The organism is Flavobacterium supellecticarium (genome assembly GCF_004801375.1).
Classification (GTDB): Bacteria; Bacteroidota; Bacteroidia; order Flavobacteriales; family Flavobacteriaceae; genus Flavobacterium; species Flavobacterium supellecticarium.
In genome coordinates, this window is the sequence record NZ_SSNZ01000007.1 from 115,343 (window position 1) to 173,013 (window position 57,671).

Genomic DNA, 57,671 nt, shown 5'->3' on the forward strand with positions numbered 1-57,671 from the left:
AAATTGGACGGATGGTGTTTGGATACTCTTTTTGATGACTTGAAAGCAATTGAAAATTCGGAAGCCAGTTTTCTTTCAAATTTTAATTTCCAAAACCAAAAAGTAGTTCTAAAGGTCAACTGTTCTATTTTGCGCCCCATCCAACCGGATAATAAACGTTCGAAAGCCGCTGTTATTTTTTTCTTTTTTATCGGACGGATACTATCGTTATCCGTTCGGGTTTTATTTGGGAAAAAGGAATGTACCCATTGGTTGCTTTCAAAAAAAGCAATGAGTTTCTCTTTTCCGTATAGCGGAATTAAAGTTACAATTTCTGTAGCCGTAAAACGATTTTTTTCTTCAATTTCCAGATTGTCTGCCGTGATAAAATAATTCACGCAGAAATATTTTTTTGAATTAAAGAGAAATAATTTTTTGTACAGTACCAGACACGTTCGGCAAATCCATAAATAACCGGGTTTACTGATGATAAAAAAATCGATGTCGGAGTTACTGTCAAAATAACCTTTGGACAACGATCCGGATATGGCTACTCCTTCAACAAATGGAAACCAGGAAGAAATAAATTGTGCTTTTTTTTGTGCTTTTTCCAAAGCTTTTTCCGCATTTCGATTACCGGTTTCCCTGCGTTGGATGTGTTCGGTGGTTAGGTTGGTGTGATAATAGCTATCGGTTTTGATGATAATACCTTGTTGTAGAGCCTGCTCGATTTCGCGGTCAAAATCCGTCCGATTCTCATGATCGGAGAAGGAATAGACTTCCTCTAATTTTAAAGGATGGTTGAAAATAGAGAAATAAAGAATCGGCTTTAATATCTTCAAAACAAAAGATTTTGCTATTAATAAAAGGTCAGATTGGACGATTTAAAATTAGCAAAATCTTTGGATTGATATTAAATTTTTATAAATATGATATAAAAAGATATAACAAATTGTTTTTTAAATGATTAATGCGCCTGAAGCCAGTCTTTTCCGTGTCCTAGCTCCACTTCCAGCGGAACATCCAGTTTAAAAGCTTCTTCCATTTCGTGTTTAATCATAGGCTGAATGCGTTCCAGTTCGCTGTTGTGAACGTCAAACACAAGCTCATCGTGTACCTGTAGCAACATCTTACTTTTCCAGTTTTCGGCGATCAATCGTTTGTGAATATTGATCATGGCGATTTTGATGATGTCGGCAGCACTTCCTTGTATCGGAGCGTTAACCGCATTTCGCTCGGCCGCTCCACGTACTACAGCATTGGCGGAGTTGATGTCTTTTAAATAACGACGGCGACCTAATACCGTTTGCACATAACCGTGCTCGCGCGCCCATTCCATTTGTTCCTGGATATAGGCTTTAAGTCTCGGATAGGTTTGGTAGTAGGCGTCGATTAATTCTTTACTTTCCGAACGGCTTAACGACGTTTGGTTACTCAATCCGAAGGCCGAAACGCCATAGATGATTCCGAAGTTTACTGTTTTGGCATGGCTACGTTGTTCGCGGGTTACGGCTTCCAACGGTACGTTAAATACTTTGGCTGCGGTGGAGGCGTGAATGTCTTCGCCATTTTGGAACGACTTGATCATGTTCGGTTCTCCGCTTAATGCGGCGATAATGCGAAGCTCTATCTGCGAGTAATCGGCAGAAACCAAGGTGTAGTTTTCATCACGGGCAATAAATGCTTTCCGGATCTGGCGACCTCGTTTGGTTCTGATCGGAATGTTTTGCAGGTTCGGATTGTTCGAACTTAAACGACCGGTTGCAGCAACAGTTTGCATATAATCGGTATGGACGCGTTGTGTGGCTTTGTCGACCTGAGTCGGCAACGCATCGATATAGGTGTTTTTTAATTTAACCAACTGACGCCAGTCGAGAATACTCTGAACAATCTCGTGTTCGTTGGCCAGATAACTCAAAACTTCTTCGCCGGTTGCATACTGACCGGTTTTGGTTTTTTTCTGTTTGGCGCCACCAATTTTTAATTTGTCGAATAGGATATCTCCCAATTGTTTTGGTGAGGCCAGATTAAAATGTTCTCCGGCAATTTCGTAGATTTTTTGTTCCAGGGTTTTGATTTCAATTTCCATATCCTTAGATAAGGATTTCAGGAAGTCAACATCCAGTCGGATACCTTCACGTTCCATATCGGCCAATACGGCTACCAATGGAATTTCGATATCTTCGAAAAGCTTTTTCGTTCCGGTTTTGTCGAGTTTTTCCGAAAAAAGCGCTTTTAATTGTAGCGTAACATCGGCATCTTCAACGGCATATTCCTTGATGTCTTCCAAGGCGACATCGCGCATCGATTTCTGATTTTTTCCTTTTTTACCAATCAGTGTTTCGATGGATTTTGGAGCGTATTTTAAATAGGTTTCGGACAAGACATCCATGTTATGACGCATATCCGGATTGATCAGATAATGCGCAATCATGGTATCGAATAAACGACCTTTAACCGTAACGCCGTAATTGGCCAGTACTTTCAGGTCGTATTTTAGGTTTTGTCCTATTTTGAGGATGGTTTCGTTTTCGAAAAACGGTAGTAGTTTTTCCAATACGGCTTTGGCTTCTTCCTGATTGTCCGGGAACGGAACATAAAAGCCTTTTCCTTTTTCGTAGGAGAAAGCGATTCCTACCAGTTCGGCATGTAAAGCATCCAGACCGGTTGTTTCGGTGTCAAAACAAACTTCCGGTTGCTGTAACAGGTTTTGAACCAACAAACGGATTCCTAAATCACCTTGTACAATCTGGTAATTGTGACTGGTGGTTTCCAGCGTATCGTAAAAGCTGTTGTGTGTACTTGTGGTTGCTACCTGACCGTCGTCAAATAAAGACGTCTGGTCTTCGTTTTTCGCTGTTTTCCGTGTTTTGGATACGGTAGAAGCGGAAGGCTCCAGATTGTTGGTGTTAATCTCGTCAAACTCGGAACCGTCTGCAAAAAGTTTATCAAACTGTTCTTGCATTCTACGGAATTCCAGTTCCTGGAAAATGGCTTCGGTTTTGGCTACATCCGGACGGGATAATTCGAAGTCTTTTTCGTCGAATTGCACCGGACAATCCAGTAATATTGTGGCCAGCGTTTTGGATAATATCCCTTTGTCGGCATTGGCCTCGATGTTTTCTTTCATTTTACCTTTTAGCTCGTGTGTATTGGCCAAAAGGTTTTCCATCGATCCGTATTCTCTTAATAATTTTTTTGCGGTTTTTTCGCCCACACCCGGAAGTCCCGGAATGTTGTCTACGGCATCACCCATCATTCCCAAAAAGTCGATCACCTGTTCGGGCCGTTCAATTTCGAATTTTTCCAATACCTGCGGAACACCCCAGATTTCAATGTCATTACCCATACGTGCCGGCCGGTACATAAAAATATTTTCGGATACCAACTGAGCAAAGTCTTTATCGGGTGTAACCATATAGACCGTATAGCCTTCTTTTTCGGCTTGTTTGGCCAACGTTCCGATAAGGTCGTCGGCTTCATAACCCGGTAATTCCATAATCGGAATGTGCATGGCCTTCAGGATTTCCTGAATATACGGAACGGCTATTTTGATCGCCTCCGGTGTTTCGTCGCGGTTGGCTTTGTATTCGGGGAACATTTGGCTTCTGAGTTCGCTTCCTCCTTTGTCGAAGGCAACGGCCAGATAACCGGGCTTTTCTCTTTTAATCACATCCATCAGGGAATTCATAAATCCCATAATGGCCGACGTATCCAATCCTTTGGAGTTGATGCGCGGGTTTTTGATAAAGGCATAATACCCACGAAAGATCAGTGCGTAGGCATCCAGTAGAAAAAGGCGTTTTTGTTGTGACATGATATATGCTATTTGCTTGTAAAAATACGGAATCCGATATTGATACGATCGAAATTCCTATGGAAATTTATGTGACCGCTTGTCGGGCGATTCCGATTATTCTGTACTTTTAATTGGTTTTAACCTTGTTACCTATGAATATCATTATCGTAGAAGATCATGACGAACTGGCTCGGGAAATAGTAACCTACCTCAGCAGCGTGGGCCATTTTTGTAAAATAAAACAAAGTTGTCGGGAAACATTGGAGGAGATCGACCGAAATCCCTATGACCTGATGTTGCTCGATCTGGGCTTGCCGGATGGCGACGGATTGGATTTGCTAAAAGTGGTTCGGAAAGAATACAATAAAATGGGGGTGATTGTGATTACGGCCCGCGGGGAACTGGACGACCGGATTAGCGGGTTTCAGCTTGGTGCCGATGATTATCTGACCAAGCCTTTTGCACTGACCGAACTCGGTGCGCGTATTTTTGCCGTAGTCCGACGAATGCATGGGTTTACTTTAAATGAGTTGAGCATTCACGGATTTAGTATTCAATTACAGGATTATAAGGTAAAACATGGCGAAAATGCCATAGCACTGACCAAAAAAGAGTTTGATGTTTTTCAGTATCTCGTACTGAATAAAAACCGGGTGGTGACCCGATTGCAGTTAACCGAACACCTTTGGGGCGATATTCTGGAATTGAATGCCGATTCGAATTTTATCGATGTACACGTCCGGAATCTGCGGAAAAAACTGGAACATTATGAAAAACTGGATTGGTTTGAAACCGTTCGGAATGTCGGATATCGTATCAATGAATAACAGATGAAATTTAAACACCAGGTAGCCGTTTTTAGTATTCTGACCCGAATCGTACTGATCGTGGTTTTGTGGTTTGTATTGCCGGTATTGGTCGAAAAAGTAGTCTTCCGGCATATCACAACCAGTCTGCTGGAAAAGAAAGAGAAGTTTATCCGGAATCTCGATAATGAAGAAATCACGAATTTCCTTTCGGATAACAGTATGGACGATACCTATGCCAGTTTTTCAAAGCTACATAGTGAATTTTTGCAATTGTCGCGATTGCCTGATAATCAGCTTGTAAAGCAGCATACGGTTTTTGTAACCGAACCCCGGATCATCGAAAAAGAAGAAAACGAATACCGGATTTTACAGTATTTCTTTAAATATGGAGGAAAATCGTATCTGTTGGAAATCGGAAATAACCTCGCGCAGGTAAAAGACCTGTATTTTGTGATCCGTTTTTTTACGGTTGCCGTTTTGATCGGATTGGTTGTGCTTACATTTTTACTGGAAGCTTTTTATATCGATTACCTGCTTCGGCCGTTTTATAAGATTATTGATCTGAAAATCCGGCATATCGATAATCCGGAAACCTATAATAAGACTGTGATTCAGACGCACTCGGATGATTTTAAAGAATTGGATCTGGCGCTGAATCAGATGATGGAACGGATGCAGGATGTGATCCGGAAAGAAAAACAGTTTATAGCCAATGTTTCGCACGAATTGCTAACACCGATCGCGATTCTGAAAAACCGATTTGAAAACCTGTTACAAAATGATTCGATCAATGATGAAGGACAGGAGAAAATTGTAAGTTCCCTCCGGACTCTGGACAATCTGAAAAAGATTATCAATAACCTGTTGCTGATTTCAAAAATCGAACACCACAAATTCCTGTCGGATGAAACCATTGTATTGCGGGAATTACTGGATGAATTGCTGGAAGAGCTCGACGACCGGATTAAAGATCGTGAAATTACCGTGGTTTCGGAATTACAACATGACTATCGTTTTATGGGAAACCGAACCCTGATGCATATTTTGTTGTTTAATTTGTTGGGAAATGCGATTAAATATAACCGGAAAGCAGGACGAATTGTGTTGGCCGATGGTTTTAAAAACGGTATGTATTGGTTGTCGGTAACCGATACCGGACAAGGAATTCCGGCGGATCAGATGGAAACCTTGTTCGATCGTTTTACGCGAATTAATTTACAAGTGGAAGGACAAGGGCTTGGTTTGGCCATTGCCAACAGTATTTCCCGTTTCCATAATTGCAGTATCGAGGTGCACTCGGTTGTGGACGAGGGAAGTACGTTTACGATTCGTTTTCAATCACCGGAAAAAGCCAATTAAATGTTAAAATTCCAAACGAGGTATAATCTTCATTTTGTCTTCATTTTCAGCTGGTAACTTTGACTCATAAATTAATCATTAAACTTTGAAATCATGAAAAAATTAATGTTAGTTGCTGTGATGGTAGTGTCAACAGCAATGGCTTTCGCTCAAACAGCACCTGCAAAAACAGTTACCACTAAAAAACATCAGCATCGTGCTAAAACCGAAGTAAAAGCAGAACCTAAAAAAGGGGATGCGAAAATGGATAACCAAAAAAAATAGTCAAAAAATAGCAAGAGGCCGGTGATCAACCGGCCTCTTTTATTTCAGGTGTTTGCTTGCACCTTATTATTGCTTTACAATTTTTTGCGAATAGGTTTCGCCATTTTTGGTTTGTATCTGTATGATATAAATACCGCTGGCCATATCAGACATATTGATCACATTCGATTGGGTGGTCAATACCTGTTGTCCTATCGCGTTAAATAGTTTTACCGTAATGTCCGTCTGAGTAGTGGCAATTGTTACCTGCAAACGCGTCGGATTCGGGTAAATGTTGAATTTTGTTTTCAGATTGTCGTTTAAGCCAAGTGCTGCAGTGGCTTTTAAACAACGTACTGAAGCGCCTTGTCCTCTTGGACCTCCTGCTGCCGGATTGGTAATAGCAGTACTGAAATAGAAATATTTCGCTCCGCTTGTACTTGTGGTACGGCTCCAGTAATAACCACGTACTCCGGTAAAGTTAAAGTTTCCTGTAGTGTCTCTGTTTCCGCCTACGGTTAATTTTAAATTACTGTCATAGGCTTTTGATGGGGAAGAGATCCATTCTTTTTCAACGATTAATTCCCAGTCGGTTTGAGACGGCATTTTCCATCCTTCTCCTAAAGCGCGACATGGATCACATCCGTCTGTTGCGGTAACAGCGACTGGTGTTGTAGCACTCCAGGTATCGGTAATCTGATTGGTGTTCCACCATGTTGGTGATGATGTAAAATAGTTTGCATTTCCTACTCCGATACCGGTTGGGTTGTTATTCGCCGGTGATGTGGCTGTAGTCGCAGTACGCAATTGATGTCCATCGTCCCAACGCCCCCATTGAAATAGATCACCAAAAGCGTTCGCGTCTGTTGATGATGTGGCTACAGCCGGGCTTCCTAAGTTTTGTTGTAACCAGATATTTCTGTCGGCACCACGTACCGTAGTATAGGTTACCGTTTGTCCCTGATACGTAAAGGTAACACAACCCACATCGCCTATGGCTTGTCCCGGTTCCTGATTGCAAACGGTACTAGTTTCGATCGTAAGCGTGTAATCTTCCGTTTGTCCGGCTCTTAAAGTCGTGTCACATGGATCGGTAATGGTATTGGGTGCATTCGGATTGCTCAACGCGGCTACATTCGTATTTTTAATGATTCGCATTTTGACCGTTCCGTTAGTAGCCGTTGCCGGGATTGTTATATTGGCGGTAACCGTATTGGCATTGGCCGGATTCGCCGGAGCTAACTGACCGATGTAAAATCCCTCGCCGGCATCGTTAAAGTTTCCGTTTCCGTTAAAGTCGATATAAACCATGACATCACTTGGGAAAGAACTGGAAGGTCCTTTAACCGCTATCGGATAGGTTTGTCCTTTTGTTATGGTAGCACTAATGCTTGAAAAATCCTCATAAGTCGGTGTCGTTCCCGATTGGAATGATGATGGATTGTTAATGCTCCCAAAAGACACATTGGTGATCATATTGCTATCGGCATTGTACTGATAGGTTGGCGTACAATTCTGAACACTGTTGTTAGTATAAAGAACGGCCGAAGCAACATCATTTTCTTTATAACCCATCAAAAAGATATCGGTATCACCGTCGTTATCATAATCGAAAACCAAAGCACGCGATAGGGTTACGGCTGTTAAAAGGTTGGCGTTTTCAACGTCCAGTACAAACTCGCCCAAACCGTTGTTACGGTAGAATAAGGCTTTGTTGTCGCCATCGGCATTGGATCCCAGAGTAAGGATATCCAGATCGCCGTCGTTATCGTAATCTACAAAACGAGAACTACCATAATAGGTTCCGATAAAGGAAGCGCCTATTGGAGTGAAATGTGCCGTACCATTGTTGATATAGGCCGTTAATGTCGGTTCAAAAGAATCGCTCATTCCGGATAATAACACATCCGGATGACCGTCATCATTGATATCGGCAGTATCAATCGAAGAGAAATAAACATTGTCTAATCCGCTGCTATGTCCGATAAACGTTCCGTCTCCCTGATTCAGGTAGAATTTGGTTTCCGGAACATAAGCATTGGTATAACCGGTTATGAGTATATCCGGAAAACCATCCGAGTTGGCATCAAATACTTTTACAGCACTAAAATAGGTTCCGGAAAGTACGTTAGGCGATACGGTAAATGTGCCGGTGTTGCCGTTTTGCAGGTAAATGGTCGATACTTTGTCGCCACTGTCCAACATTCCGTTAACCAGAATGTCCATATCGCCGTCTTTGTCAAAGTCGACAATTTCTATAGCACCGTAAATCGTTGGTAAAATGTTTTCCACTGTTGCTTTTGTAAAGGTATTGTCGCCGTTTCCGTAGTAAATCTCAAAAACCTGCTCGTCGGTATCCGTCCGGGTTCCGGTTATTGCAAAATCAAGACGCCCGTCATTGTTGATGTCGCCGGTTCCTATCGCCGAATATAGGATCTGAGTAAATGCTGTTGTCGTGTTCGGAACATAGATCCCGTTTTGGTTTACATACAAAGCAGTATGCCCGGTGTAACCCGGAAGTGCACCGGATACAATAATCTCTTTTATTCCATCGCCATTAAAGTCGGCTGCCACGCAATCCCCATAGAAAGCTCCGGTAAAAGCCGAGCTGTTTGGGATGAGTAATTGCGCGTTACAATCCACCTGTGCCATGGAAAATAGCGTAATTAGTAAGTATAGTTTCTTCATGATAATTTTGAATAAGTTGGCACAAAGTTATTTATTTAGATTAAATAAAAATAACAGACTGGTTTTTTTGATAGTATTTAAGATTTTTGGCAGGCGGAGTTTCGAAATGCTAAAAAAATTAACGATTGATTTGTGTAGTGAAAAAAAATAACGGTAATAAATTTAGTTTGTCTAAAGGGGCTTGTTTGAAATATAACAGCATATGGCCTATTTGTAATATTCCTGAATATCGGAATGCTTTCAAAAGATAGGGTGTAAGTGGGTTTTGTTGCTTTATGTGATGTCTTTTTGTGAAAGTAGTGCTAATAAATTTTTTTAGGTGTTAATTTTTTGGTTTTTGTAGTGTTAAATTTAGTTTTCTGATGTTGTTTTTTGTTAGGATGTAGTATTTTTAGTTGCAATAAACAACTACCCCCCAAATTTATCCTCTATGAAAAGAATAGCCTTTACATTCTTTAGAAATTTCCTATTCGCTGTATCGATCCTGTTTGCCGCTCCAGTTATGGCTCAGGTCGGAATAGGAACTACTACGCCAGATGCGAGTTCGCTTTTGGATATGACCTCAACCTCAAAAGGACTATTAACACCGCGTATGACGACTGCGCAAAGAACAGCAATTACAAGTCCTGCCAATGGATTACTGGTATATGATACGGATATGAAATCCTATTATTTTTATGATTTGCCAACAACTACGTGGATTAAGATGCTGGGTGATGGCGACAGGCGACTGAATTTTAAAAGAATCAAATCGACCGATGTGCTCGCGACTGTTTTAGCCGCCGAATCAACAGCCGGAGGCGGATCAACGTATAAGTTAACGGCTGGGACGTTTTATGAAATCAATGGAACGATAAATGTGGACAAACCTATCGAATTAAACGGTGCCTATGTTTCCGGATTGGATACCAATAACGACAAACTGGTGCGTACCGGGACGCTTTTTACCGGTGCTACCGGTGGAAGTCTTCGGAATCTCACGCTAACCGCTTCGGTAAAAGTGTTCGATTTGAATGGAACATCAAGTCCGAATCTGATTTTCCGCGATTGTATCGTAGCGGGTTCCGGTGCGGTTGGAGATATTAAAAACTTCGGACTGGTATTTTTAACGATTGTTCAGTTTGCAGCCAATACAACCGGGATTACCTATGAAAATGTAAACCAGTTACTCATTAGTAATGTGGGTTGGCAGGATACCAACTCCGGGACATTCGAAACCTTTAAAGGGACGTTCAATATGTTACAACGCGCCGGTGGTTTTAGTGTGGTTAACTCCGGGAAAACCGGGATTGATGTATCGTCTAATCCAACCATAACGGGTGACGCGCTTTTAAAAGATGTGGTGTTTTATACCACAGGTACGGCGGGAACCTATGTGAAACGCTATACCACGGGAAGTTATACCGGATTTAATTTTGATAACCGTTGGGTGGTGAATAGTTCGGGTATTCCTGTGGAAGGCGATGCAGTTTCGACCGGGAATATTTTTTACGATCGAACACTGACGCAATCAGCTACAGCTTTGCCTTCAACCACTGGTGTTAAAATCGATATTCCAAATACGGCGAATAATAATTTATACCGTTTTACGTCATCGAATAACAGACTGACGTATCAGGGAAGAAAATCCAGAATTTTTACCGTAAATGCCGCGCTTTCATTTGGCGATATTACCGGAAGTACCAATACGACTTATGCTTTTTATATTATGAAAATTCCGTCAGCCGGCGGTACATCGGCGGTAATGGCTTCGGAAACCTTTATCGATACCAATGCCGGTTATGTACAATCGTTTCCGGTTCAGGGAACGGTGATGCTGGATACCGGTGATGCTGTTGAAATATGGGTAAAACGAATCAATACCGGTAACCAGAGTTTTACGTTAAAATCGTTTAGTGTTTCTATCCGATAAGGTATAGTTAAATTATCGCTAATGAAAATCCGTCGGTAATGGCTTTCTTTGTTACTTTGCTTCTTAATTTATTGTAATGCGATTAGTTTTTATAGGCGTAATTTTACTATTAGTGGAATTGTATGCATTCCAGGCATTCCGAACCATCACCAAAGAAAGATGGATATTGATAAGCTATCAGTTGGTGAGTCTGGCCATTTTTATATATCTGATTTATTCGTTTGCGCAATTTGATCGAAGTGTTGGACAAACAAAGCAGACCTTGTTTACTATGGGGTTGCTTTTAATCACGTTGATCCCGAAATTGTTGATAGCGATTATATTGCTAACGGAAGATATATACCGTTTGTTCGCAACCACCATTAATTATTTTACGCAGGCCGATAATATCAAGGAAGCCATTCCCGAAAGGCGCAAATTTGTAAGTCAGGTGGCACTTATGGTGGCATTGATTCCGTTTACATCGTTGTTGTACGGAATGACTAAAGGGAAATATAATTTTAAGGTAATCAGACAAACGATTTTCTTTCCGGATTTACCGGATAGTTTCGATGGAACTACCATTACGCAGATATCCGATGTGCATAGCGGTAGTTTTGATAACCCCGAGAAAATCAGCTATGCGATTGATTTGATCAACGAACAAAAATCGGATATTATTCTGTTTACGGGTGATATCGTGAATACGCATGCTGATGAAATGCATCCATGGATCGATACCTTCCGAAAGATTGAAACACCGGCTTTGGGTAAGTTTTCGGTTTTAGGAAATCATGATTACGGAGAGTATATCGACTGGCCGTCGCAAAAAGCAAAAGACGACAACTTTAAAGCGATCAAAGACCTACACCGTCAGATTGATTTTAAATTGCTTTTAAACGAACACGTAAAGATTCGCAAAGGAGATGCTGAAATTGCATTGGTAGGAGTCGAAAACTGGGGTGTAAAGTTCAAACAGGCGGGCGATTTACACAAAGCTTCGGAAGGATTAACCGCAAATGACTTTAAAATTCTGATGAGTCATGATCCGTCGCATTGGGACGCGGAAGTAAAAAAATACGACAAACATTTTCACCTTACGCTAAGTGGTCATACGCATGGATTACAGTTTGGAATCGAAATTCCGGGTGTAATCAAGTGGAGTCCAATTGAATATGTTTATAAACAATGGGCGGGACTATATGAGGAAATGGGGAAATATATCTATGTGAACCGCGGTTTCGGATTTCATGCCTATCCCGGGCGCGTTGGTATCTGGCCTGAAATTACTGTTATTGAACTAAAAAAAGGTGAAAAAGTAGCGTAATTCGTTAAAAATGCTACATTTGTATAGCTAATTGATCGTAAAAGTTTAGTTAAAGATTTTAAACTTGTAAACTATGTCAAAATTTGGAGAACTTATCAATGCGCAAGTGCCGGTGCTAATCGATTTTTATACCGATTGGAATGAGCCTTCTGTTTCCATGCATCCGGTTATCCGGGATGTGGCTGCTGCTTTGGGTGATAGAGCAAAAGTGATCAAAATTGATGTGGATAAAAACCAGGAACTGGCCGAAGCATTACGGATTAAAGGTTTGCCTACATTGATGATCTATAAGGAAGGGCAAATGGTATGGCGTCAATCCGGGGAGTTGGATGCCAATACAATTATTGCACTGGTTCAGGAGCAATATTAATTATAGTACTTCAAAACGGAAGCCACGTTCCTGTAAATTCTGAATGACTTTTGGTAACAGGTATTCGAGGTTTCCGAATGCTTTTACACTATCGTGACATACGATAATGCTTCCCTGCTCGACATTTTCGATTACATTTTGTAAGCACTTTTCCGGTGTAATGGTTTTGTCGAAATCCATACTGATAACATCCCACATAATGATCTTATAGCCCTGTTTCCGCAATAAGCGGGATTGGGACGGTTTTATCTTGCCGTAAGGCGGACGAAACAAACGGGAATCGATTTTACCATCCGAGTATTTTATAATAGCGTCTTCGCAGGCTTTGGCATTACGGATATACGTAGTGTTATCCGTTTTCCAGCCTTTTAAATGATTAAAAGTATGATTGCCGATCTGATGACCGGCGGCCAAAACCTTTTTGAATAGTTTCGGGTGTTTTTCGATGTTGTGACCGATACAGAAAAAAGTAGCCCGGATCTGATGGGTTGCGAGTATATTTAAAACCCATTCGGTTATTTCTGGCGTCGGACCGTCGTCGAACGTAAGAAATATTTTTTTTTCCGTATTTGGAATATCCCAAATCTGGTTGAAAAATAGTCTTTTGACAATGCTGTTTGTTTTAACCCAGAAACTCATTATAAATCAGCTAAAAAAGAAATATGCCCATGATTTCATGGGCATATTTTCGGTTTGTTATTCCATATCTCTTCCGAATCGTTCGAACAGTTTGTTGTAACTGTTAAACTTGGTTCGGTTGGCGTTGAAAAAGTCTTTGTCGTATCGCTTCATGATATCGAGTAAGGCGCGGTAACGCTCAATATCCGTTACAATGTCAACATACATATCGTTTTGTTCTACGGCTTTTAATCCTTTGTAATAGGTCAGGTTTTCCTGGTATTTTTTGGATAGCTTGTTTAGAATGTCGCGCGCTTTGGTCGTTTCGCCCACTTCGTAATATCCGGATGCAAACGGCTCTACAAAGGTGTAGAAACCAAATTCGTCGATTGGCATTTTTTGCATCGCCAGATCAATAACGTTTTTGGCTTTGTCTTTTTTGCCTTCTGCAATTAATTTTTCAGTTAATCGCGCCAGGTTGGTACGGTAGGAAATGCTGTTTTTACGCGTTTCCGGATCGTGGTAAATTCTTGGATCACCACTATTGCCCCAATCCCATGACATTACGATTTTATACATCTTTTCGGTGTCGATATTACCCATATCCAGCGGACTTCCGTCTTTTGGAATTGGTGTTTTAACCGGAACCAGTTTGTAAACCATTCCATCCAGTTGCAGGTAGTCTTTCATCCAGATGTAATCGTCGTCGCCAAAGCTTCCACCGGTAAAGTAAATCGGACGTTTCCAGTTGTTGTTATAAACCAAATCCAGCATCATCAATCGGTTGATGTATAAAGCACTTCCTTTGATTTCAAAGTCAATAGCCGGAACAATCGAATCGTTTAAGGCCGGATTAACCACTTTGTTTTTGATCACGGTTGCTTTATCAACCGGAATACGGATTTTATTGGTCGGGTAGAAGTGGATTTTCTGTCCGCTTCTTGGAATTGTAAATAAGGTTCGTTCGTCATCACTCTTAATAAAATCGATGAATTGTTTGATGTCGATACGGTCTTTGGTTAATTCCTGGAAGAACATATAATCGCGTTTCCCTTTTACATACTGATCGTGTGTAAATGAAATCGGTAACGGATCCGAATTGTATGCCTTCGACTTCATCTGGTCGATATACCAGTCTTGTGTGAATAACTGCGTATTTACGATTCGGACGTCGGTTCGGTAACCTTCGATTTCCTGAGCATACCAAAGCGGGAATGTATCGTTATCGCCAATGGTAAACAATATGGCATTCGGTTCGCAGGAATCCAGATACGCTTTTGCCATGGCAACAGCCGTATAACGGTGTGAACGGTCGTGATCGTCCCAGTTTTCTTTGGCCATCAATACCGGAGCGGCCAGTAAACACGCTGCGATAACCACAGGTCCGGCGATTTTTGGTTGTAAATAATTTTTGATTCCGTCGTAAATAGCATAGACACCAAAGCCCAGCCACATTGCAAAAATATAGAAAGAACCTACTAAGGCATAATCTCTTTCGCGCGGTTCAAACGGACGTTCGTTTAGGAATACTTTTAAGGCCAAACTGGTAAAAAGGAATAGTACCAGTAATACATAGAAACTTTTCAGGTCTTTTCGGGCATGGAAAACCATTCCGATGATTCCTAAGATAAACGGCAGGAAGTAATACGTGTTGCGTGCTTTGTTGTTTAACACATCCGATGGGAGGTTGTCTTGCGAGCCTAAACGGATGGAATCGATAAATTTGATACCGCTGATCCAGTTTCCGTTTTGCGTGTCGTATTTCCCTTGTATGTCGTTCTGACGACCGGTGAAGTTCCACATTAGGTAACGCCAGTACATATAACCAAATTGGTATTCGAACATAAATTGCATGTTATCGATAAACGATGGTTTTTCGATAATCAGGTATTCGCCATAGGCTTTTAGGAATTTGTCGTATTCTTCAATTCCTAATTTACCGCTTCCATAAGCATTACGGAATTCGGATACGATTTGTACCAGTTCGTCTTCGTGCGAATATTCCGGGTTGATAGTGAATTTAACCGGACGTGTAAATGTCATATAGTTTACCGCATTATCGGTACTCCACATTCTTGGCAAAAATGCTTTTTGATCGTCACTGGTGTTTTGACGGGCGTTTACGTAGTTGTTTACGATTTTATAGGTTCCGGTTTTATAATCCCGTTCGTAGTTTGGTTTTTCGTCCTGATAGGGATTTTCTTCATCAAGTCCTACGTAACCTTCTGTAAATAACGGACCGTAAAATGTTTTTTGCTCGCCGTATTGTTCACGGTTATAGTAGGCTAATACTTCTGCCGCATCAGATGGTCTGTTTTCGTTGATCACTACGTTTGCGTTGGCACGAATCGGTAACATTAACCAGGTTGAAAACCCGATTAGTACAAACAGGATGCAAAGTAATAGTGTATTGTATAATGGTTTTTCTTTCTTTTTGGTATAACGTAAACCGAAATAGAAGAAAAGAACAATCAGTAAAGCGGCAAATATGGTTCCGGAGTTAAACGGTAATCCTAAGGAGTTTACCATAAAGATTTCCATTTTTCCGAAAAAGGCTAAGGTGTACGGTAATAAGAACTTGAAAACAAAAAACAGGATCACGACAATAACGATATTGGCAATGATAAAGTTTTTAACGGTTACGGTTTTATAGTTCTTAAAATAATAAAGTAAACCAATGGAGGGAATGGTTAATAATGCCATAAAGTGGACACCAAACGACAAACCGATCATCAAGGAGATCAATAACAGCCATTTATTGCCACGCGGACTGTGCATGTCTTCTTCCCAGCGCAATGCCAGCCAGAAGAGTACGGCTATAAACAGGGATGCCATAGCATATACTTCGGCTTCGGTAGCACTAAACCAGAAACTGTCGGTAAAAGTAAAGGCCAGTGAACCCACTAATGCACTTCCCAATACTACGATTGCATTGTTTTTATTGAACTCGGTATAGCTGGAAACAACTTTTTTCAGTATAAGGGTCATTGACCAAAACATGAATAAAATGGTGAAAGCACTCGAAAATACCGACATCATGTTTACCATCAGGGCTACTTTTTCCGGGCCGGAGGCAAACATGGCGAAAAAGGCACCCATCATTTGGAACAAAGGTGCTCCCGGCGGGTGACCTACTTCCAGTTTAGCTGAAGTGGCAATATATTCACCACAATCCCAAAAACTTAATGAGGGTTCAACTGTTAGTGAATACGTGATTAAGGCAATTGCAAATGTGAACCATCCAAGGATAGTGTTCCATTTTTTAAAGTTAAATGTTACCATATAATACCGTCTAATTTTTTCGTATTAAATCTTTTACAAAGAAACTATTTTTTTGGAGAAAGAGCGCTGAAAATATTTTTTTAATATTTTTTTATCAAAAGTTTGGATTGTAAAATAATTGTCCTACATTTGCACCCGGAAATCAGTAACGATGCCACTTTTACTGACCCATGGTGTAATGGTAACACAGCTGATTTTGGTTCAGTCGTTCTAGGTTCGAGTCCTAGTGGGTCAACAAAAAGCCTCTCAATTTTGAGAGGCTTTTTTAGTTTTATCCGGGTTTGTTTTTTTAAGGAAAAGAACAGCCGGCTTTCGGGTTGTATAAATTAAAAAACCGCTTCATGTTGAAGCGGTTTTTTAATGGTATGGTTTTTTTAGATTTTAAAAGTGACAACCGGACGTTTGGCATGATTGACCAAATCTTCGCTGATACTTCCGTTAAAGAAGTGGGAAAGTCCTTTTCGGCCGTGTGTGCTAATTCCGATAAGATCTGCGTTAACGCTTTTGGCAAAATGTAAAATTCCTTTTTCAACGTTTACATCGTTGTAGATATGTGTTGAATAGTTATTGATGTCGAAAGAAGCAATAAAATCGTTGATCATTTTTTCGGCTACGGAAGTCGATTTGAAATTATTGGGTGTGTTCACCATTAATAAATGGATTTTTGCATTGAATTCATTCGCGAATTCGATAACCTTTTTGAATGGTTTTTTGGCTTCGTCGGTAAAATCGGATGCGAAAACAAAATTGTTAACTGTGAAATTGTCGGAGTCTTTTTTGATAACCAATACCGGAGTTTCGGAATGACGAACTACTTTTTCGGTGTTGGATCCGATAAACATTTCTTTAAAACCGCTGGCTCCGTGTGAACCCATAACGATCAGGTCGATTTCGTCTTTGCCGCTAAAATTCAGAATCCCGTCAAAAGCTCTTTCAAGTTTGGTGATTTGTGTTACGCTGATTCCGGATAATATATTGGAATTGGCAATTTCGTCCAATCGTTCTTCTGCTTTTTTCTTGAAAAAGATGATTTCGGGAATGTCGTGTCCGCTTCCAATAGCATCGCTTCCTTCATGAGGTAATTCCAACATGTGAAGTAAAACGATTTCTCCATTGTTTTTTCTGGCGATTTGTGCGGCTACTTTTAAGGCGTATTCAGCATGATCGGAAAAATCGGTAGGGACTAAAATTTTTTTCATAATACTAGGGGTGTAAGATTTTTGGTGTTTTATTTGTTGTAAATGTTATTTATAAAGGTAGGAAATTAAATTGCAATACACAATTGATTTTCAATAATTAAAAAAAATATACTATATTTGCGCCGTTATTTATTAATGAACTAAATAATGAGGGGGCAGTAAGTCCCCTCTTTTTATACTAATATGGCATTTAAAGATAAAGTTAGCGCGTTGCTGGATGAGGGGTTGTCTCAAAAGCCGTCTCTTTTTTTAATTGATTTAACAATAACCGATACTTACAAAATTATTGTAACTTTAGACGGTGATAATGGTGTGAGTCTTCAGGACTGTATTGATATTAGCCGGGCTATTGAACATAATCTGGATCGGGAAGAGCAGGATTTTTCGCTGGAAGTGGCTTCTGCAGGAGCATCCACACCGCTAAAAACCCCGAGACAATACAAGAAGAATATCGGAAGAAAACTGAAAGTGACAACCGCAACCGAAAAAATCGAAGCGGAACTAACAGATGCCAATGAAGAATTTGTTGTTTTGGAATGGAAAGCCAGAGAACCAAAACAAGTTGGTAAAGGAAAAGAAACCGTTCATAAAAAAGCGGAAATTCCTTATTCGGATATCAAGGAAGCAATTGTTATAATAACATTTTAAATAAAAAAGTTTGCATGGAAAATATTGCATTAATCGAATCGTTTTCAGAATTTAAAGACGATAAACTAATCGACAGAGTTACCTTAATGGCAATTTTAGAAGATGTGTTTAGAAATGCATTGAAGAAGAAATATGGTTCGGATGATAACTTCGATATTATTATAAATCCTGATAAAGGGGATATGGAGATCTGGAGAAACCGTGTGGTGGTTGCCGATGGTGAAGTAGAAGATCAAAACTCCGAAATCTCTTTGTCTGAAGCCCGTAAAATCGAGCCGGATTTCGAAGTAGGTGAAGAAGTGTCTGAAGAGGTAAAATTAATCCAGTTAGGTAGAAGAGCTATTTTAGCATTGCGTCAGAACCTGATTTCTAAAATTCACGAACACGATAATACCAATCTTTATAAGCAATTTAAAGATTTAATTGGCGATATTTACACGGCAGAAGTGCATCACGTACGTCCAAAAGCAGTTATTCTGGTGGATGACGAAGGAAATGAAATCGTGTTGCCAAAAGAAAAACAAATCCCGTCCGATTTCTTCCGTAAAGGAGATAACGTGCGTGGAATCATTGAAAATGTGGAGTTGAAAGGGAATAAACCTCAAATCATTATGTCCCGTACTTCTGAAAAATTCCTTGAAAAATTATTCGAACAGGAAATTCCGGAGGTATTCGACGGTTTGATTACGGTGAAAAAAGTAGTGCGTATTCCAGGTGAAAAAGCAAAAGTAGCTGTAGATTCGTACGATGACAGAATTGATCCGGTTGGAGCTTGTGTCGGTATGAAAGGTTCTCGTATCCACGGTATCGTTCGCGAATTGGGTAATGAAAACATCGATGTGATCAATTACACTTCCAATACGCAATTGTTTATTACCAGAGCGCTTAGCCCGGCTAAAGTGTCTTCTGTGAAAATTGATGAAGAAAAGAAATCCGCCGAAGTATTCCTGAAACTGGAAGAAGTGTCAAAAGCAATCGGACGTGGTGGACATAACATCAAATTGGCAGGATTGTTAACCGGATACGAACTGGATGTAATCCGTGAAGGAAATACATTAGAGGAAGAGGATGATGTTGAATTAACAGAATTCTCTGATGAAATCGAAGGATGGGTTATCGAAGAGTTTGCTAAAATCGGATTGGATACGGCAAGAAGTATATTAAACCAGGATGTGGCCGATTTAGTAAGAAGAACGGATCTTGAAGAAGAAACGGTTTTAGAGGTTATCCGGATTTTAAAAGAAGAATTCGAAGACTAACACAAGGAATACAGCTAAACAACAACACACGCATTACGATAATATTAAAAAGATTATATGTCTGAAGAAAGAGTAATAAGAATTAACAAGGTTTTAAGGGAATTAAACATTTCTCTGGATAGAGCTGTGGACTATTTAAAAGATAAGGGATATACAATTGAATCCAGTCCGAATGCTAAAATTTCTAATGAGGAATATTCTATCTTGTGCGGTCAATTCTCTGCTGATAAAGGTAAAAAGGTGGCTTCTCTGGAGGTGAGCGAGGAGAAAAAGAAAGAGAAAGAGGCCTTGCGGGTGGAAAGAGAACGTGAGATGGAAGAGAAACGCAAAGAGGAAGAAAAACAACGTCAGGATATTATCAAAGCCAAAGCGACCCTTTCCGGGCCGAAAGCTATTGGTAAAATCGACCTGAACCCGAAAAAAACTGAAGTTGTTGCTGAAAAACCTTCTTCAGAAGAATCGGAAGTCGTAAACACTCCGGAAGTAAAACCGGAAGTAGAACATAAAGCGGTGGAAGAAAAAATCGTAGAAAAAACTCCTGAAGTAGCTCCTGTAGCACCAGAACCAAAAGAGGTGAAGGAAATCAAGGAAGTTAAAGAGGTTAAAGAGATTAAGGATGTTAAAGTAGTTAAGGAAGAAAAAACAGAAAAAGCGGAACCGGCTAAACCTGCCGCTGCTGCTGATGCACCTGTTGAGGAAGAGCGTATTGAAACGCAATACCAAAAACTTTCCGGAACAACTTTTACCGGTCAGATGATCGACCTTTCTCAGTTTAATAAACCGAAAAAGAAGAAAGAAGAATTCAAAAAAGACAACAACAAACCGAACACGGGTAATACTACCAATGCTGGTCAGGGTGGTCAGAATTCAAATAACAACAATGCCAATAAGAGCAAAAGAAAGCGTATTCCGCCAAAACCGGGAACGCCAGGAGCTCAGCAAGGTACCAATCCACAGCAAGGTGGTGGTAACAACAACAACCGTCAGGGTGGAGGAAATAATCCGAGATTCGGAAATAATAAGCCTGGATTCCAAAAAGGAAACCGTCCGGCAATTGTTTCTAAAGTCGAGCCTACGGAAGAAGAAGTTAAAAACCAAATCAAAGAAACGTTAGAAAGACTTCAAGGTAAAGGAAGTAAGTCTAAAGCAGCAAAATACAGAAGAGATAAAAGAGATTCGCATCGTCAGAAATCAGACGACGAGCAAAGAGCGATGGAAGAAGGAAGCAAAGTGCTTAAAGTAACGGAATTCGTTACTGTAGGTGAAATTGCGACCATGATGGATGTGCCAATCACTAAAGTTATCGGAACCTGTATGTCATTGGGTATCATGGTGACCATGAACCAACGATTGGATGCTGAAACGCTTTCTATTGTAGCGGATGAGTTTGGGTATGAAGTAGAATTTATTACAACCGATATCGAAGAAGCAATCGAGGTAGTGGAAGACAGACCGGAAGATCTGGAACACCGCGCACCGATTGTAACGGTAATGGGTCACGTTGACCACGGTAAAACATCCTTATTGGATTATATCCGTAAGACTAATGTTATCGCAGGAGAGTCCGGAGGTATTACACAGCACATTGGTGCTTATGGAGTACGATTGGATAACGGTCAGCGTATCGCATTCTTAGATACTCCGGGTCACGAGGCGTTTACCGCGATGCGTGCCCGTGGTGCTCAGGTTACGGATATCGTAATTATCGTGATTGCTGCCGACGACGACATCATGCCGCAAACCAAAGAGGCGATCAGCCACGCGCAAGCTGCAGGTGTACCGTTGATTTTTGCAATCAATAAAGTGGATAAACCTACGGCAAATCCTGAAAAAATTAAAGAAAAACTAGCCGGTATGAACCTATTGGTTGAAGACTGGGGTGGTAAATACCAATCACACGATATCTCTGCTAAAACAGGATTAGGAGTGAAAGAATTACTTGAAAAAGTATTGTTGGAAGCTGAAATCCTTGATTTAAAAGCGAATCCAAACAAACCGGCTGTCGGAACGGTAGTAGAAGCCTTCCTTGATAAAGGACGTGGTTACGTGTCTACTGTACTGGTTCAGGCAGGAACATTGCGAATCGGAGATTATGTATTGGCAGGTAAACACCATGGTAAGGTGAAAGCGATGCATGATGAGCGAGGACATAATATCAAAGAAGCAGGTCCTTCTACGCCGATTTCAATCTTAGGTCTTGATGGAGCGCCAACAGCAGGGGATAAGTTTAGTGTGTTTGAAGATGAAAGAGAAGCAAAACAAATCGCTGTTAAACGTACACAATTATTACGTGAGCAATCGGTTCGTACGCAGAAACATATTACACTTGCCGAAATCGGCCGTCGTATCGCTTTAGGTCAGTTTAAAGAATTAAACATCATCCTTAAAGGGGACGTGGATGGATCGGTAGAAGCATTATCGGATTCCTTCTCAAAATTATCAACCGAAGAAATCCAGATCCGTATCATCCACAAAGGAGTTGGTGCAATTACCGAATCCGACGTATTGTTGGCTTCTGCATCGGATGCGATCATCATCGGATTTAACGTACGTCCTTCCGGAAGTGCAAAACAATTGGCTGATAAAGAAGAAATCGATATCCGAAACTATTCGATCATTTACGACGCTATCGACGATTTGAAAGATGCGATGGAGGGTATGTTGTCACCGGAATTAAAAGAAGAAATTACCGGTACTGCCGAAATCCGCGAAACATTCAAAATCTCGAAAGTGGGTACAATTGCAGGATGTATGGTTACCGATGGTAAAATCTTCCGTAACTCGAGAATCCGACTTATCCGTGATGGTGTGGTAATCTTTACCGGTGAATTGAGTACACTGAAACGTTTTAAAGACGATGTGAAAGAAGTTTCCAAAGGATATGACTGTGGTATGCAGATCAAAAACTACAACGATATCAAAGAATACGATATTATTGAAGGATTCCAGGAAGTGGAAGTGAAGAAGAAACTTAAATAATTGGAACACCTGACAGGTTTTTAAAATCTGTCAGTGAGTTGTGATAACTAAAAAGCTCCGCAAAATTGCGGAGCTTTTTTTATTTTAAACCCGGTATTACCGGGTTTTGTTTTTATTGTTTGTTCGGTTTTATCAGTAAAGCATTCGGGTATTTTTTCTTGATGTCCAGGAGGTTTTTTTCGGCTTCTATTCGTGTTTTAAACGAACCGATCCAAACCTTGTAGGAAGGATTGTTATATACGATGGTTCCGTCCATATTTCTGAATTCTTTTCGGAAATTTACCAACGTTTTTTTAGCTTCGTCATTAGTACCGTAAAAAATTTGAATTTTATACCGATCGTTAACAGTTATAGAGCTGTTTATTTTTCGTTTTTCATTTAAAAGCTGTTCGAATTTCGGATCCTGATCGATGTTAATTTTTGAGGTTTGTGCCTGTGCTATTGGGCTTAAAAATAAAGCGATTAAAGGTAAAAAGTGAATTTTGTTTACGGGTAAGATTCTCATAATGAAGTATGTTTGCTGCAAAAATACAATTATTCCGTGAAAACGGGCTTTGGTAGTTTATTTAGAATGGGTATAAATTGCAATTAAGATAAATTTAAGGTTTTTTGAATAGTACATAAGTCGTATTTTTGTCGGAGTTTATAAATAAGGTAGGCTTTTGTTTTAGGACTATTACAGACAAAATCGTGCCAAATTTAGTTGATAATCATTTTAACTATGAAAAAAGTGGGTAACCATAAATCGTTTTCAAAGATTTTATTGTTCAGTTTAGCATTAGTGCTATCTTTTTCTTTTACCTCCAATGCACAGGATGCAGCTGCAGGTAAAGCGCTTTTTAATTCTAATTGTGCCGCTTGTCACAAGTTGGATGCAGCAATGACGGGGCCTGCGCTTCGTGGTGTTACAGAACGACATGACACAGCCTGGTTGCATAAATGGATTAAAAACAGTTCCGAGTTGATTAAATCCGGTGATGCCAAAGCTATTAAGGTGTTTGAGGAGAATGACAAGAAAGTAATGACTGCTTTCCCGCAATTGTCTGATGCCGATATCGATAATATCTTAGCGTATACTTCTCAACCTAAGGAGGAGCCTAAGGCTGCTGCTGCAGGTGGTGGTGCTACTGCCGGTGCTCAGGAAGGTGGGGTTTCTAATAACCTGGTTTTAGGGGTTTTAGCGGTAGTGCTTGCTATGTTGGTAGCAATGTTATTGTTCGTGAAAAACGTACTGAACAAAATTGCGAAAGCGAACGGTATCGAGGCTCCTGTGAAAGAAAAGTCGTTACCAATCTGGATTGCATTCGCCAGAAATCAATTCCTGGTATTAGTGTCGGTTATTGTAATGCTTTTAGTTGGAGCATACTTTATCTACGGATACTTGATGCAGATAGGTGTTGATCAAGGATATGAGCCGATTCAGCCAATTCACTTCTCGCATAAAATTCACGCAGGTGATAACGGTATTGATTGTAAATACTGTCACTCTTCTGCTCGTGTTAGTAAAACTTCAGGTATTCCATCGTTGAATGTTTGTATGAACTGTCATAAAAACATCAATGAATTCCAGGGGGATGCGGATTCAACTTATGTTGAGCATACTAAAGAATTCTACTCTGCTGAAATCCAAAAACTATACGATGCTGTAGGATGGGATAAAACAGCTCAAAAATATACAGGAAAAGTGAAACCTGTTAAGTGGGTTCGTGTTCATAATCTTCCTGACTTTGTGTACTTCAATCACTCACAGCACGTGTCTGTTGCGGGATTAGAGTGTCAGAAATGTCACGGTCCGGTTGAGACTATGGAAATTATGAGACAACATTCTCCGTTAACTATGGGATGGTGTGTGAACTGTCACAGAGAAACCAATGTTAATGTGGAAGGTAACGAGTACTACAAAAAAATCCACGAAGAACTATCCAAAAAATATGGTGTAGATAAATTGACTGCTGCACAAATGGGAGGTTTAGAGTGTGGTAAATGTCACTATTAATAAATAAATTAAGAAGCTAATATCTATATACAATGGCATCAAACAAAAAATACTGGAAAAGTGTTGAAGAACTAAACGAAAATAGTTCTATTGTTGAGACGCTAAGAAACAATGAGTTTGTTGAGGAAATTCCTACTGATGAATTTCTTGGAGATAAGGATGCCTTATCGACTTCATCAACTACTCGTCGTGACTTTTTGAAATACGTAGGATTTTCTACAGCAGCAGCTTCTTTAGCTGCGTGTGAAGGTCCGGTAATCAAGTCTATTCCTTATGTAGTTCAACCTGAAGAGATCATTCCGGGTGTTGCAGATTTCTATGCAACAACTATTGCGGATGGTTTTGATTTCGCGAATATCCTTATCAAAACGCGTGAAGGTCGTCCTATCAAGGTTGAAAATAATAATTTGCCGAATGCAAAAACCGGAGCGAATGCAAGAGTTCATGCTTCTGTATTGTCGCTTTACGATAGTCTTCGTTTAAAGCAATCTAAAATTGAAGGTAAAGATGCTTCATGGGCAGATGTTGATGCTAAAGTAACAGCAGCATTGGCAGATGCTAAAGCAAAAGGTGGACAAGTGGTTCTTTTAACCGGAACGATGGCTAGTCCGTCTACGGATAAATTAATCGCTGATTTTATCGCAAAAAATCCTACTGCAAAACATGTAGTATATGATGCAGTTTCAAGTTCTGATGCTCTTGATGCTTTCCAAATGGTATATGGTGAAAGAGCTTTAGCGGATTATGATTTCTCAAAAGCAGATGTTATTGTTTCTGTTGGTGCTGATATCTTAGGAGATTGGCAAGGTGGTGGATATGATGCCGGATATGCACAGGGACGTATTCCTAAAAACGGGAAAATGTCGAAACATATCCAAATTGAATCCAATATGTCACTTGCGGGAGCAAACGCTGACAAGCGTATCCCGATGACTGTTACCGAGCAAAAACATGCTTTAGTAAAAATATACAATGTAATTACCGGTGCTTCCGTTTCGACTCCGAAAGTAGCAAACGAAGAAGCGGTAATGAAAGCAGCGCAACAATTGAAAGCGGCTGCCGGAAAAGGAGTTTTAGTTTCTGGTCTGGATGATGTTAATGCACAATTATTGGTGTTGGCCATCAACAGAGCTTTAAATGCTGAAGCTTTTAATCCAGCTACACCGCGTCTTATCCGTAAAGGTGATGCGAAAGCAGTAGCACAATTGGTGAAAGACATGAAAGCGGGTGTGGTACACACGTTAATCATGAACGGTGTGAACCCGGTTTATACGTTACCAAATTCTGCTGACTTCGTAGAAGGTCTTAGTAAAGTAAAAATGTCTGTTGCGTTTTCATTAAAAGAAGACGAAACGGCTTTAAAAACAAAGGTTGCCGTTGCAACGCCACACTATTTAGAGTCTTGGGGTGATGTTTCCATCGTAAAAGGACACTATAGTATTACGCAGCCAACGATCCGTCCTTTGTTTGATACAAAACAATTCCAGGAGGCATTATTAGCGTGGACAGGAAATCCGGCTTCTTACTATGATTTCCTTAAAGCACACGGTACTGCAGTAGTAGCGGGTGGCGCTACCTGGAACAAATTAGTACACGACGGTTTCTATGTAACTCCGGTTACAGCAGCTGTTGGTGGTGCTAATGTTGATTTTGCTTCTGCTGCCGGAGCTTTAGCGCAAGCTAAAAACCTTGGTGGACTGGAATTAGTATTGTATACAAAAACCGGTATGGGTGATGGTCAACAGGCCAACAACCCTTGGTTACAAGAGTTCCCGGATCCGATTACACGTGTATCTTGGGATAACTACGTAACCGTTTCTAAAAAAGACGCCGAAAAACTAGGTTTAGTAAACTATAACGTAGCAAACGGTGGATTAAACGGAAGCTACTCTACCATTGAAGTAGGTGGTGTGAAGTTGGAAAACGTTCCGGTAATCATTCAACCAGGTCAGGCTGTTGGAACTATCGGTCTTGCTTTAGGTTACGGCCGTAAAGAAGCAATGAAACAGGAAATGCAGGTTGGGGTTAATGCCTATACGCTTTATGCAAACATGAAATCCGACCAGTCTGCAAAAGTTTCCAAAGCAAACGGAGATCACGAGTTCGCTTGTGTTCAGTTACAAAAAACATTAATGGGTAGAGGTGATATCATCAAAGAAACTACCCTTGAAATCTTCAATACTAAAGATGCTGCAGAATGGAACATTGTTCCTATGGTATCTTTAGATCACAAAGAAACACCTACCACTAAAGTAGATATCTGGGATTCTTTTGACCGTTCAGTGGGTCACCACTTTAACTTATCGATCGACTTGAATGCCTGTACAGGTTGTGGCGCATGTGTTATCGCATGTCACGCAGAAAACAACGTACCGGTAGTAGGTAAATCTGAGGTTAGAAGAAGCCGTGATATGCACTGGTTGCGTATTGACCGTTACTATTCTTCTCAGGATACTTTCAAAGGAGATGTGGAATTAAAAGAAGGAGCTTCCGGATTAATGAACTCTATCGATACCTTCACCGGTATGGAAGATCCATCCGAAAATCCACAGGTTGCTTTCCAACCGGTAATGTGTCAGCACTGTAACCACGCACCATGTGAAACAGTATGTCCGGTAGCGGCTACTTCTCACGGTCGTCAGGGGCAAAACCACATGGCTTACAACCGTTGTGTGGGTACCCGTTACTGTGCAAACAACTGTCCGTATAAAGTACGTCGTTTCAACTGGTTCCTGTACAACAAAAACAGTGAGTTCGACTACCACATGAATGATGATTTAGGTCGTATGGTATTGAATCCTGATGTGAACGTTCGTTCAAGAGGGGTTATGGAGAAATGTTCACTATGTATCCAGATGACGCAGTCTACTATCTTAAAAGCGAAACGCGAAGGAAGATTGGTAGGTAAAGACGAATTCCAGGTAGCATGTTCGGCAGCTTGTTCAAGCGGAGCAATGGTATTTGGTGACGTAAATGATAAAGAAAGTCAGGTTGCTAAATTGGCCGAAGACGACAGAATGTATCACTTACTGGAGCACATCGGAACAAAACCAAATGTATTCTACCACGTAAAAGTTAGAAATACCTAAACAAGTAAAATAATTAATTAAGAATCAATATAAAGGATTATGTCGTCTCATTACGAAGCACCCATTAGAAAACCTTTGGTTATAGGTGATAAAACTTATCACGATGTAACAGTAGATGTAGCTAGACCTGTTGAAGGTAGAGCGAACAAACTATGGTGGATAGTATTCTCTATTGCGTTAACCGCATTCCTTTGGGGTGCTGGTTGTATGATCTACACCATTTCTACCGGTATCGGAACATGGGGATTAAATAAAACAATTGGTTGGGCATGGGATATTACCAACTTCGTATGGTGGGTAGGTATCGGTCACGCCGGAACCCTAATTTCTGCCGTACTATTATTATTCCGTCAAAAATGGAGAATGGCGATTAACCGTTCTGCAGAAGCGATGACTATCTTCTCGGTAGTTCAGGCAGGTTTATTCCCGATTATCCACATGGGGCGTCCATGGTTAGGATACTGGGTATTACCAATCCCGAACCAATTCGGTTCACTCTGGGTTAACTTTAACTCACCCTTACTTTGGGACGTATTCGCGATCTCGACCTATTTATCGGTTTCATTGGTTTTCTGGTGGACTGGTTTATTACCCGATTTCGCAATGCTACGTGACCGTGCGGTAACACCATTTACAAAAAGAGTTTATTCAATCCTTTCGTTCGGATGGAGTGGTAGAGCTAAAGACTGGCAGCGTTTTGAAGAGGTGTCTCTTGTATTAGCCGGTTTGGCAACACCTCTTGTACTTTCCGTACACACGATCGTATCCTTTGACTTTGCTACTTCCGTTATTCCGGGATGGCATACCACAATCTTACCTCCGTACTTCGTTGCGGGTGCGATCTTCTCCGGATTCGCAATGGTAAACACACTTTTGATCATTATGAGAAAAGTGTCTAACCTTGAAGAGTATATCACTATACAGCATATCGAATTGATGAACATCGTAGTGATGATTACAGGTTCTATCGTAGGTATCGCGTATATCACTGAGCTTTTCGTAGCTTGGTATTCAGGAGTAGAGTACGAACAATACGCTTTCTTAAACAGAGCAACAGGTCCTTACTGGTGGTCATACTGGTTGATGATGACGTGTAACGTATTCTCGCCGCAGTTCATGTGGTTCAAAAAATTAAGAACCAGTATCATGTTCTCATTCATTATCTCTATCGTAGTAAACATCGGTATGTGGTTTGAGCGTTTCGTAATTATCGTAACGTCATTACACCGTGATTACCTACCATCTTCTTGGACTATGTTCCAGCCAACGTTTGTTGATGCTGGTATCTATATCGGTACAATCGGATTCTTCTTCGTATTATTCTTATTATATTCAAGAAGCTTCCCGGTAATTGCACAGGCAGAGGTTAAAACGATCCTAAAAACATCGGGTGATAACTACAAGAGACAAAGAGAATTAGAAGGACACAATTCACATAATCATTAATAGATCATGAGTAATAAAGTAATACATGCTATATACAATGATGATGACATCCTGATGGATGCTGTTAAAGCTACCCGTGCGGCGCATCATCATATTGAAGAAGTTTACACACCATTCCCGGTTCACGGGTTGGACAAAGCAATGGGGTTAGCGCCTACTAGAATTGCGATTGCTTCTTTCCTTTACGGTTTAGTTGGTTTATCAGTTGCAGCATCATTAATGAACTATGTTATGATTGTTGACTGGCCACAGGATATCGGTGGGAAACCAAGTTTTAGTTTTATCGATAACATGCCGGCTTTCGTGCCTATTATGTTTGAGCTTACCGTATTTTTCGCAGCTCACTTAATGGTAATTACATTCTACCTTAGAAGTAGATTATGGCCGTTCAAAGCCGCTGAAAACCCGGATGTAAGAACTACAGACGATCACTTCTTAATGGAAGTGGCACTTCACGGAAACGAAGATGATTTGATTTCGTTCTTCAAGAATACAGGTGCTGTAGAAGTTAAAGTAATTGATAAGCATTAATTGAAGATATGAAAGCCTTATATAAAATAGTAGCATTAGTAGGTGTATCGGTTGTTACAACATCTTGTTTTAACAAATCAAAGCCTAACTATCAGTTCTTTCCTAATATGTATGAGTCTGTGGCTTACGAAACGTATTCACAGTCGGGTGCATTCAAAAATGGTAAAGAAGGTCAGTTACCTGCAAAAGGTTCTATTCCTAGAGGTTTCGAACCCTATGCGTACGAAAACTCAACCGCTGGTTATGAATTAGCAAAAGCAAACTTAAAATCACCTTTGGATTCTACTAAAATTGATTCCAAAAAAGGAACCGAACTGTTCAATATTTACTGTGCTATTTGTCATGGTGAAGCGGGTGATGGAAAAGGAAAACTGGTTAAAAGAGAGAAATTCTTAGGTGTACCAAGTTATGCTGACAGACCGATCACGGAAGGAAGTGTTTTCCACGTAATTACTTATGGATTAAACTCCATGGGTTCTCACGCCAACCAATTAAGTCAGGAAGAACGCTGGCAGGTTGTGGATCACGTGATGAAATTAAAAGCAGGATTATAATTGTAGAACACATTTGAAAGTATTAGATATGTACACATTTTCAAGCAAATTAAAAACTTTTGCATTTGTCATGATGGCTTTAGGGCTTGTGGGAATTGCTTTTGGTTTTTTGACTGCACCTAAGACCATCGAAGACGTAGAGAAAATTTTAGCGGATAGTCATCATGGCGGACATCATACAGAAGCTGTGGCGCACGAATCACACGAGGAACATGCTGCTGTTGCAACGCACCACGAGGAAGCTAAAACAGAAACTGTTGTTGCCGATTCATTAAAAGCAGAAAATGATACTGTAGCTGCAGCAGCGCCTGTAGCAGCAGACCATCACGATAATCACAAAGCGGAAGCAGCTCATGGTCACGATCATGCTGGTGCTGATGCACACGCAGAACACCAGGAACACCTGGAGCATGTTTTGCACCAATTACAAAACAAACCTTGGGCAGCACTTTATGTGGCATGTATCTTCTTTATGTTGATCTCTGTTGGAGTATTGGCGTTCTACGCTATCCAATGGGCGGCTCAGGCAGGTTGGTCTCCGGTATTATTCCGTGTTATGGAAGGTATCACCAGCTATTTATTACCCGGTTCTATCATTTTCTTCATCTTGTTGGTAGCAAGCGGTATGCATTTAAACCACTTATTCGTTTGGATGGATCCGGAAGTTGTAAAACACGATGAGTTGATTCAGGGAAAACAAGGTTTCTTAAACGTACCTTTCTTCCTGATCAGAGCTGCAATCTTCTTAGCCGGTTGGAACTTATACCGTTATTTCTCAAGAAAAAATTCTATTGCTCAGGATAACGCTAACGATGATTCTTTCTACAAAAAGAACTTCAAACTGGCAGCTGGTTTCTTAGTATTCTTTATCGTAACAGAATCAATCGCTTCTTGGGATTGGATTATGTCGGTTGATCCACACTGGTACAGTACCTTATTCGGATGGTATGTATTCGCCAGCTTCTTCGTAAGCGGAATCACTACAATCGCTTTCGTTACCTTGTACTTAAAATCAAAAGGATATTTAGAGCACGTGAATACAAGTCACATCCACGATTTGGCTAAATTCATGTTCGGTATCTCTGTTTTCTGGACCTACTTATGGTTCTCACAATTCATGTTAATGTGGTATTCGAATATCCCGGAAGAGGTAACGTACTTCATCACGCGAATTGAAAATTATAAATTACCATTCTTCGGAATGTTGGCCTTAAACTTCGTATTCCCTATATTAATCTTGATCAACACTGATTTCAAACGTTTAAGTTGGGTTGTGGTAATGGCAGGTCTGTTAATCTTAACCGGTCACTATATTGACTTCTTCAATATGATTATGCCGGCTACGGTTGGTGACCAGTGGTTCATCGGAGTATCTGAGATCGGTTCATTAATGTTCTTCTTCGGACTATTTATCGTTGTCGTATTTACAGCTTTAACAAAAGCTCCTTTATTGGCAAAACGTAATCCGTTAATTGAAGAAAGTAAACATTTTCATTATTAATATTTAAAGTAATAAACAAATGACAGGTTTATTGATACTTATAGTTGTAGTTTTATTAGGAGTTGCTATCTGGCAATTGACTAAGATATTCGATTTAACCCAGGTTGGACGCGTTGCTGATAAATCAGAAATCGCAAACGAAAAAGACAATAATGTTAATGGTTACTTGATGTTCGGGTTCTTAGGGTTTATTTATATATTCACTATTTACTCTTTACTGAAATGGGGTCACCTGGTTTTAGGTACGCCAGCTTCTGAACACGGTAAGGATTACGATAATCTGATGATGATTTCAATGGTATTGATTTTCTTCGTTCAGACCATCACTCAGGCATTATTACATTACTTCGCATTCAAATACAGAGGTCAGAAAGACACCAAAGCGTTATATTTCGCTGATAATGATAAATTAGAGTTTATCTGGACTATTATCCCGGTAATCGTTTTAGCTGGTTTGATCCTTTACGGATTATATGCCTGGACAAACATCATGTTTGTTGACGAAGAGGAAGAAGTAATCTATGTTGAGTTATACGCAAAACAATTTAGCTGGGAAGCACGCTACGGAGGTGATGACAATGCTTTAGGTAAAGCGAATGTTCGTTTTATCGAAGGTATCAACACAGTAGGTGTGGACATGTCTGATCCGAATGCTCAGGATGATAAAATTGTAAACGAATTACACTTACCGGTAGGTAAAAAAGTGGTATTCAAGATCCGTTCTCAGGACGTATTGCACTCCGCTTATATGCCACACTTCAGAGCGCAGATGAACTGTGTTCCGGGTATGGTAACACAATTCGCTTTCACACCAACAGTAACTACTGATCAAATGCGTCAGGATCCTGCGATTGTGGAAAAAGTGGCCAACATTAATATCATTAGAGCAAAGAAAAGTGCTGAACTTGTTGCCAAAGGAGAAACTGCTTTAGATCCGTATACTTTTGATTACTTATTGTTATGTAACAAAATTTGTGGACCGTCTCACTACAACATGCAGATGAAAATCGTTGTAGAAAGCGAAGCAGATTATAAAAAATGGTTAAAAGAAAAACCTACTTTAGCTAGCGCTATTAAAGATGCAAACAAAGCAGCAGCTCCGGCTCCTGCGGCAGCATCTGAAGCAAAAGCACCGGCAGCAGCAGCTCCGGTTGCCGATACCACTAAAGTTTTGGCACAAGTAGTAAAAAAATAATTGCTTTTAATATAAATTAAAAAATATGTCAGCAGTAGGACACGATATCAATCACGAACACGATCACGGTCACGAACACCACCATAAAGATACTTTTATCACGAAGTACATCTTTAGTATCGATCACAAGATGATTGCAAAACAATACCTGATCACGGGTATTGTAATGGGTATCATCGGTATTGTAATGTCTCTTTTATTCCGTATGCAAATTGCATGGCCGGAAGAGTCTTTTAAAATTTTTAATGTCCTTTTAGGAGATAAATTTGCCCCGGGTGGCGTAATGCGAAATGATATTTATTTGGCATTGGTTACCATCCACGGTACCATCATGGTATTCTTTGTATTGACGGCCGGATTGAGCGGTACGTTCAGTAACCTTTTAATTCCGCTTCAAATTGGAGCAAGGGATATGGCTTCCGGATTTATGAACATGGTTTCATACTGGTTGTTCTTCCTTTCTTCTGTTATCATGATTATTTCCCTTTTTGTTGAGTCAGGACCGGCTTCGGCAGGTTGGACAATCTATCCGCCATTGAGTGCGTTACCACAAGCGATCCCAGGATCAGGTACGGGTATGACACTTTGGTTGGTATCGATGGCGATCTTTATCGCGTCTTCATTGATGGGATCTTTGAACTATGTGGTAACAGTTATCAACCTTAGAACAAAAGGAATGTCTATGACTCGTTTACCATTAACGATCTGGGCTTTCTTTATCACGGCTGTTATCGGTATCGTATCGTTCCCGGTATTATTATCGGCCGCTTTATTGTTGATCTTCGACCGTAGCTTCGGAACATCGTTCTTCTTATCAGATATCTTTATTTCAGGAGAAGTATTACATTACCAGGGAGGTTCTCCGGTATTGTTCGAACACTTATTCTGGTTCTTAGGTCACCCTGAGGTTTACATCGTAATCTTACCTGCGATGGGAATCACTTCTGAAATTATCGCGACCAACGCTCGTAAACCAATCTTCGGTTACCGTGCGATGATTACGTCAATCTTAGCGATCGCTTTCTTATCAACAATCGTATGGGGTCACCACATGTTCGTCTCCGGTATGAATCCTTTCTTGGGATCGGTATTTACCTTTACAACATTGTTAATCGCAATCCCTTCGGCTGTAAAAGCGTTCAACTATATCACGACACTTTGGAAAGGTAACCTTCAGTTAAACCCTGCCATGTTATTCTGTATCGGATTCGTTTCGACTTTCATTACAGGTGGTTTAACAGGTATCATCCTTGGAGATAGTACATTGGATATTAACGTTCACGATACATACTTCGTAATTGCGCACTTCCACTTAGTAATGGGTATTTCTGCTCTTTACGGAATGTTTGCCGGAATCTACCACTGGTTCCCTAAAATGTTCGGAAGAATGATGAACAAAAACTTGGGTTACATACACTTCTGGGTAACAGCAGTGTGTGCGTACGGAGTTTTCTTCCCAATGCACTTTATCGGTATGGCAGGTCTTCCAAGACGTTACTATACCAACACCGCTTTCCCTTTATTTGATGATTTAGCAGATGTTAACGTACTAATCACAATGTTCGCTTTAATTGGAGCTGCATTCCAGTTAGTATTCTTATGGAACTTCTTCTACAGCATCTTCAAAGGACAAAGAGCAACGCAAAACCCATGGAGATCGAACACATTAGAGTGGACTACTCCGGTTGAGCACATTCACGGTAACTGGCCAGGTGAAATTCCTGAAGTTTACAGATGGTCATATGACTATAGCAAACCCGGACATGATGAAGATTTCGTTCCTCAAAATGTACCAATGAAGCCAGGTGAAGAACAATTACACCACTAGGATTATACGATTCTATATAGATAAAGCCTCCGCAATTGCGGAGGCTTTATTGTTTTGGTCAGACACCTGACAGGTTTCAAAAACCTGTCGGGTGTAGCGTAAGTCGGAATCTCAGTCCGGATAATTAAGTTGCCGAATGGTGTAGGGGCAAAAGGATAGGTAGTTATACCGAAAAAAGCTTTAAAGACTTTCCGGATAAACACCTGATAGGTTTCCAAAACCTGTCAGGTGTAGCGGTGTAAAAGGTATAAAACGCTCCAGTTAAAACAACTGATTAACCCTTTCAGAAAGTTATTCGGAAAAGAATCTGTATGTTATAAAATAAAAAACCTGCCAGAATAAAGTTCTGGCAGGTTTGTATCTTTTTCTTTGTTCTTTTCTCTTTACTCTTTGATCTCTTTCTGTTTCGTAAGATAATAAACCGGTATTCCGGCGAGCATAATCAATACGCCCCAACCACACGTACTGGTGCGGTCGATTAACAAAGCAATACAGATAGCCGATGCCACAATAATATATAAAGCCGGTAATACCGGATAAGCAAAAGCTTTATACGGCCTGTGAGCGTCCGGCATTTTACGGCGTAAAATAAAAATACCATAGATCGTCAGTATATAAAAGATAATTACAATAATCATTACATAATCCAATAAATCCCCGTACTTACCGGTAAGGCATAAAAAAGACGCCCAGATACACTGAATCCATAATCCCCAACCTGGAACACTTGCTTTGTTTAATTCGGCCGCTTTTTTAAAGAAAAGGCCGTCTTTGGCCATGGTGTAGTATACGCGCGATCCGGCCATAATCAATCCGTTATTACAACCAAAAGTCGAAATCATAATCATTACTGCGATCACAATCGTACCGGTTGCCCCAAAAATATGTTGGGAAGCGGCTACAGCAACGCGTTCTGATGGGGCAAATGCGATGTCGTTTAATGGCATTACCGCCACATACATTACATTGGCCAGAATATAAATCACACTCACTGTCAGGGTGCCTAAAAATAAACTCAGTCCTACGTTTCGTTCCGGTCGTTTGATCTCACCCGAAATAAACGTCACTCCATTCCAGGCATCGCTCGAAAACAACGAACCAACCATCGAAGCGGCTATGGCCGAAACCAGTGTGTATCCCGAAATAGCAACCCAGGAATTGGTATCCTTGTTAAACGTTTGCGCATTCCAGGCATCAGCCCAGTTGGCATTCCATATTTCCGCTTTGGCGGCTAAAATAAAACCGAAAATGATCAATCCGAATAAGGATGCAATCTTGGTAATCGTAAAGACGGTTTGAATGTATTTGCCATTTTTGATACCTTTACTATTGATATAACTTAGGAAAATAATAGTGGCTATCGAAACCAGTTGTGCAGCATTTAATTGAAACGTACCAACCTCAAATAGGATATTGGTATCACTTACCGACGGAATAAGGTAGGCGGTAAATTTAGAAAACGCTACGCCAACAGCGGCAATCGTTCCGGTTTGTATGACCGAAAAAAAGCTCCATCCATATAAAAAAGCAATCAGTTTGTTATAGGACTCTTTGAGGTAGATGTATTGCCCGCCGGCGTGTGGAAACATGGCACTTAGCTCGCCATAACTCACCGCAGCTGTGATGGTGATTAAAGCCGATACAACCCAAATGGCAATCAGCCATCCGGCACTTCCAATGTTTTGGGTAATCCCGGCGCTGACAATAAAAATTCCGGAGCCAATCATGGAGCCGACTACCAGCATGGTTCCGTCCAGAAGACTTAATTCCCGTTTTAATGTTGGGGTTTCTTTTTGCATGTGTTGTTGATTTATTGGGGATAAATATATGAAAAATGCGTTTTATTGTGCTTTTTTTTGTAACTTTCATAAAGACAAAAACAAGACATTATGGAAAGTCCAAAAGAATATTCCAATGGTGAAATTACTGTAGTTTGGAAGCAACAATTATGTGAACATTCCGGAAATTGCGTTCGTGGACTACCCGAAGTTTTCCGGGCCAAAGTAAGACCCTGGATCGAAGTCCGTAAAGCGGGCTCGGATGAAATTGTCGAACAGATCAAAAAATGCCCTTCGGGTGCTTTGTCGTATTACTATAATAAAAATAAAATGGAAGATCATTTAAAGTTGGTGAACAATGAAGAAAAAAGTCGCTTCGAACTAGAAGTAGACGGACATATCGCTTTTATCGATTATAAAATAAAAGACAGAAAGATCTACCTCATCCATACCGAAGTGCCGGCCGAATTGGGAGGAAAAGGGATCGGCAATGCGATAGTACTGAAAACACTTCACTATATAAAAGATAATGGCTATTCATTAGTGCCATTGTGTCCTTTTGTGGCGGCCTATATTAAAAGGCACCCGGAATGGGAAGCGATTGTTGCCTAGTAAGAATGCGCTTGATCCCAGCCAAACATTTCCTATCTTTGCCAAATGAATGAGCATTTAGATCCGACTAACCAACGATATAATCCGGAGGAACTTGATTTAGAAAAAAAATTAAGACCACTGTCTTTTGACGATTTTACCGGACAGGATCAGGTACTGGAAAACCTGAAAGTGTTTGTACAGGCTGCCAATCTTAGAGGGGAAGCACTGGATCATACTTTGTTCCATGGGCCACCCGGTTTGGGAAAAACAACCCTGGCCAATATTCTGGCAAATGAGCTGGATGTAAATATCAAGATCACTTCTGGTCCGGTATTGGACAAACCTGGCGATCTGGCCGGTTTGTTGACCAATCTGGACGAACGGGATGTGTTGTTTATCGATGAGATTCACCGGCTAAGTCCCATCGTGGAAGAATACCTGTATTCGGCTATGGAGGATTTTAAAATTGATATCATGATCGAAAGTGGACCAAATGCCAGAACGGTGCAAATTAATCTTAGCCCGTTTACACTGGTTGGTGCGACAACGCGCTCCGGTTTACTTACCGCACCGATGCGGGCTCGTTTCGGAATCCAAAGCCGTTTACAATATTATAATACCGAATTGTTAACCACAATTGTACAACGCAGTGCGTCAATCTTAAAAATGCCAATCACGATGGAAGCCGCTATCGAGATTGCCGGCAGAAGTAGGGGAACACCGCGTATTGCGAATGCATTGTTGCGTCGTGTCCGCGATTTTGCTCAGATAAAAGGGAATGGAAGAATCGATGTAGAAATTGCCCGTTTCTCCCTTAAAGCCTTACATGTGGATGCGCATGGGTTGGACGAAATGGACAATAAAATTCTGAATACAATTATCGATAAGTTCAAAGGCGGACCGGTTGGATTGTCGACATTGGCAACAGCGGTGTCCGAAAGTGGCGAAACGATCGAAGAAGTATACGAGCCATTCCTGATTCAGGAAGGGTTTATCATCCGAACACCACGCGGTCGTGAAGTAACCGAAAAAGCCTATTACCATCTGGGAAAAACCCGTCCCGGTATTCAGGGAGGATTGTTTTAATTAGCATGATCAATAATTCAGAAAAATATACGCAATTGATAAAAACCGAAGCCAAACGCCTCGGTTTTTTGTCATGTGGGATATCCCGTGCCGGTTTTCTGGAAGAAGAAGCGCCCCGACTGGAAAAGTGGCTTAATGCCCAGATGAACGGAAAAATGGGGTATATGGAAAATCATTTCGACAAGCGGCTCAATCCGACTTTGTTGGTGGACGATGCCAAAAGTATTATTTCGTTAACGCTGAATTATTATCCCGAAGTCAAACAAAACGTCGGAAGTTATAAGATCTCAAAATATGCTTATGGTCAGGATTATCATTATGTGATCAAGGAAAAACTCAAGGAGTTATTGTTTTTTATCCAAAATGAGATCGGGGAAGTGTCCGGTCGCGCTTTTGTCGATTCGGCTCCGGTTTTGGATAAAGCCTGGGCAGCGAAAAGCGGTTTGGGTTGGATCGGGAAAAACAGCAACCTGCTTTCCAAACAGGTGGGGTCGTTTTTCTTTATCGCCGAATTAATCGTAGATTTGGAATTGGAGTACGACAATGCGACAACCGATCATTGCGGGAAGTGTACTGCCTGTATCGATGCCTGTCCTACTGAAGCGATTGTGGCGCCCTATGTGGTCGATGGTAGTAAGTGTATTTCGTATTTTACGATCGAATTAAAGGAAAATATCCCGTCGGAAGTAAAAGGTAAATTCGACGACTGGATGTTTGGTTGCGATGTTTGTCAGGATGTATGTCCGTGGAATCGCTTTTCAAAACCGCATCAGGAGCCGTTGCTTAAACCGAATGAATCCATACTGTCTTTTTCGAAAAAAGACTGGGAGGAGATTACCGATGAAACCTTCCGGAAAGTTTTTAAGGACTCTGCCGTAAAACGCACCAAATACGAAGGATTAATCCGTAATATGAATTTCTTAAAAGAATAATTCTAAATAATACAACTTATTATCTTTTTGTGAATCAGAGTCTTGCTTTTTTTTAGGCTTTTTGATTTGTTGTAACAGCGCATCATTTTTAAAATATTAGCTGTTAAAAGTTTCTAAAATTATGTGCATACCGTTATCTTTGTGAGTTAGTAAAATAAAAAACTATGCATAAAGACAGCAAAAGAAGAGAGGCTTTATTATATCATGCGAAACCTACACCCGGAAAAATCCAGGTAGTACCCACCAAAAAATATGCAACACAGCGCGATCTGGCACTGGCATATTCCCCGGGAGTTGCAGAGCCATGTTTGGAGATTGAGAAAGATGTAAACAATGTGTATAAGTATACGGCCAAAGGAAACCTGGTAGCGGTGATTTCCAATGGAACGGCTGTATTGGGATTGGGCGATATCGGACCGGAAGCTTCAAAACCGGTTATGGAAGGTAAAGGACTTTTGTTTAAAATCTTCGCCGATATTGATGTGTTTGATATTGAAGTGGATACCAAAGACGTAGATAAATTTATTGAAACTGTAAAAAATATTGCACCAACTTTTGGTGGGATTAATCTGGAAGATATCAAAGCGCCTGAATCGTTTGAAATCGAACGACGATTGGTAGAAGAATTGAATATCCCGGTAATGCACGACGACCAACACGGAACAGCAATTATTTCGGCTGCAGCCTTATTAAATGCTGTAGAATTGGCCGGTAAGAAAATGGGAGAGGTAAGAATGGTAATCTCCGGAGCGGGTTCGGCAGCTATTGCCTGTGCCAACCTGTATGTGTCGTTTGGTGTTAAACAGGAGAATATCGTAATGTTTAACAGTAAAGGAGCGTTGCGTAAAGGAGATCCTAGAGTTTCCGAAATGCAGGCAAAATATGCTACCGATAAAGAATACGCTTCTCTTGGTGATGCGATGTTAGGGGCCGATGTATTTATCGGTTTGTCTTCGGGCGATATCGTAACACCGGATATGTTAGTTGGAATGGCTGAGAATCCAATTGTTTTTGCCATGGCAAATCCGCGTCCGGAAATCAATTACGATCTGGCTATTGCAACCCGTAAAGATATTATTATGGCTACCGGTCGTTCCGACCATCCTAATCAGGTGAACAACGTACTTGGGTTTCCTTTTATTTTTAGAGGTGCTTTAGACGTTCGGGCAACCAAAATTAACGAAGAAATGAAAAAAGCTGCGGTAGTGGCTTTGGCTAATCTGGCCAAAGAATCCGTGCCGGAGCAGGTAAATATCGCCTATGGCGAAACCAAATTAATTTTCGGTAGAGATTATATCATCCCGAAACCGTTTGATCCAAGATTGATTGCCGAAGTTCCACCGGCTGTAGCCAAAGCAGCTATGGAATCAGGAGTGGCAACAGCGCCAATTGCCGACTGGGATAAATACCGCGAGGAATTATTGGAACGTATGGGATCGGATAACAAAATGCTACGACTGTTACAGAACCGTGCGAAAACAGATCCGAAGCGTGTCATTTTTGCCGAAGCCGATCATCTGGATGTATTAAAAGCAGCGCAGATCGTTTTGGAAGAAGGTATCGGACAGCCGATCTTATTGGGTAACCGCGAAACCATTTTGGAATTAAAAGCGGAAATCGGTTTTGAAGAAGAAGTGTTGATTATCGACCCGAAAACCAAAGAAGAGGAAGAACGAAGAAATCGTTTTGCCGAAGTATATTGGAAAGCCCGTCAAAGAAGAGGGACAACTTTATTGGATGCTCAGAAGTGGATGCGCGAACGCAACTATTTCGCCGCGATGATGATTAATGAAGGTGAAGCCGATGCTTTGGTAACCGGATATTCCAGAAGTTATCCAACAGTGGTAAAACCAATGTTGGAGCTAATTGAAAAAGCACCTGGTGTTTCAAGAGTTGCGACAACCAACCTGATGATGACCAAACGCGGACCATTATTCCTGGCTGATACGGCAATCAATCCGAATCCTTCCGCGGAAGATTTGGCTAAAATTGCTTTGATGACCGCCAAAACGGTAAAAATGTTCGGTATGGAACCGGTGATTGCCATGGTATCGTTCTCGAATTTCGGATCGTCTAAAAATGAAGGCGCTTCCAAAGTACGCGAAGCAGTGGCCTATTTGCATAAAAACCACCCGGATTTAATTGTGGACGGTGAGATTCAAACCGACTTTGCGTTGAATTCGGATATGCTAAAAAGCAAATTCCCATTCTCTAAACTGGCCAATAAAAAAGTAAATACCCTGATTTTTCCAAATCTGGATGCTGCCAATATCACCTATAAGATGATAAAAGAGTTGTATAAATCGGTGTCGATCGGACCAATCATGTTAGGATTGGAGAAACCGGTACATATTTTCCAGTTAGGTGCCAGTGTAGAAGAAATGGTGAATATGGCTGCCGTTGCGGTTGTCGATGCTCAGGAAAAAGAGAAGCGGTCGAAACAACAATCAGTAAAGAAATAATTACGGGTAACGGAACAAAATAATCACTTTGTACTATAAAATTAGGATAGTAAAAGATTTTTCTTATTTTTGGTAATAACGAATACGGGTCAATATGATTGCACATATTAAGGGACGGCTTGCCGAAAAGTCGCCAACAGAGGTAATTATAGATTGTAATGGCGTAGGATATCAGATCCATATCTCGCTCCATACGTTTTCGTTATTGCCAGATACGGAAAATATTAAGCTCTATACGTTTCTTCAGATTAAAGAAGATGCGCATACCCTTTTTGGTTTTGTCGAAAAAGCCGAAAGAGAACTGTTTAAACTACTGATTTCTGTTTCCGGTGTCGGAGCAGGAACTGCACGGACGATGCTCTCGTCTATTCCTCCACAACAAATTATTCATGCTATAGCCAATAACGATGTCGCGACAGTCCAGTCTATTAAAGGAATCGGGGCTAAAACGGCGCAACGCGTTATTCTGGATCTGAAGGATAAAGTACTTAAAGTTTATAATTTGGAGGAAGTTTCGGCAGTAGAAAGCAATACAAATAAAAATGAAGCGTTATCAGCTTTGGAGGTTTTGGGATTCCTGCGGAAATCAGCCGAAAAAGTAGTTGATAAAATTGTTAAAGATAATCCAGATGCTTCTGTGGAATCAATCATTAAACTAGCTTTAAAAAATTTATAATTCTTGGAAACATTTTACGCGCATGATTTTTTTAAGAAGATAAAGACCGGACTCACGATTTTGGTTTTATTCTTTTGTTTTTCTGTCCAGGCTCAGGTTGATGAAGAAGAACAGGATTCTATCAAAACCGGTTCTTCAGTAGGAAAACTTAATATCTCCAATCCGAAAAGTATTGTAGAGGCTTATACCTATGATCCGGTAACCAACCGTTATATCTATACCAAAACATTCGACGGTTTTAATATTAATTATCCGATCATCCTAACACCAAAAGAATATGAAGAGTTGGTGTTGCGAGAGTCCATGCGAGACTATTTTAAGAAAAAATCAAGCGCTATCGACGGTAAAAAAGCGGGTAGCGAAGATGCGAAAAAAGATTTATTACCACGATATTATGTAAATTCCAATTTCTTCGAAGCTATCTTTGGAGGAAATACAATCGACGTAAAACCGCTCGGTTCCGTTGAAGTGGATTTGGGAATGCGGTATACCAAACAGGATAACCCGGCATTTTCGCCAAGAAACCGTTCTACCTTTACTTTCGATTTTGACCAGCGAATCAGTTTGAGTTTACAAGGGAAAGTAGGAACCCGTTTAAATGTAAATGCCAACTACGATACCCAGTCGACTTTTGCTTTCCAGAATTTAATTAAATTAGAATATACACCAACCGAAGACGATATTATTAAAAAGATCGAAGTCGGAAACGTAAGCTTGCCGCTAAACAGTTCTTTGATCCGTGGTGCGCAAAGTCTTTTCGGGGTGAAAGCGCAATTCCAGTTTGGAAAGACGACCATTACCGGGATTTTCTCCGAACAGAAATCACAAACCAAAACCGTTACCGCACAGGGTGGTGGAACCATTCAGGAATTCCAGTTGTTTGCATTGGATTATGATTCCGACCGACACTATTTCCTGTCGCAGTATTTCCGCAACCGTTATGACGAAGCCTTAAAGCAGTATCCGCAAATTAACAGCCGGGTACAAATTACCCGTGTGGAAGTTTGGATCACCAACAAACAAAACCGTGTTAGTGGTACCGATAACAACCTGCGTAACATTATGGCGTTACAGGATTTGGGAGAGGCGCAACAATTGGGTGTACCGGATGCCAACATCATTGGAATCCCTTCCGGTGGATTTTTTAACCAGCCTCCGGGATCTCCTGTTGATAATAAAAATAACAAATTCGATCCGGGAGCGATCGGAACCAACTACCTGAATTCGGGTATCCGTGAAATTGTAAACGGAAGTGCCGGATTTAGTGTGCCAGCCTATAACGTGGTCGAAGGTAAAGATTACGCCAAATTGGAAAATGCGCGTAAATTATCGTCCAACGAATATACCTATCACCAGCAATTGGGATACATCTCGTTAAACCAGCGTTTGGCAAACGACGAAGTACTGGCAGTAGCCTATCAGTATACCATTGGGGATAAAGTATACCAGGTTGGGGAATTCGGAACCGATGGTGTCGATGCCACACAGGTTCAAAACGGTATCCCGTCGACACAAAGTCTTATCGTAAAATTATTAAAAAGTAACCTGACCAACGTAAACCAGCCGATCTGGAATTTGATGATGAAAAATATCTATCAGATCCCGGGTGCTTACCAGCTGTCTCAGGAAGATTTCCGTTTTAATATTTTGTATACCGACCCGTCACCGTTAAACTATATTGTTCCGGCTGGTCCGGGCAGTGGATCGCAACCCGCGATTCCATTACCGGGTGATGTGGAAAATACACCATTGATTAAAGTTTTCAATGTCGACCGACTGAATTACACCAATGACCCACAGGTGGGTGGTGACGGTTTCTTCGATTTTGTTCCGGGTATTACGGTCGATCAGCAAAATGGACGTATTATCTTTACAACGGTTGAGCCATTCGGGGATCACCTTTTTGAAAAATTACGATCCAACGGAAATGAAAATTATGATGGTGACGTAACCAGTGGTATCGATTATAATGCCAATCAACGTAAATATGTATTCCGAAACCTGTATAAAACCACTCAGGCGGGGGCATTACAAGATAGTGATAAAAATAAATTCCAGTTAAAAGGTAAATTCAAATCCTCGGGAGGAGACGGTATTGCGATTGGAGCCTTTAACGTACCGCAGGGATCGGTTGTAGTAACCGCCGGTGGACGTCGTTTGGTTGAAGGTGTGGATTATACCGTAGATTATCAGAGAGGACGCGTACAAATCCTGGATCCGTCGTTACAGGCGTCCAGTATTCCGATTGAAGTGTCGTTGGAAAACAACGCCATCTTTGGTCAGCAAACCCGACGTTTTTACGGGTTAAATGTGGAACACAAATTCTCGGATAAATTCTTGATCGGCGGTACCTTCCTACGATTATCAGAACGTCCGTTTACACAAAAATCAAACTACGGTCAGGAATCGGTAAACAATACCATTTATGGTTTAAATACCAATTTCTCTACCGAAGTTCCATTCTTTACCCGTTTGGTAAACAAACTTCCAAATGTGGACACCGATGTGCCGTCGAACTTATCCTTCCGTGGAGAGATCGCCTACCTACAGCCGGGTGCTTCTACAGCGGATCAGTTTAACGGAGAAGCGACAACCTATATCGATGACTTCGAAGGTTCGCAAACGACGATCGATATGCGTTCGGCTCAGGCGTGGTCGTTGGCGAGTACGCCGGTGGGCTACGGAGACGAATTGTCGGCTCCGGATTACGGTTACCGAAGAGCAAAATTATCGTGGTATTCCATTGACCCGACCTTCTATGCCTCATCGCAATTACCGGCCGGTTTATCGGTAGATGATATCTCCTCAAACCGTACCCGTCGTATCTATAGCCAGGAGTTATATCCGGTTACCGATATTGCACAAGGACAAAGTACAGTGATCAACACACTCGATTTAACGTATTACCCGAAAGAAAGAGGACCGTACAACTTTAGCCCGTTGGCGAATCCATCGGATAACTCCTTAGCCAATCCTCAAAATAACTGGGGTGGTATTATGAGAGCGATCAACTCGACCAACTTCGAACAATCGAATGTGGAGTATATCCAATTCTGGATGATGGACCCGTATTACGGTTCCGATGTTCAGGGGATTACAACCAATGAAGGGAAATTAACGTTCAATATTGGTGAGATTTCGGAAGACATCTTAAAAGACGGAAGAAAATTCTATGAAAACGGTTTGGGACCAAATCAGGTTCTGGTACAACCGCAAGGTCCTTGGGGGAATGTGCCGGCATCGCAATCGCTAATCTATGCGTTCGATACCAATGAAGGGAATCGTGAAGCGCAGGATGTTGGTTTGGATGGATTGAACGATGCCGAAGAAGCAGCAAAATTCCCTGCTTTTGCCAGTAATCCCGATCCTGCTGCCGATAACTACCAGTACTTCTTAAATGCACAAGGAAATATTATCCAGCGTTACCGTAATTATAACGGTGTTCAGGGGAACTCGCCAATCGCTGTTTCGGATACCAACCGTGGATCGACAACCTTACCGGATGTAGAGGATATCAACCGTGATAACACGATGAATACGATTAATGCGTATTGGAAGTTTGAAGTTCCGGTGAAATATTATCCGGGTGAAGTTCCGGTGGGACAGGATTATATTGCCGACGTTCGGGTAAACAATAACGTTGATCTTGCCAATGGTGGTACCGGTCGTGTGCGTTGGATCTTATATAAAATTCCAATTCTGGAAGCAACCAGTGCCAATCAGGAAGGTTCAATTTCTGATTTCCGTTCGATCCGTTTTATGAGAATGTTTATGTCGAACTTCTCCGATCAGATCACGTTGCGTTTCGGTGCTTTAGATTTAGTGCGTGGTGAATGGAGACGTTATACCGGAACACTGGATCCAAACGAAACCGAACAACAAAACGAAAATGACAATACCGGGTTTGACGTAGTAGCGGTAAACATACAGGAAAATGGGAACCGTTTGCCAATTCCGTATGTAACACCTCCGGGAGTAACCCGCGAACAATTATACAACAACAATACGATTATCAATCAAAACGAACAATCGTTGTCGTTACGTGTTTACAAAAAAGATGCGAACCTTCCGGGATTAGGAGGTTTGGAACCGGGCGATGCCAGAGCGGTGTTTAAAAATGTAAGTGTGGATATGCGTCAGTTTAAAAAACTACGAATGTTCCTTCATGCGGAAGCTTTACAACCACCAGCCGAAACACAACCGTTAATGGCCGATCAGATGGTGGCGTTTATCCGTTTTGGTAATGATTTTACCCAAAACTTCTATCAGGTGGAGATTCCGTTAAAACCGTCGGCTTTCTCGGCGCGTTCGGCAGAGGAAATCTGGCCTGCGGATAATCAAATCGATTTAAGTCTGGAATTGTTAACCAAGTTAAAAGTGCTCGCATTACAAGGTAACTTACCGAATCCGGTAGATCCGTTAACGGGTATCGGATATGCCCGTGAGGATGTCCTGGATCCATCATTGGCCGGAAAACCAAATATGTTGACATTAGGTATTAAAGGTAATCCGAACTTTGGTTTGGTGCGGACCTTAATGGTCGGAGTGAAAAACATCTCCACTCAGGAAGTACGCGGAGAAGTTTGGTTTAACGAATTGCGTATGTCTGATATGGATAACAAAGGCGGTATGGCGGCTATTGCCAATTTGGATACCAACTTTGCCGACCTGATGAATATTTCGGCAACCGGTAGAATGAGTACCATCGGTTTCGGAACACTGGAACAGGGACCTAACGAAAGAAGTCGTGAGGATACCAAGCAATATAACATCGTTACCAATATTAACATAGGTAAATTATTGCCGAAGAAATGGGGAATCAACCTGCCGTTTAACTACGGTGTAGGTGAGGAGATCATTACACCGCAATACGATCCGTTTAATCAGGATATCAAATTACAACAGTTGTTGGATGTAACCGTCGATAGTGCCGAAAAAGACAATATCCGTAATCGTGCGATTAATTATACCAAACGTAAAAGTATCAACTTTATCGGGGTGAAAAAAGACCGTGCGCCGGAACAGAAACAGCGCGTGTATGATGTAGAAAATCTAACCTTGTCGTACTCGTTTAACGAAATGGAACACCACGATTTTGAAGTGGAAAGTTTGGTGGATCAGCAGGTGAAAACCTCAGCCGATTATGCTTATACATTCAAGCCAAAAGCTGTGGAACCGTTTAAGAAAACGAAGTTCATGAAGAAAAGCAGTTATTGGAAAATGTTGAGCGACTTTAACTTTAATTATTTGCCAACAACCATTTCATTCAGCTCGACAATTTTACGTCAGTACAACAGACAACAGTTCCGACAGGTAGATGGTGTGGAAGGTATTGCAATCGATCCGTTGTACAGAAGAAATTACTTCTTCAATTACCAATACGGGTTTAATTATAATCTAACCAAATCGTTACGTATTAATTATAGTGCGTCATCCAATAATATCGTTCGAAATTATCTGGATGAAAATAAAATACCGGATCCGACAAATACGATCTGGGATAGTTATTTTGATATCGGAGAGCCAAACAACCATACACAACAGTTAAACGTAAATTACGATCTGCCGATAAATAAATTGCCGTTCTTAAGCTTTGTAAAATCTACGTATACGTATACCGGTGATTACAACTGGCAACGTTCGTCGGATGCTTTCTCGTCGATCGATGGCTACGATTTGGGTAACACGATTCAGAATGCAGCGTCACACCGATTGAATACGGTATTGACAATGGATAATTTCTATAAGTATATCGGTCTGACCAAACAACGTAGAAAAGCGGCGCCAAAAGCCAATACACCAGCTCCGAAAGCTCCGGTTCCGGGTCAGAAAATTACCCAGATCCAGCAAGCTCCGGAAGACAAACCAAATGTCATTATCGACGGTTTGATCGGATTGGCAACCAGTGTGAAAAATATTCAGATTAACTATACCGATAATGGCGGTACCGTACTTCCGGGGTATTTACCGAAAGTAGGTTTCTTCGGAACCATGCAACCGTCGTTAGGATTTATTATGGGTAGCCAGTCGGATATTCGGTATGAAGCAGCCAAAAACGGATGGTTAACTACTTATCCGGAATTCAACCAGAGTTTTACACAGGTGCGTAATAAATTATTGGATATTACCGCACAGGTAGAACCGTTTAATGATTTAAAAATTGACTTAAATGCGAATCGTACCTATTCGCAGAATTTCTCAGAACAGTACGATGTGGATACATTCGGAAATTATAACGCCCGTTCGCCTTACGATTTTGGTAACTTCTCGATTTCAACAGTGTTGATTAAAACAGCGTTCTCCAGAAGTGACGAAACCGGTTCGGATGCGTTTAACGATTTTAGAGAAAACCGATTGACCATTGCAAGACGTTTGGCAACCGAAAGAGGTCTGGATCCAAATAATACTACTCCGGATGGTTACCCGGTTGGATTTGGAAGAAATAGCCAGGCGGTGTTATTACCAGCATTCCTTGCTGCTTATACCGGAACAAGCGCTTCAAGTGTGTCAACAGGAATTTTCCGCGATGTGCCAATTCCGAACTGGAACATAAAATATACCGGATTGATGCGTTATGGCTTCTTTAAAGAAAATTTCAAACGATTCTCATTACAACACGGTTATCGTGCCTCGTATACGGTAAGTTCATTCCGTTCGAATTTCGATTACGATGCCGATCCGAATGTTATAAACCCGACAACCGGAAACTATCCGGTGAAAACGATTGTAGCGAATGTCAACTTAGTGGAACAGTTTAATCCGTTGATGCGAGTGGATTTTGAAATGAAAAACTCATTCAAGATTTTAGCCGAAATGAAAAAAGACCGAAGTTTATCATTGAGTTTCGATAACGGATTGTTAACCGAAGTGAAAGGAAACGAGTATACGCTGGAATTTGGATATCGTTTTAAAGATGTTACGATCAACTCGAAACTGGCTGATAATCCAATGGGTGTGATTCGTAGTGATATTAACCTGAAAGCGAATTTAACATTACGTCAAAATCAGACGATCGTTCGTTATTTGGATTACGATAATAACCAGTTGGCTGGTGGTCAGGATATCTGGTCGTTAAAATTAACAGCCGATTATATGTTCAGTAAAAACCTGACAGCGATTTTCTATTACGACCATTCGTTCTCGCAGGCGGTGATCTCGACTTCGTTCCCGATGACGAACATCCGTTCCGGTTTTACACTGCGTTATAACTTTGGAAATTAATAAGCAAAACATTTTAAAGTTACCGCTAATAAAATTACATTTGTCAATAAAAATAAACACAATGAATATACCATCTAACTTAAAGTACACAAAAGATCACGAATGGGTAAGCCTTGATGGCGAGATTGCAACGGTTGGAATTACTGATTTTGCACAAAAAGAATTAGGAGATATCGTTTATGTTGAAGTGGAAACATTGGATCAGACACTGGACAAAGACGAAGTTTTCGGAACTGTTGAAGCGGTAAAAACAGTATCGGATTTGTTCTTGCCTTTAACAGGAGAGATCATTGAATTTAATGAAGATTTAGAGTCAGAACCGGAAAGTGTTAACACAGATCCTTACGGAGCAGGATGGATGATTAAAGTGAAAATCAGCAATCCGGCTGAAGTGGAAGGACTTTTGTCAAGCGACGATTATAAAGCCTTGATTGGTGCGTAAACTCAATCTTTTACTTGCATTAGTGTGGTCGTTAATGATAGGTATTGCCTGTCTGATAACCATTAATACCAATGTGGGTGGGAAAATTCCTTTTAAAGATAAGTTTGTACATTTCGTTTTTTACTTCCTGTTTACAATTTTGTGGTTTCGGACACTCGATAGTAGATTCCCGAATGAACCATTGGTAAAAAAGCTACGAATCGTATTTCTTTTCGGTTTTTGCTATGGTGTTGGAATTGAAATCTGTCAGGGACTGTTTACAGCAACAAGATCGGCAGACATTTTTGATGTATTGGCCAATATCACAGGAGGACTTATAGCAATAGTATTGCTATACCTAAACAGAAGTCTGAAGCTGAAAGACTAAATTAATTGCAACATAGTAATCCCACTTTTGTGGGATTTTTTTATTTTTATACCATGGATATTAGAAATTATTTAGACTCGACCTATTTAAAAACCGCCGAACAGGCTGGTGTTTCAGAAACGGAGAACCGAAAAATTGTAGCCGACTATGTTGCGGAAGCGATTCGGGAAAAATTCAAACTGATTATGATTCGCCCGGATATGGTAGCCATGGCCAGAACGATGATTGCGGAAAATAATTCGGCCGTAACCATCGGAACAGTTATCGATTTTCCAAACGGTAACGGAACATTGGAAGAGAAACTGCAAGAAGCGGAACAGGCTATTCAGGATGGTGCAGACGATCTTGATTTTGTAGTAGATTATGAAGCATTTAAACGAGGTGAAACCGATAAGGTTAAAAAAGATGTCCTGGAATGTACCCGTTTGGGATTGTCGTATAATAAAATTGTAAAATGGATTATCGAAATAGCCGCCCTGAATGATCATCAAATTGTACAATTGTCAGCATTGATAAAGAATGTGGTTATCGCCAATTTTAAAGAAAATCAATACGAATCGGTTTTTGTGAAATCATCAACCGGGTTTTATAAAACCGAAGATGGGAAGCCAAATGGTGCTACCGTACCGGGAATAAAGCTAATGCTCGAAAATTCATTTCCATTACCGGTAAAAGCAGCCGGTGGTGTACGTACGCGTAATGAAGCGCTCGAAATGATTCAACTGGGCGTGAAAAGAATCGGTACGTCCTCGGCGAAAGCCATCGCTCATGGCGAAAATTCAAATAGCGAATATTAAACCCTGTAGTACATGAGGCATTTATGGTGCGTAGCATTGTTGTTCCTTGGAATAACAAATTCTTTCTCTCAAACAGAAAGCGAGCAGTTTCCGGTTTTTAAGGACTGTAAAAATAATCCCCCAAAAGATCAGGAATCCTGCTTTAATGCTAAAGTTCAGGATTTTTTCTATTCGCATTTTAAGGTGCCGCAGCAAGTAACGGATGCGAATTATAAAGGAACTGTTATCGCCTTGTTTGAAGTCGATTCAACCGGGACTTTTAAGCCCTTGTATATCGATGCGGCTTACCCGGAGTTGAAAGAGGAAACGAAACGGGTTTTTGCACAGTTTGAAAAGGTAGAACCGGCAAAATTTGCAGGCCGTGCAACCTATGCCAAATATACGGTGCGTATTGCTATTCCGTTGGAAAAACCGGTAACGGATGAAACAACAGCTGTAGCGGCTACTTCCGGAAAAACGAATCCGAAAGTGCAGCAGGAACTGGATGAGTTTGATAAAATCGTTAGCAAGCCCTTCCGGAATCCGCAGTTTAAAAGCCATTTGAATATTCCTTTCTCACATCAGAATTATGCCGTTTTCGATGCGGCTGTAAATCAGGTAGGGAGTAATAATCATTCGGCTTCCAAACCGTATTCCTATGCGGAAGTGGCCAAATATTACGATTTCGATAAAGAACAGCAAAAACTGCTTAAAAATAAAACCTCCTGGTGGGGGCGAAAACTCTGGAACGAAAACCTGGTTGCCATTCAGGGTGACGGCTATTGGTTTACAATCAATCCGATCTTCGACCTGCGCGTTGGAAAAGATATGGATAGCGAACTCAAATATACCTATGTAAACACTCGTGGGGTACATGTTCAGGGGGCGTTGGGCGAGCAGTTAACGTTCTCAAGTTCGGTTTATGAAAGTCAGGGGCGTTTTGCGGATTATTATAACCGTTATGCCGAGTCGATCAAACCTTCGGGTGGGAATCCGGCGATTATTCCAGGTATCGGTATTGCGAAAGAATTTAATGGCGATGGCTACGATTTTCCGCTTGCGGAAGCCAATATATCGTATACGCCTAATAAATTCATTAACCTGCAATTGGGTTACGGACGAAATTTTATTGGAGATGGATATCGTTCATTGATTTTTAGCGATGTGGCCAGTCCGTATCCGTATTTTAAAATCAATACAACATTTTGGAAAATCAAATATACCAATACCTATATGTGGTTGAAAGATGTTCGTACCGACGTAACGGCCGAAAAGACCTATGCAACCAAATATATGGCCAACCATTACCTGAGCTGGAATGTGTCGAAGCGTTGGAATATGGGCTTCTTTGAATCGGTGGTTTGGAGTAATACGAACGATCGTGGTTTTGATTTTAGCTTTGTGAATCCGATCATTTTTTACCGCGCGGTGGAGTTTACGTCGTCTTCCAAAAGCGGAAATGCCGTTTTGGGACTTACGTCAAAGTACAAACTAAGCAACCAAATGAACATCTACGGACAATTCCTGCTGGATGAGTTTTCGTTAAGTGATATTAAAGCGGGTAACGGAAGCTGGAAAAATAAATACGGTTTCCAGATTGGCGGGAAATATTACGATGCCTTTAAAGTTAAAAACCTGATGTTACAGGCCGAATACAATTATGTGCGCCCGTATGTGTATTCGCATAGTAATGTGTTAACGAATTACGGACATAACAACCAAAGTATGGGACACCTTTGGGGTGCCAATCTGAAAGAAGTGGTCGGAATTGCCCGTTACTATTATGGCCGTTGGTTTGTCGATGCAAAGTTGATTTACGGACAAAGAGGCCTTGACTTTAATACGGCTGATAATACCTATAATTACGGTGGTGATATCTATCGGAATTATGATGAAGACCGACCATTTGATACCGGAGTCGTTACCGGACAAGGGAATAAGACCAGTGTTTTAATTGCAGATCTTCAGGCGGGTTATCTGGTAAATCCGGCGATGAACCTTAAATTATTTGGAAATGTGATCTACAGAAACTTCGATCCGGCTACCGAAACGCCAACTGCAGTAAAAAGTTCGACAACCTGGTTTTCAGTTGGTTTGAGGGTGGATTTGTTTAATTGGTATTATGATTTTTAATTATTTTTTGTAACTTTAGTATTATAACTACTAAAAAACATCATTTTATGAGAATCATAAAAAATATTATACTGTTCTTTCTGGCGATTATTGTCTTGCTACTCGTGGCAGGTTTGTTTGTGAAAAAAGATTATGCTATTGAAAGAGAAATAGTGATCAACAAACCTAAAGCGGAAGTGTTCGATTATATACGGCATATTAAAAACCAGGATAACTATAGTGTCTGGAATCAGAAAGATCCGGCGATGAAAAGAGACTATAAAGGAAACGACGGAGAAGTTGGTTTTGTTTATGCCTGGGAAAGTACCAATAAGGAAGTCGGAAAAGGCGAACAGGAAATTGTCCGTATTGTCGATGGCGACCGGGTAGATATGAAGCTGCGTTTTAAAGAACCAATGGAAGCTGATGATGATGCGTATATGATAACCGAAGCGGTGTCGGAAAACCAAACCAAAGTAAAATGGGGTTTTAAAGGTTCGATCAATTATCCGATGAATTTGCTGTTGCTGTTTATGGATATGGAAAAAGAACTGGGTGGAGCTTTGGAAACCGGCTTGAAGGATATGAAAGCCATATTGGAAAAACAATAAAAATTTAGGAAGAGAGGTTGAACAGCCTCTCTTTTTTGTTAAAACTGCTGTTTGCGGTTGATTTTAAGGCTTTACTTTTGATGAAAACTAATTTTTGAAGTATATTTGCGCACCGTTTTTATAAATAATAATGAAAACTGCCTTGAACGCTTCAGAAAAAACAATTTCACTTACCTCTTTATTTGCGGATTTTAAAGGAATCACCAAAGCAGGACTGGCTATTAGTGTTGTATTTTCGTCTATAGTAGGCTATTTATTAGGGGTTTCCGATGAAACGCCTTTTAGTTGGGTTACTTTTATACTGCTTGGAATTGGCGGATATTGTATGGTGGGTGCTTCCAATGTATTTAACCAGATCATCGAAAAAGATCTGGATGCGTTGATGGATCGTACCAAAAACAGACCGCTTCCTTCCGGGAGAATTTCCAAACAAACAGCCTTTATTTTAGGAGCGATACTAACCGTTGTCGGGATTGCAATTCTGTATTCGATCAATCCGAAAACGGCTATGTTTGGTGCGATATCCATATTTCTGTATACCAGTGTTTATACGCCCTTGAAAACCATGACGCCACTTTCGGTGTTTGTGGGTGCATTTCCGGGGGCTATTCCGTTTATGTTGGGATGGGTAGCCGCGACCAATGAGTTTGGTATTGAAGCCGGAACACTTTTTTTGATCCAGTTTTTCTGGCAGTTCCCACATTTCTGGGCTATCGGATGGTTTTTGTATAAAGACTACGAAAAAGCCGGGTTCTTTATGTTGCCAACAGGAAAACAAGATAAGAAAACAGCTTTGCAAACGATATTGTATACGGTTTGGTTGATTATTGCTTCTTTGATTCCGGTAGTCGGGTTTACAGGCGATTTAAAGCTAAGTTATGTAGCGGCTGCTTTTGTGTTGCTTTTGGGACTTTGGATGTTGTACTTTGCAGTAAAATTATACCGGGAAATGGACGAAAAAGCAGCGCGTAAATTAATGTTGGTAAGCGTTTCGTATATTTCGTTGCTGCAATTGGTGTATGTTATAGATAAATTTTTACGATAGTATGAGTGCGACAAATAGTATAAAAATGTCAGTTGAGGAACATAACGAAAGAAAAGCAAAATCATATAAGATGATGCTTTGGTTCGCAATGATCAGTATTGTGATGGTGTTTGCAGGGTTAACAAGTGCCTATGTGGTGAGTAAGTCCAGACCGGATTGGTTAAAAGATTTTACGCTGCCAAGTGCTTTTATCGCCAGTACGGTAGTGATGTTGTTGAGCAGTGTGACTTTTCATTTGGCTAAAAAAGCCATTCAAAAAGATAATAGAAAAGCAACGACCAATTTGTTATGGCTAACATTGGCTTTGGGGATTGCTTTTGTTGTCCTGCAATTTGAAGGTTTTGCTCAGGTTATTGAAAGTGGCTATTTTTTTACCGGAAGTGAGAGTACGATCACAACTTCGTTTTTATACGTGGTTGTAATTGTTCACTTAGCCCACTTATTCGGGGGTTTGGTGGCACTTTTGATTATAATTTATAATCATTTTAAACAAAAATACAATTCAGGTCAAACCCTTGGTATAGAGCTTGGTGCGATGTTTTGGCACTTTCTCGATTTTCTTTGGGTGTATTTGTTTTTATTTTTCTATTTCTACAAATAGAAAAAAAATGTAAATTTGGGAACTTTTTAACTAATTACTTTATAATGGGAGCGACAGTTACTACAACAGCTACTAATGGAAAAACTTGGGACGGCGGTAATGAGCCGATGGGAGCAAGTTATGGTAAGATGATGATGTGGTTTTTCATCGTATCGGATGCCTTGACTTTTTCTGGATTTCTAGCAGCCTACGGTTTTTCAAGATTTAAATTTATAGAATCCTGGCCTATTGCAGACGAGGTTTTTAATCACTTCCCGTTCATGCATGGCGTTGATGCACCAATGTATTATGTGGCATTGATGACATTTATTTTGATTTTCTCATCTGTAACCATGGTATTGGCGGTTGATGCAGGACATCACATGAAAAAAACAAAAGTAGCCGTTTACATGCTTTTAACCATCATTGGTGGTTTTATCTTCCTGGGATCTCAGGCATGGGAATGGAAAAACTTTATCCAGGGTACTTACGGGGCTGTGGAAACTAAAGGAGGTTTAATCCTTCAGTTCGTCGATAAAGACGGTAAAAGAGTAGCGTTGGGTGATTTTGCTGCGCACCTTCCTAAAGAAAGAGAACAATTAACCCGTAATAAAGGGGTTTGGTATATGAGTGATGCACATGCTACTCCTAACTATTCTGTAGAACAGGTTGTAGAAGGATTCAAAGCCAATCCGGATCTTTTGATTCGTTCGGAATTCAATACGAAAGACAAAACGAAAACGGTATTGTCCAGAGAAGAATCATTGAAAAAATTAAATGACGTTAAATATGTTGTGGAAGGGGCTAACCTGATCCGTAACGAGTATGGTCATAAATTATTTGCTAACTTCTTCTTCTTTATTACAGGTTTCCACGGATTCCACGTATTTACCGGAGTATTGATCAACATCTTGATTTTCTTTAATGTGATTTTAGGAACATATGAAAAAAGAAGAAGTTATGAAATGGTTGAAAAAGTTGGATTGTACTGGCACTTTGTAGATTTAGTTTGGGTGTTCGTATTTACATTCTTCTATTTAGTTTAATTGATTTAAAAGAATAAGTATATCATGGCACATACCGCGCACGAATCAAATACAAAAAGAATATGGGTTGTTTTCGGAATCCTTTCCGTAATTACAATCATCGAAGTTATTTTAGGTATCGATAAACCAAAAGCATTATACATGACAAATCTGTTGTCAATGAATTTGCTAAACTGGATTTTCATTATCTTAACCGTTGTGAAAGCTTACTATATCATGTGGGCCTTCATGCACCTTGAAGGAGAAAAAGGAAGTTTCAGATGGTCGATTGTTGGACCGCTGGTTTTTTTAATTATCTATTTAGTGTTCATCTTACTGGTAGAAGGTAATTATATCTTTGATGTGTTTAAAAATTCCGATTACAGATGGATTTTTTAATAGCATATTAAATTATAAAAAAGGCGGTTATTCAACCGCCTTTTTTTAATTTTGTGAAGACTAAAATTCAGGTATATCCCATGAAAAAATATATTGTTCTCACCGTTCTTTTTGCATTGCCTATATGTGCGTATCTCTTCTTCGCATCCGGCGTAAACAGTTTTGCAAAATTGCCTACCGTAACACCTAATATCAAGGAACTTTCCAACTGGAAGTCGCTCGATGGTGATACCGTTCGTCTAAAAGATAAAATCACAATTCTGGGATTCCCCGGATCCGAAATTCTGTATAATAAAGGAGATGCCTTTAACCTCGATCAGAAAATCTATAATAAAAACAGAGAGTTTGCCGATTTTCAGGTGGTGATGCTGGCACCCGAAGGAACCGAAGATCAGGCGCGACAGTTAAAAACAGAACTAAGCGGGATTTCCGATTTAAAAGTGTGGCACTATGTATTTGCCAAACCGGAAGAAATTCAAGCCTATTACGATGCGCTTAAGCTGGTTGGAAAGCTGGATAAAAACCTGCGAACACCAAATGTTTTTATAATCGATAAAGACCTCAACCTAAGAGGGCGCAAAGGGAAGAATAAAAAAGGCGAAGAAGAATACAAAGAAGGTTATAATACCATTTCGGCTGCCGATTTGCACAATGAAATGAGTGATGATGTAAAAATCATTCTGGCCGAATACCGACTGGCGCTTAAAAAGAATAACAAACGCAAAATATAATCCGCATTACTCTAAATAGTTTACCTCATGAAAAACAAATCGTATATCGGAATTTCATTTATCGTACTGATCTTCGGGATCTGGGCGGTGCCGAAAATCCTGGCCAAATTTCAAAAAGCAGATTTAGTAACCATCGGACCTGTACCGAAGTTTGAGTTAACCGATCAGAACAATAAAAAAATAAGCAATACCGATTACCTCGGAAAAGTATATGTGGTGGAATTTTTCTTTTCGACTTGTCCGA

42 protein-coding genes and 1 tRNA gene (2 of these 43 running past the window's edge) are annotated in these 57,671 nt (G+C 40.6%); 35 read left to right on the forward strand and 8 right to left on the reverse strand.

Annotation, left to right across the window (positions count from 1 at the left end; genetic code table 11):
• Together E6C50_RS13830 and polA are read right to left on the reverse strand one after the other, a co-directional pair.
• On the reverse strand, positions 1-821 hold the 5' portion of the coding sequence (locus E6C50_RS13830; protein WP_168732825.1) for a nucleotidyltransferase domain-containing protein. It extends 88 nt beyond the left edge of the window; 821 of the gene's 909 nt are visible here — the first part of the coding sequence; it begins with the start codon at positions 819-821; its stop codon lies beyond the left edge, outside the window.
• A gap of 125 nt (positions 822-946) precedes the next feature.
• The gene (polA, locus tag E6C50_RS13835; protein ID WP_136403820.1) at positions 947-3,796 is read right to left on the reverse strand and encodes a DNA polymerase I; all 2,850 of its coding nucleotides are present in this window, start codon (positions 3,794-3,796) and stop codon (positions 947-949) included.
• Between the two features lie 134 nt (positions 3,797-3,930).
• On the opposite strand from polA, the gene E6C50_RS13840 reads away from it, so the two are divergent.
• The 3 genes from E6C50_RS13840 to E6C50_RS17760 all read left to right on the forward strand — a co-directional run bounded on the left by E6C50_RS13840 (position 3,931) and on the right by E6C50_RS17760 (position 6,210).
• Positions 3,931-4,605, forward strand: a complete 675-nt coding sequence (locus E6C50_RS13840) for a response regulator transcription factor (RefSeq protein WP_136403821.1) — start codon at positions 3,931-3,933, stop codon at positions 4,603-4,605.
• 3 nt (positions 4,606-4,608) lie between these two features.
• Entirely contained in the window at positions 4,609-5,946 is a 1,338-nt protein-coding gene (locus E6C50_RS13845; protein ID WP_136403822.1) for a sensor histidine kinase, read from the forward strand.
• A gap of 93 nt (positions 5,947-6,039) precedes the next feature.
• Positions 6,040-6,210: a hypothetical protein gene (locus tag E6C50_RS17760; protein ID WP_168732826.1), complete on the forward strand. Its 171-nt coding sequence runs from the start codon at positions 6,040-6,042 to the stop codon at positions 6,208-6,210.
• A 66-nt stretch (positions 6,211-6,276) separates the two neighbouring features.
• Here E6C50_RS17760 and E6C50_RS13850 read toward each other — a convergent pair whose 3' ends face one another.
• On the reverse strand, positions 6,277-8,877 hold the full coding sequence (locus E6C50_RS13850; protein ID WP_136403823.1) for an FG-GAP-like repeat-containing protein: 2,601 nt from the start codon (positions 8,875-8,877) through the stop codon (positions 6,277-6,279).
• Positions 8,878-9,307: 430 nt separating this feature from the next.
• On the opposite strand from E6C50_RS13850, the gene E6C50_RS13855 reads away from it, so the two are divergent.
• The 3 genes from E6C50_RS13855 (at position 9,308) to E6C50_RS13865 (ending at position 12,465) form a co-directional block, all read left to right on the forward strand.
• Entirely contained in the window at positions 9,308-10,789 is a 1,482-nt protein-coding gene (locus tag E6C50_RS13855) for a hypothetical protein (RefSeq protein WP_136403824.1), read from the forward strand.
• A 70-nt stretch (positions 10,790-10,859) separates the two neighbouring features.
• Positions 10,860-12,095, forward strand: coding sequence for a metallophosphoesterase (locus E6C50_RS13860; protein WP_136403825.1), 1,236 nt, complete (start codon positions 10,860-10,862; stop codon positions 12,093-12,095).
• A 73-nt stretch (positions 12,096-12,168) separates the two neighbouring features.
• Positions 12,169-12,465, forward strand: a complete 297-nt coding sequence (locus E6C50_RS13865) for a thioredoxin family protein (RefSeq protein WP_136403826.1) — start codon at positions 12,169-12,171, stop codon at positions 12,463-12,465.
• Here the strand turns inward: E6C50_RS13865 and E6C50_RS13870 are convergent, their stop codons facing one another.
• Together E6C50_RS13870 and E6C50_RS13875 are read right to left on the reverse strand one after the other, a co-directional pair.
• On the reverse strand, positions 12,466-13,104 hold the full coding sequence (locus tag E6C50_RS13870) for a polysaccharide deacetylase family protein (RefSeq protein ID WP_136403827.1): 639 nt from the start codon (positions 13,102-13,104) through the stop codon (positions 12,466-12,468).
• 57 nt (positions 13,105-13,161) lie between these two features.
• Positions 13,162-16,365: a glycosyltransferase family 117 protein gene (locus E6C50_RS13875; RefSeq protein WP_136403828.1), complete on the reverse strand. Its 3,204-nt coding sequence runs from the start codon at positions 16,363-16,365 to the stop codon at positions 13,162-13,164.
• 164 nt (positions 16,366-16,529) lie between these two features.
• On the opposite strand from E6C50_RS13875, the gene E6C50_RS13880 reads away from it, so the two are divergent.
• Positions 16,530-16,600: transfer RNA gene (locus tag E6C50_RS13880), tRNA-Gln, on the forward strand.
• 139 nt (positions 16,601-16,739) lie between these two features.
• Here E6C50_RS13880 and E6C50_RS13885 read toward each other — a convergent pair.
• Complete coding sequence (locus tag E6C50_RS13885) at positions 16,740-17,564, reverse strand: universal stress protein (RefSeq protein WP_136403829.1); 825 nt, start codon at positions 17,562-17,564, stop codon at positions 16,740-16,742.
• A 183-nt stretch (positions 17,565-17,747) separates the two neighbouring features.
• Between E6C50_RS13885 and rimP the strand changes: the two genes are divergently transcribed.
• The 3 genes from rimP to infB are packed head-to-tail and all read left to right on the forward strand — an operon-like array spanning position 17,748 to position 22,450.
• The gene (rimP, locus tag E6C50_RS13890; protein ID WP_136403830.1) at positions 17,748-18,212 is read left to right on the forward strand and encodes a ribosome assembly cofactor RimP; all 465 of its coding nucleotides are present in this window, start codon (positions 17,748-17,750) and stop codon (positions 18,210-18,212) included.
• A 14-nt stretch (positions 18,213-18,226) separates the two neighbouring features.
• Positions 18,227-19,471, forward strand: a complete 1,245-nt coding sequence (gene nusA / locus E6C50_RS13895; protein ID WP_136403831.1) for a transcription termination factor NusA — start codon at positions 18,227-18,229, stop codon at positions 19,469-19,471.
• A 57-nt stretch (positions 19,472-19,528) separates the two neighbouring features.
• A complete protein-coding gene (gene infB / locus E6C50_RS13900) occupies positions 19,529-22,450 on the forward strand; it encodes a translation initiation factor IF-2 (protein ID WP_136403832.1) in 2,922 nt (973 codons plus the stop codon).
• A gap of 112 nt (positions 22,451-22,562) precedes the next feature.
• On the opposite strand, the gene E6C50_RS13905 is transcribed toward infB, so the two are convergent.
• On the reverse strand, positions 22,563-22,955 hold the full coding sequence (locus E6C50_RS13905; protein ID WP_136403833.1) for an SPOR domain-containing protein: 393 nt from the start codon (positions 22,953-22,955) through the stop codon (positions 22,563-22,565).
• Positions 22,956-23,171: 216 nt separating this feature from the next.
• Here E6C50_RS13905 and E6C50_RS13910 point away from each other — a divergent pair, with 216 nt between their 5' ends.
• From E6C50_RS13910 to E6C50_RS13945, 8 genes are read left to right on the forward strand one after another with little or no spacing between them, the layout of a single operon-like run.
• A complete protein-coding gene (locus E6C50_RS13910) occupies positions 23,172-24,446 on the forward strand; it encodes a c-type cytochrome (RefSeq protein WP_136403834.1) in 1,275 nt (424 codons plus the stop codon).
• Positions 24,447-24,478: 32 nt separating this feature from the next.
• The gene (locus E6C50_RS13915; protein ID WP_136403835.1) at positions 24,479-27,535 is read left to right on the forward strand and encodes a TAT-variant-translocated molybdopterin oxidoreductase; all 3,057 of its coding nucleotides are present in this window, start codon (positions 24,479-24,481) and stop codon (positions 27,533-27,535) included.
• Positions 27,536-27,574: 39 nt separating this feature from the next.
• Positions 27,575-28,981: an NrfD/PsrC family molybdoenzyme membrane anchor subunit gene (nrfD, locus tag E6C50_RS13920; RefSeq protein ID WP_136403836.1), complete on the forward strand. Its 1,407-nt coding sequence runs from the start codon at positions 27,575-27,577 to the stop codon at positions 28,979-28,981.
• A gap of 6 nt (positions 28,982-28,987) precedes the next feature.
• Positions 28,988-29,512, forward strand: a complete 525-nt coding sequence (locus E6C50_RS13925; protein ID WP_136403837.1) for a DUF3341 domain-containing protein — start codon at positions 28,988-28,990, stop codon at positions 29,510-29,512.
• 8 nt (positions 29,513-29,520) lie between these two features.
• On the forward strand, positions 29,521-30,066 hold the full coding sequence (locus E6C50_RS13930) for a c-type cytochrome (protein ID WP_136403838.1): 546 nt from the start codon (positions 29,521-29,523) through the stop codon (positions 30,064-30,066).
• Between the two features lie 28 nt (positions 30,067-30,094).
• Positions 30,095-31,567: a quinol:cytochrome C oxidoreductase gene (locus E6C50_RS13935; protein ID WP_136403839.1), complete on the forward strand. Its 1,473-nt coding sequence runs from the start codon at positions 30,095-30,097 to the stop codon at positions 31,565-31,567.
• Between the two features lie 19 nt (positions 31,568-31,586).
• Entirely contained in the window at positions 31,587-32,762 is a 1,176-nt protein-coding gene (locus tag E6C50_RS13940; RefSeq protein ID WP_136403840.1) for a cytochrome c oxidase subunit II, read from the forward strand.
• Between the two features lie 25 nt (positions 32,763-32,787).
• Complete coding sequence (locus tag E6C50_RS13945; RefSeq protein ID WP_136403841.1) at positions 32,788-34,590, forward strand: cytochrome c oxidase subunit I; 1,803 nt, start codon at positions 32,788-32,790, stop codon at positions 34,588-34,590.
• A 383-nt stretch (positions 34,591-34,973) separates the two neighbouring features.
• Here E6C50_RS13945 and E6C50_RS13950 read toward each other — a convergent pair whose 3' ends face one another.
• Positions 34,974-36,389 carry an APC family permease gene (locus E6C50_RS13950; protein ID WP_136403842.1) on the reverse strand — a complete coding sequence of 472 codons (1,416 nt, stop codon included), beginning with the start codon at positions 36,387-36,389 and terminating at the stop codon, positions 34,974-34,976.
• A gap of 90 nt (positions 36,390-36,479) precedes the next feature.
• On the opposite strand from E6C50_RS13950, the gene E6C50_RS18050 reads away from it, so the two are divergent.
• The 17 genes from E6C50_RS18050 to E6C50_RS14035 all read left to right on the forward strand — a co-directional run.
• Positions 36,480-36,980, forward strand: a complete 501-nt coding sequence (locus E6C50_RS18050) for an N-acetyltransferase (protein ID WP_136403843.1) — start codon at positions 36,480-36,482, stop codon at positions 36,978-36,980.
• Between the two features lie 45 nt (positions 36,981-37,025).
• Positions 37,026-38,048, forward strand: coding sequence for a Holliday junction branch migration DNA helicase RuvB (gene ruvB / locus E6C50_RS13960; protein ID WP_136403844.1), 1,023 nt, complete (start codon positions 37,026-37,028; stop codon positions 38,046-38,048).
• A 5-nt stretch (positions 38,049-38,053) separates the two neighbouring features.
• Entirely contained in the window at positions 38,054-38,980 is a 927-nt protein-coding gene (gene queG / locus E6C50_RS13965) for a tRNA epoxyqueuosine(34) reductase QueG (protein WP_136403845.1), read from the forward strand.
• A gap of 164 nt (positions 38,981-39,144) precedes the next feature.
• Positions 39,145-41,442: an NADP-dependent malic enzyme gene (locus E6C50_RS13970; protein WP_136403846.1), complete on the forward strand. Its 2,298-nt coding sequence runs from the start codon at positions 39,145-39,147 to the stop codon at positions 41,440-41,442.
• Positions 41,443-41,536: 94 nt separating this feature from the next.
• Positions 41,537-42,118, forward strand: a complete 582-nt coding sequence (gene ruvA / locus E6C50_RS13975; RefSeq protein WP_136403847.1) for a Holliday junction branch migration protein RuvA — start codon at positions 41,537-41,539, stop codon at positions 42,116-42,118.
• Between the two features lie 39 nt (positions 42,119-42,157).
• A complete protein-coding gene (sov, locus tag E6C50_RS13980) occupies positions 42,158-49,339 on the forward strand; it encodes a T9SS outer membrane translocon Sov/SprA (RefSeq protein ID WP_136403872.1) in 7,182 nt (2,393 codons plus the stop codon).
• Between the two features lie 61 nt (positions 49,340-49,400).
• Positions 49,401-49,781, forward strand: a complete 381-nt coding sequence (gcvH, locus tag E6C50_RS13985) for a glycine cleavage system protein GcvH (RefSeq protein ID WP_136403848.1) — start codon at positions 49,401-49,403, stop codon at positions 49,779-49,781.
• Positions 49,774-50,148 carry a VanZ family protein gene (locus E6C50_RS13990; protein ID WP_136403849.1) on the forward strand — a complete coding sequence of 125 codons (375 nt, stop codon included), beginning with the start codon at positions 49,774-49,776 and terminating at the stop codon, positions 50,146-50,148. The genes gcvH and E6C50_RS13990 overlap by 8 nt, the downstream gene beginning before the upstream one ends.
• A 53-nt stretch (positions 50,149-50,201) precedes the next feature.
• Positions 50,202-50,945 (forward strand): deoxyribose-phosphate aldolase, encoded by a 744-nt coding sequence (deoC, locus tag E6C50_RS13995; RefSeq protein WP_136403850.1) that lies wholly within the window; start codon positions 50,202-50,204, stop codon positions 50,943-50,945.
• Between the two features lie 12 nt (positions 50,946-50,957).
• Positions 50,958-53,057: a capsule assembly Wzi family protein gene (locus E6C50_RS14000; RefSeq protein WP_136403851.1), complete on the forward strand. Its 2,100-nt coding sequence runs from the start codon at positions 50,958-50,960 to the stop codon at positions 53,055-53,057.
• Between the two features lie 47 nt (positions 53,058-53,104).
• Positions 53,105-53,647, forward strand: coding sequence for an SRPBCC family protein (locus E6C50_RS14005; protein WP_136403852.1), 543 nt, complete (start codon positions 53,105-53,107; stop codon positions 53,645-53,647).
• A 130-nt stretch (positions 53,648-53,777) separates the two neighbouring features.
• Positions 53,778-54,692 (forward strand): heme o synthase, encoded by a 915-nt coding sequence (gene cyoE, locus E6C50_RS14010; RefSeq protein WP_136403853.1) that lies wholly within the window; start codon positions 53,778-53,780, stop codon positions 54,690-54,692.
• Positions 54,693-54,717: 25 nt separating this feature from the next.
• Complete coding sequence (locus tag E6C50_RS14015) at positions 54,718-55,293, forward strand: cytochrome c oxidase subunit 3 (protein WP_168732827.1); 576 nt, start codon at positions 54,718-54,720, stop codon at positions 55,291-55,293.
• Positions 55,294-55,337: 44 nt separating this feature from the next.
• Positions 55,338-56,318 carry a cytochrome c oxidase subunit 3 gene (locus E6C50_RS14020; protein ID WP_136403855.1) on the forward strand — a complete coding sequence of 327 codons (981 nt, stop codon included), beginning with the start codon at positions 55,338-55,340 and terminating at the stop codon, positions 56,316-56,318.
• 24 nt (positions 56,319-56,342) lie between these two features.
• A complete protein-coding gene (locus tag E6C50_RS14025) occupies positions 56,343-56,696 on the forward strand; it encodes a cytochrome C oxidase subunit IV family protein (RefSeq protein ID WP_136403856.1) in 354 nt (117 codons plus the stop codon).
• 80 nt (positions 56,697-56,776) lie between these two features.
• The gene (locus E6C50_RS14030) at positions 56,777-57,427 is read left to right on the forward strand and encodes a hypothetical protein (RefSeq protein ID WP_136403857.1); all 651 of its coding nucleotides are present in this window, start codon (positions 56,777-56,779) and stop codon (positions 57,425-57,427) included.
• Between the two features lie 27 nt (positions 57,428-57,454).
• On the forward strand, positions 57,455-57,671 hold the 5' end (the start) of the coding sequence (locus E6C50_RS14035; RefSeq protein ID WP_136403858.1) for an SCO family protein. It continues 410 nt past the right edge of the window; only the first 217 of its 627 coding nucleotides appear in the window; its start codon is at positions 57,455-57,457; the stop codon falls past the right edge of the window.

Bases quoted from the DNA above. Each gene is read 5' to 3' on its own strand.
- polA (WP_136403820.1), bottom strand. From the start codon at position 3,796: ATGTCACAACAAAAACGCCTTTTTCTACTGGATGCCTACGCACTGATC.
- E6C50_RS13840 (WP_136403821.1), top strand. From the start codon at position 3,931: ATGAATATCATTATCGTAGAAGATCATGACGAACTGGCTCGGGAAATA.
- E6C50_RS13845 (WP_136403822.1), top strand. From the start codon at position 4,609: ATGAAATTTAAACACCAGGTAGCCGTTTTTAGTATTCTGACCCGAATC.
- E6C50_RS17760 (WP_168732826.1), top strand. From the start codon at position 6,040: ATGAAAAAATTAATGTTAGTTGCTGTGATGGTAGTGTCAACAGCAATG.
- E6C50_RS13850 (WP_136403823.1), bottom strand. From the start codon at position 8,877: ATGAAGAAACTATACTTACTAATTACGCTATTTTCCATGGCACAGGTG.
- E6C50_RS13855 (WP_136403824.1), top strand. From the start codon at position 9,308: ATGAAAAGAATAGCCTTTACATTCTTTAGAAATTTCCTATTCGCTGTA.
- E6C50_RS13865 (WP_136403826.1), top strand. From the start codon at position 12,169: ATGTCAAAATTTGGAGAACTTATCAATGCGCAAGTGCCGGTGCTAATC.
- E6C50_RS13870 (WP_136403827.1), bottom strand. From the start codon at position 13,104: ATGAGTTTCTGGGTTAAAACAAACAGCATTGTCAAAAGACTATTTTTC.
- E6C50_RS13875 (WP_136403828.1), bottom strand. From the start codon at position 16,365: ATGGTAACATTTAACTTTAAAAAATGGAACACTATCCTTGGATGGTTC.
- E6C50_RS13885 (WP_136403829.1), bottom strand. From the start codon at position 17,564: ATGAAAAAAATTTTAGTCCCTACCGATTTTTCCGATCATGCTGAATAC.
- rimP (WP_136403830.1), top strand. From the start codon at position 17,748: ATGGCATTTAAAGATAAAGTTAGCGCGTTGCTGGATGAGGGGTTGTCT.
- nusA (WP_136403831.1), top strand. From the start codon at position 18,227: ATGGAAAATATTGCATTAATCGAATCGTTTTCAGAATTTAAAGACGAT.
- infB (WP_136403832.1), top strand. From the start codon at position 19,529: ATGTCTGAAGAAAGAGTAATAAGAATTAACAAGGTTTTAAGGGAATTA.
- E6C50_RS13905 (WP_136403833.1), bottom strand. From the start codon at position 22,955: ATGAGAATCTTACCCGTAAACAAAATTCACTTTTTACCTTTAATCGCT.
- E6C50_RS13910 (WP_136403834.1), top strand. From the start codon at position 23,172: ATGAAAAAAGTGGGTAACCATAAATCGTTTTCAAAGATTTTATTGTTC.
- E6C50_RS13915 (WP_136403835.1), top strand. From the start codon at position 24,479: ATGGCATCAAACAAAAAATACTGGAAAAGTGTTGAAGAACTAAACGAA.
- nrfD (WP_136403836.1), top strand. From the start codon at position 27,575: ATGTCGTCTCATTACGAAGCACCCATTAGAAAACCTTTGGTTATAGGT.
- E6C50_RS13925 (WP_136403837.1), top strand. From the start codon at position 28,988: ATGAGTAATAAAGTAATACATGCTATATACAATGATGATGACATCCTG.
- E6C50_RS13930 (WP_136403838.1), top strand. From the start codon at position 29,521: ATGAAAGCCTTATATAAAATAGTAGCATTAGTAGGTGTATCGGTTGTT.
- E6C50_RS13935 (WP_136403839.1), top strand. From the start codon at position 30,095: ATGTACACATTTTCAAGCAAATTAAAAACTTTTGCATTTGTCATGATG.
- E6C50_RS13940 (WP_136403840.1), top strand. From the start codon at position 31,587: ATGACAGGTTTATTGATACTTATAGTTGTAGTTTTATTAGGAGTTGCT.
- E6C50_RS13945 (WP_136403841.1), top strand. From the start codon at position 32,788: ATGTCAGCAGTAGGACACGATATCAATCACGAACACGATCACGGTCAC.
- E6C50_RS13950 (WP_136403842.1), bottom strand. From the start codon at position 36,389: ATGCAAAAAGAAACCCCAACATTAAAACGGGAATTAAGTCTTCTGGAC.
- E6C50_RS18050 (WP_136403843.1), top strand. From the start codon at position 36,480: ATGGAAAGTCCAAAAGAATATTCCAATGGTGAAATTACTGTAGTTTGG.
- ruvB (WP_136403844.1), top strand. From the start codon at position 37,026: ATGAATGAGCATTTAGATCCGACTAACCAACGATATAATCCGGAGGAA.
- queG (WP_136403845.1), top strand. From the start codon at position 38,054: ATGATCAATAATTCAGAAAAATATACGCAATTGATAAAAACCGAAGCC.
- E6C50_RS13970 (WP_136403846.1), top strand. From the start codon at position 39,145: ATGCATAAAGACAGCAAAAGAAGAGAGGCTTTATTATATCATGCGAAA.
- ruvA (WP_136403847.1), top strand. From the start codon at position 41,537: ATGATTGCACATATTAAGGGACGGCTTGCCGAAAAGTCGCCAACAGAG.
- gcvH (WP_136403848.1), top strand. From the start codon at position 49,401: ATGAATATACCATCTAACTTAAAGTACACAAAAGATCACGAATGGGTA.
- deoC (WP_136403850.1), top strand. From the start codon at position 50,202: ATGGATATTAGAAATTATTTAGACTCGACCTATTTAAAAACCGCCGAA.
- E6C50_RS14000 (WP_136403851.1), top strand. From the start codon at position 50,958: ATGAGGCATTTATGGTGCGTAGCATTGTTGTTCCTTGGAATAACAAAT.
- E6C50_RS14005 (WP_136403852.1), top strand. From the start codon at position 53,105: ATGAGAATCATAAAAAATATTATACTGTTCTTTCTGGCGATTATTGTC.
- cyoE (WP_136403853.1), top strand. From the start codon at position 53,778: ATGAAAACTGCCTTGAACGCTTCAGAAAAAACAATTTCACTTACCTCT.
- E6C50_RS14015 (WP_168732827.1), top strand. From the start codon at position 54,718: ATGTCAGTTGAGGAACATAACGAAAGAAAAGCAAAATCATATAAGATG.
- E6C50_RS14020 (WP_136403855.1), top strand. From the start codon at position 55,338: ATGGGAGCGACAGTTACTACAACAGCTACTAATGGAAAAACTTGGGAC.
- E6C50_RS14025 (WP_136403856.1), top strand. From the start codon at position 56,343: ATGGCACATACCGCGCACGAATCAAATACAAAAAGAATATGGGTTGTT.
- E6C50_RS14030 (WP_136403857.1), top strand. From the start codon at position 56,777: ATGAAAAAATATATTGTTCTCACCGTTCTTTTTGCATTGCCTATATGT.